At 72.4% G+C, this 41,965-nt stretch carries 24 protein-coding genes (1 of these 24 running past the window's edge); 16 read left to right on the top strand and 8 right to left on the bottom strand.

Annotated elements, in window-relative coordinates; all coding sequences use genetic code 11:
* Positions 1–259 precede the first annotated feature (259 nt).
* A complete protein-coding gene (locus ACWEFL_RS06140) occupies positions 260–1,642 on the bottom strand; it encodes an SGNH/GDSL hydrolase family protein (protein WP_451708085.1) in 1,383 nt (460 codons plus the stop codon).
* A gap of 381 nt (positions 1,643–2,023) precedes the next feature.
* On the opposite strand from ACWEFL_RS06140, the gene ACWEFL_RS06135 reads away from it, so the two are divergent.
* The 10 genes from ACWEFL_RS06135 (at position 2,024) to ACWEFL_RS06090 (ending at position 25,006) form a co-directional block, all read left to right on the top strand.
* On the top strand, positions 2,024–4,873 hold the full coding sequence (locus ACWEFL_RS06135) for a hypothetical protein (RefSeq protein WP_451708082.1): 2,850 nt from the start codon (positions 2,024–2,026) through the stop codon (positions 4,871–4,873).
* Positions 4,870–8,277, top strand: a complete 3,408-nt coding sequence (locus tag ACWEFL_RS06130; RefSeq protein ID WP_451708079.1) for a hypothetical protein — start codon at positions 4,870–4,872, stop codon at positions 8,275–8,277. Before ACWEFL_RS06135 ends, ACWEFL_RS06130 begins: the two co-directional genes overlap by 4 nt.
* A complete protein-coding gene (locus ACWEFL_RS06125) occupies positions 8,277–9,926 on the top strand; it encodes a hypothetical protein (RefSeq protein ID WP_451708076.1) in 1,650 nt (549 codons plus the stop codon). Before ACWEFL_RS06130 ends, ACWEFL_RS06125 begins: the two co-directional genes overlap by 1 nt.
* Positions 9,927–9,950: 24 nt before the next feature.
* Entirely contained in the window at positions 9,951–11,360 is a 1,410-nt protein-coding gene (locus tag ACWEFL_RS06120; RefSeq protein WP_451708073.1) for a hypothetical protein, read from the top strand.
* A gap of 348 nt (positions 11,361–11,708) precedes the next feature.
* Complete coding sequence (locus ACWEFL_RS06115) at positions 11,709–15,161, top strand: DUF6603 domain-containing protein (RefSeq protein WP_451708071.1); 3,453 nt, start codon at positions 11,709–11,711, stop codon at positions 15,159–15,161.
* A 20-nt stretch (positions 15,162–15,181) separates the two neighbouring features.
* Positions 15,182–17,368 (top strand): hypothetical protein, encoded by a 2,187-nt coding sequence (locus ACWEFL_RS06110; protein ID WP_451708068.1) that lies wholly within the window; start codon positions 15,182–15,184, stop codon positions 17,366–17,368.
* Between the two features lie 13 nt (positions 17,369–17,381).
* Complete coding sequence (locus ACWEFL_RS06105; protein WP_451708065.1) at positions 17,382–21,011, top strand: hypothetical protein; 3,630 nt, start codon at positions 17,382–17,384, stop codon at positions 21,009–21,011.
* Complete coding sequence (locus tag ACWEFL_RS06100) at positions 21,008–22,168, top strand: hypothetical protein (protein ID WP_451708063.1); 1,161 nt, start codon at positions 21,008–21,010, stop codon at positions 22,166–22,168. The genes ACWEFL_RS06105 and ACWEFL_RS06100 overlap by 4 nt, the downstream gene beginning before the upstream one ends.
* A gap of 39 nt (positions 22,169–22,207) precedes the next feature.
* Complete coding sequence (locus ACWEFL_RS06095; protein ID WP_451708061.1) at positions 22,208–23,758, top strand: cell surface protein; 1,551 nt, start codon at positions 22,208–22,210, stop codon at positions 23,756–23,758.
* 114 nt (positions 23,759–23,872) lie between these two features.
* The gene (locus ACWEFL_RS06090) at positions 23,873–25,006 is read left to right on the top strand and encodes a hypothetical protein (RefSeq protein WP_451708058.1); all 1,134 of its coding nucleotides are present in this window, start codon (positions 23,873–23,875) and stop codon (positions 25,004–25,006) included.
* Positions 25,007–25,087: 81 nt separating this feature from the next.
* On the opposite strand, the gene ACWEFL_RS06085 is transcribed toward ACWEFL_RS06090, so the two are convergent.
* Positions 25,088–27,301, bottom strand: a complete 2,214-nt coding sequence (locus ACWEFL_RS06085; protein ID WP_451708056.1) for a cytochrome P450/oxidoreductase — start codon at positions 27,299–27,301, stop codon at positions 25,088–25,090.
* 131 nt (positions 27,302–27,432) lie between these two features.
* Positions 27,433–28,515 carry an NAD(P)-dependent alcohol dehydrogenase gene (locus ACWEFL_RS06080; protein ID WP_451708053.1) on the bottom strand — a complete coding sequence of 361 codons (1,083 nt, stop codon included), beginning with the start codon at positions 28,513–28,515 and terminating at the stop codon, positions 27,433–27,435.
* 72 nt (positions 28,516–28,587) lie between these two features.
* On the opposite strand from ACWEFL_RS06080, the gene ACWEFL_RS06075 reads away from it, so the two are divergent.
* The 6 genes from ACWEFL_RS06075 (at position 28,588) to ACWEFL_RS06050 (ending at position 36,628) form a co-directional block, all read left to right on the top strand.
* Entirely contained in the window at positions 28,588–30,036 is a 1,449-nt protein-coding gene (locus ACWEFL_RS06075) for an aldehyde dehydrogenase family protein (RefSeq protein ID WP_451708050.1), read from the top strand.
* Between the two features lie 1,367 nt (positions 30,037–31,403).
* Positions 31,404–31,814 (top strand): hypothetical protein, encoded by a 411-nt coding sequence (locus ACWEFL_RS06070; RefSeq protein WP_451708049.1) that lies wholly within the window; start codon positions 31,404–31,406, stop codon positions 31,812–31,814.
* A gap of 53 nt (positions 31,815–31,867) precedes the next feature.
* Positions 31,868–32,956, top strand: a complete 1,089-nt coding sequence (locus ACWEFL_RS06065; protein ID WP_451708046.1) for a BMP family ABC transporter substrate-binding protein — start codon at positions 31,868–31,870, stop codon at positions 32,954–32,956.
* 29 nt (positions 32,957–32,985) lie between these two features.
* Positions 32,986–34,542 carry an ABC transporter ATP-binding protein gene (locus tag ACWEFL_RS06060; protein ID WP_451708044.1) on the top strand — a complete coding sequence of 519 codons (1,557 nt, stop codon included), beginning with the start codon at positions 32,986–32,988 and terminating at the stop codon, positions 34,540–34,542.
* Complete coding sequence (locus tag ACWEFL_RS06055) at positions 34,539–35,717, top strand: ABC transporter permease (RefSeq protein WP_451708043.1); 1,179 nt, start codon at positions 34,539–34,541, stop codon at positions 35,715–35,717. Before ACWEFL_RS06060 ends, ACWEFL_RS06055 begins: the two co-directional genes overlap by 4 nt.
* Positions 35,714–36,628, top strand: a complete 915-nt coding sequence (locus tag ACWEFL_RS06050; RefSeq protein ID WP_451708041.1) for an ABC transporter permease — start codon at positions 35,714–35,716, stop codon at positions 36,626–36,628. The genes ACWEFL_RS06055 and ACWEFL_RS06050 overlap by 4 nt, the downstream gene beginning before the upstream one ends.
* A gap of 277 nt (positions 36,629–36,905) precedes the next feature.
* Here the strand turns inward: ACWEFL_RS06050 and ACWEFL_RS06045 are convergent, their stop codons facing one another.
* The 5 genes from ACWEFL_RS06045 to ACWEFL_RS06025 all read right to left on the bottom strand — a co-directional run.
* Positions 36,906–37,340, bottom strand: a complete 435-nt coding sequence (locus tag ACWEFL_RS06045; protein WP_451708039.1) for a VOC family protein — start codon at positions 37,338–37,340, stop codon at positions 36,906–36,908.
* A 635-nt stretch (positions 37,341–37,975) separates the two neighbouring features.
* Positions 37,976–38,443, bottom strand: a complete 468-nt coding sequence (locus ACWEFL_RS06040; RefSeq protein ID WP_451708036.1) for a VOC family protein — start codon at positions 38,441–38,443, stop codon at positions 37,976–37,978.
* Positions 38,444–38,513: 70 nt separating this feature from the next.
* Positions 38,514–39,917 carry an amidohydrolase family protein gene (locus ACWEFL_RS06035; RefSeq protein WP_451708033.1) on the bottom strand — a complete coding sequence of 468 codons (1,404 nt, stop codon included), beginning with the start codon at positions 39,915–39,917 and terminating at the stop codon, positions 38,514–38,516.
* Positions 39,914–41,044, bottom strand: coding sequence for a class I SAM-dependent methyltransferase (locus tag ACWEFL_RS06030; protein WP_451708030.1), 1,131 nt, complete (start codon positions 41,042–41,044; stop codon positions 39,914–39,916). Before ACWEFL_RS06030 ends, ACWEFL_RS06035 begins: the two co-directional genes overlap by 4 nt.
* Positions 41,041–41,965 carry the 3' portion of a zinc-binding dehydrogenase gene (locus tag ACWEFL_RS06025; RefSeq protein WP_451708027.1) on the bottom strand. It continues 128 nt past the right edge of the window, so only the last 925 of its 1,053 coding nucleotides appear in the window; the start codon falls outside the window, past its right edge; it ends in the stop codon at positions 41,041–41,043. Before ACWEFL_RS06025 ends, ACWEFL_RS06030 begins: the two co-directional genes overlap by 4 nt.

The following is a 41,965-nucleotide window of genomic DNA, read 5'->3' as shown; positions in this document are numbered from 1 at the left end:
TCGCCCCGCAATTCCTCAACTTCCCCCAAGTCCACCGCACCACCATGCCCGAACCAACACCACACCACCAAATCGACCTAACGAAGTACTACTAGGGCCTTGACCGGTGAGTTGGGATCTGGCCGGCGAGCGGGCTCATGGTCCGTGCCGGGAGGGCACCGCAGCACCGCTGATCCAGCGTCGGCTTCGGTCCGGTGAACGCGCACGGGCCCGTGCCCCCGGCTCGGGAGGGAACGGGCCCGTCCGGGCGTCCGGGCGGTCAGGAACGGGCGTCGGTGACGGCGGCCTCCTTCACCACGGTGGCGAGGGCGTCCATCCCCGCGTCATTGGGGTGGATGCCGTCCCCGGAGTCGTACCCGGGCGCCAGTTCGTCGCCATGGCCGGGGCGCGGATCGGCGAGCGCCCGGTCCGTGTCGGCGACCGCGTCGAACTCCCCGCCCGTACGGATCCAGTGGTTCACCGCGTCCCGTACCGCCTCCTTCTCCGGTGAGTAGTAGGGCGCGTACCCCTTGAACGGGGTGAGCGTCGCCCCGACCACCGTGATCCCGCGTTGGTGCGCGGCCCGGATGAGCTGCCGGTACCCGTCGATCAGGCGATTTGCCTCCGCCCTGGGCGCGCTGCCGCAGCCCCAGTCGTCCGCTCCGCCGCCGCCGATGTCGTTGATCCCGATCAGGACGACGGCGGTACGGACGCCGGGCCGCTCCGTCACGTCGTGGCGGAACCGCGCGACCCCCTTCTCGCCGTAGCAGGCCGAGTCGGTGAGCAGCATGTTTCCGCTGACTCCCGCGTTGACCACGGGGTTGCGCCGACCATCGGCGAGCAGGCGGTCGGCGAGCCGGTCGGGATAGCGGCGGTCGGTGCCCGGTGTGGACCCCCAGCCGTCGGTGATGGAGTCGCCGAAGGCGGCCACCCCGCCCCCGTTCCGGATCCCGCGCACCTCGACGCCCGAGAGCAGGTAGCGCGACTCGCTCGTCTCTCCGTACGAGGCGCCCGACACCTCGCCCGCCGCGTCACCCGATGCCCGGTAGGCGGTGGTGAGCCCGTCCTCGTGCAGCGCCGCGGGGCCGGTGGCGGCCCGGAAGTGCAGGGTGACGGTGACCCGCTCCAGTGGGGAGACCGGAAGCCGTACGGGGTCCGAGTACCGTTCCCCGCCTCCAGGTATGGCGGTCTGTGCCCGGCCGTCGAACCGGACCTCCCGTACGGAACCGGGCGCCAGGGCCGGGCCCTCGCCCGCACGGGCGACCGTGGCGCGGGCGAGTTCCAGTGGCCGGGTGCCGTACCGGTTGGAGACCCGGATCCGCAGTTCGGCGCCGGCCGCGCCGACCCGCACCACCTGACGCAGGCTCTGGTCGGCGAATCCGTCCCAGGCCCAGTTCGGCCAGGACCACGGCAGCGGCGCCGTCGGGCGGACCAGCCCGGAGGCCCAGGCGGCGCTCCAGCGGTCCGGACCGCCGGTATGGGAATCGCCGGTACGGGAGGAGTCCGCCCCTGGATTCTGGGCCGCGGGGGCGGCGTTGGCCGGGGCGGCGGTGGCGGGGACCGCCGTCAGCAGGCTCGCCGCCGCTGCCGTGGCGGCCAGGGTGAGCCTTGAGGTGCGGGGGGTGTGGGGGGTGCGGGAGGTGCGCGGACGCGTCGCTCGCATCGATGCTCCTTCTGTGGGGGTAGCCGGAATCTACCCCGAGGGGGCGGAGGAGACGGCCCCCGCCCGGGGGCCGTGAGGGAACCCCGCCACGTCCAATCCCTGTGCGTACCAAGGGTGTTCACCTGAGCGAATATCCGATAAGCGGCGGCATAGCGCTCTTTCCCGTGCGATATTGGCCATGGGTGCGAACCGGGGGGTACGCGGGGCAGCACCCGGTCAACGGGGTTGTGGGGGAACGCGTCCGATACGCCGGCGCTCCCCTGACGTGCGCCCGCCGCACCCAGGGGCGGGCGCACACCGGCCGCCCGTGCCCGCCGCCGGGAGGCGCCGCGCCGTACGCCCTGCCCCCGGCCCGTCCCTCGCACCGGAATCGGAGCAGCGGTGTCCCAGACAGACGACGAGTCCCAGAGCAGCGACCACGCGTCCGGCACCGGACGCCCGGGAGGGAGCACGGACAAGGGGGAGGGAGTACGGCCAAGGGGGAGTGGCCCGGACGGCACCGGCCGCCGCGAACCCCACGACGCCCCCGTCGCCTTCGCCGAGGAGACCCTCGCCGTTCTCGCCCGCCAGACGGCCGACGAGGGCGACCAGGTCATCGGACGGCTCATCGAGCAGACCGTGCAGGAGGCGCACGACCTGCGCCAGGTGGCGTCCTCTCCCGTCACCATGGGCGTGGTGGGGGAGTTCAGCAACGGCAAGTCCCTGCTGATCGGCACCCTGCTCGGCAGGCCCGATGTGCTGCCCGTCGAAGTCCGCGCCTGCACCGGCAATGTGACGGCGCTCCACCTCTCGCAGGGCCCGCCGGGCGAACACACCAGACTCTCGCGGGACGCGGTCGTGGAGTTCCTGACCCGCGAGGGCGCCCGCGAATGCGCCGCCTTCATGCTCGGCGAACTGGCCCACAAGGTACGGCAGGACCTGCCCCACCTCGACCTGCGCGCCCTCGACGGCTACGACCCCTTCGAGGACGACTGGCGCGGCTTTGAGGAGTGGGCCCGCCGAACCCTGTGGACCCAGGAGGCAGACAACCCCCGGCACCGGCGGCTCGCCCATGAACTCCTGCTCTTCCGGGACGCCTGCCTCGGCGACGGAACCCTCTTCGGCGCCACCGTCCAGCCCAGCGCCGCCCTGCTGAACGAAGCCCTCGACCTCGGCGACATCACCGAACCCCCCAGGGAGTTCCCGGTCAGGCCCGGCATACGCCACTCCGTCCGCCGAGTCGCCGACTCCGCGACCGATCTGCGCGCCGCCTTCCCGCTGATCCGCCGCGTCACCTACCGGGTCTCCGTGGACCCCGGCGCCTGGAACCTCGGCCGGCTCGCGGGCGAACGGGACCTGGTCCTCCTGGACTTCCCCGGCCTCGGCAGCGAGAGCTCCGGCAGCCGCGACGCCTATCTCAGCCACAGCGAACTCGCCGACGTCTCCACCATCCTGATCGTGCTCGACGCCGACGAACCCAATGCCGGCACCCCCCTCGACTTCTACGGAATGCTCCAGCGGCACGGCCGCAGCCGCTCGGAGCTGGAGGACTCGGTCCTCGTGGCGGGCAACAAGTTCGACGCCGTCCCCGTACCGCCGCTGCCCGACGGACGCCTCTCCGCCGAGGACCTGCGCGCCGCCTCCCAGCACATCAAGGGCTTCGACGTCACCGGCCGGGAACTCGTCCAGGGCCGCCACGATCGCGTCCTGCCCGTCTCGGCGATCGCCGGGATCGCCGCCCACGGCTACACCTACAGCGAGGCGAGCGACCAGTCCCGGCACGAGGTCCGCCGACTGCTCTCCGCCCACCGAGCCGCCCGTAGCGCTCCCGCGCCGGACACCGGCGACCCCTTCGACTTCTCGGATCCCTTCAGCGATCCGGCCGGTCCCGCCGGTCCCGTCGACAACGCCGCCGGCCCGCCCGGCTGGACCGGCTGGACCGACCGGATCTCCGAGAACTTCCCCAACGACGCCTGGGCCCGCCGGCTCAGCGCCTACGAGACGGACGGCGGCATCACCGCCCTCCGCGCGCTCATCGAGGAGCATGTCGTACGCCACGGGGTACGGCTGAAGAACATGCGCGTCGGCAAACGCGTCCGCACCCTCACCGGTCTGCTGGAGAAACTCGCCGCCCTCACCGGCGGCCCCGGCGGCGAGGACGACGAGGCCCTGCGCCGGGCCGACAACCGGCTCCGCGAACTGCGCAGCACCCTCCAGCGCCTCGACCACGACCTCAACCAGCTCCGCGACCCCACCTCGCTCACCCACGGCTCCGGAGTCTCCCTGCTGGAACTGCTGCGCCGCCAGGCCGTCGTCGAGGTCTTCGCCTGGCCCGAGTGGCACAGCCTCGCCAACCGGATGCAGAACGGCACCATCACCGTCGGCGACGGTGCCGCCCGGACGCCCGGCGACACCTCCGACGACCCCTTCGGCGACGACCCCTTCGGCGGTGATTCCCCGGGAGGCGACCCCTTCGACAACGAACTCTCCGGCGCCGCCGACGCCGTCTACAACACCGCCGCCTTCCGCCGCGAGTTCGACGCCACCGTCAACCAGCTCGCCGAGGAGACCTTCGTCCACGTCCACCAGTGGGCCATCGACTTCGCCCGCACCTGGAACGAACGCCTCGACGACCTCAACACCTGGTGGGCCGACGACGAGACCGAGGCCCTGCTCGCCGTACCCCTCGCCGAACTCGACGGCCCCAACGACGTCCTCCGCAAACGCATGATCGGCAAGATGACCGACGTCTCCTGGATACCCGAGAAGGTCAAGGAGCGGGTTCTCAGGCCCGCCCACGACGCGGCCGACATCGGCGCCGAACCCCACCGCCGGTTCCCCCAGCGCGACGACCACGACCTGCCCTGGAACAGCTCCGTCGCCGCCCGCCTCAACACCGTCCAGGCACAGGTGGAACTCCACCAGATGCGGGCCTTCCGGATGCGCCGGGAAATGGCCGAGGCCGTCGCCGAAGCCTGTACCGGACTCCTGCTCGACCTCCTCGAAGAGGTGCGGGCCTACCTCTCCGACCAGTTCCGCAGGGCCCAGGCCCGCATCCCCGTCGGACGCCAGCTCCGCCAGCGCAGTGCCCAGCGCGCCCGGCACAGCCTCTTCCGGGACACCCCGGAACCCGCCGCAGGACCGGCCGAACCCTACGGCAAAAGCGACAACAGGGGCGACGGGGAAGACGGCCACGACGGCGGGATTCCCCCGCTCCTCGACCACCTGGCGAAGTGGGGACTCGACACATGACATCCCAGCGCGACCTGACGATGGAGTTCGACGCCGGCGGCCACAGCGGGGTGCACCGCCTCGGCCCGCGCGCCTTCCGGACCAGCCCCGACCCCGCGACCGGCCGGTACGAACTGCCCCGGCTCACCCTCGTCTCCGGCGACGGCGCGGCCTGGAACTCCATCCACGGACTGCGGATCATCGAAATCCGAGACGCCCCGCCCGAACTGACGCAGTGGCTCGAGAACGGCTGGACCTACCCCGGCGTCGAACGCGAACGCATCCTCGGCCGCCGGGTCCTGGACACCCCGCTCTCCGTACCCCCGGAGGTCCTGCCGCCCGCCCCCGGCACCCCCGTCTCCGGCGAGGAGATCCTCGCTTGCGAGATCGTCTGGAGCGTCTCCTACACCACGGGCGCCGCACCCCAGACCGAACCGGTCCGCGTCCCCCACACCATGACCCTGGAGTTCGTCGTCCCCCGGCCCGCCGCCGACGCCGGCCACGCCGGGCCCCCGGACGAGCTGTACTTCCTGCGCCGCCGGGTCATCGCGGACCGCAACCAGGTCTTCCCCGGCTTCGCCGCCATCGACTTCGGCACCACCGCCTCCGCCATCACCCTCTTCGACCCCCGCCAGGACGACCAGCTCCCCATCGACCCCGGCCAGGAACGCCGGCTCCGGGAACTCCTCGCCGACCTCCTCGACGGCCACCCCGAAGGCCCGCCGGCCGCGGCCGCCGACTCCTGGCGGGCCCATCTCGCCGAACTCACCGCCCTCCTCACCGACCGTGCGGTCGACGAACGGCTCACCACCCCGGCCGCCCTCGCCACCCGCCTCCGCGACGGCCGCCCCCTCCCCGCCGGCATGCTCGACCTGGTCTGCCTGGAACTCGACAAGGGCCTCTCCTCCGAGTCCGAGGCCCTCTCCCGCTGGCTCGCCCTGCGTCTCCACGACGTCTACGACGACGCGCTCAACGTGCCCTCGCTCGCCCGGCAGCGGCTCCGCCAGGTCGAGTTCGGCCAGAGCACCACCTTCATCGACAGCGGACTGAGGATGCGCCTCGACAACGACGGCACCCCCCGCTTCTCCCTCGGCGCCCGCGTCACCGAGGAGGCCGGGGTCTGCCCCGACCTCAAGCGCTTCCTCGGCCAGACCCGGCAGGTCGGCATCCCCGGTCTGCCCCCCGACCACTCGCTCACCACCGACTACCTCTACACCCATGTCTACGACGACCTGCTGAACCGGGCCGAGGGCTTCGCCGCCGCCGACCGCGACCGGGAGCCCCGCCCCCTCGCCCGTATCGTCGTCACCCACCCCACGACCACCGCGCCCAGCGCCCGGGAGGCGCTCCGCGCCCTGCTCGTCGACGCACTCGACGCCACCGACGTCTGCGTCGACTACGACGAAGGGGTCGCCGCCGGACTCTTCTTCCTCCTCCGCGACCTCGGAACCGACCTCGGCAACGGGGTCGAGGCCCTGCGCGCCCGCTCCCACCCCCTCGACGGCGGCCCCCGCCCCTCCTGGGGACAGAGCGGACTCGTCGTCGACATCGGCGGCGGCACCACCGACATCGCCCTCATCCGCCTCACCACCGAGGTACGCGACCCCGAACCAGGTGATGACGCCGTGCCGGCCGCCGCCCGGGGTATCCACTACAGCCTCGCCCCCGAGGTCATCGGCTCAACCGGCCACAGCCAGCTCGGCGGGGACTTCCTCACCCTTCTCGTCTACTACTGGATCAAGGCCCGGATCGTCGACGAACTCCTCACCGGCGGCGAGCACGCCGAGGAACGCGAGGCTCTCACCTCCGTCCTTCCCGACTCCCTGCGCGAACCCGGCGGCGCGCCGCTGCCCCTCACCGAGGCCGTACTCGGCTACGGGCTCCGCGACGACGTGGCCCCCGCGGACGTCCGCCAGGTCCTCGGTGACCTGCTGCCCTCCCAGTGGCCCGAGGGCGACCAGGACACCGGGCGCCGCAACCCGTTCGTCCACCTCTTCACCCTCGCCGAGAAGATCAAGACCACCCTCGGCGCCACCGGCGCCGACGCCACCCCGCCCGTCGTGCCGCAGCGGTTCCTCCACGAACTCCACGAGCACGTCTTCGAGAACCAGGGCCGCAAGGCCCCTTACGGCAAGGCGCTCTTCCCGGCCGAGGGGGTCCCCCTGGACCCGGCCCAGTTCCACCGGCTGATGCGCCCCGCGGTCCACCGGATCGCGGCCATCGCCGCCGACCTGGTACGCGACAACCTCGCCCGGCTCCCCGGAGGACGGCTCGACCGGGTGATGCTCTCCGGCCGGAGCACCATGATGCCGCTCGTGCAGGAGGGCATCGTCGAGTGGTTCACCGGCGCCGTCCACGACTCCGTACGCCTGCCCTGGAACGCCGCCGCCCTCTCCCGCGAGACCCGGTACGCCAAGGAGGCCGCCTCCATCGGCGCCGCCTGGGCCTACTCCCGTAAGACGATCAACTTCCGCGCGGTGGAGGAGTACGGCGACGGCGGTGGCACCGAGGCCATCAAGAGCGCCGCACAGCGCGGACTGACCGAGGCCACCGTCAGCACCGGCAACCTCTTCCTCGGCATGCCCTGCAACATGAACCTGATGAGCGCCAACGGCCAGGAACCCGTCTTCCGCACCGGCGAACCCTTCGAGGAACTCGACATCACCGGCCGCCTCGGCCGCCACAGCGCGCCCTTCCAGCCCAATGAGACGGTCTTCCTCCAGCGCGCCACCGACCGCTCCAACTCGGTCAACTGGGGCAACGTCGACCTCGTCGACCACGCCCGCCGCGAGAAGTTCACCCCCGGAGCCGCCATGTGGGACCGGATCAGGGCCCGGGTCGAGGTCGACCACCAGCTCAACCCGGTCCTCCTGGTCTTCCTGGGCCGCGAGCACCACCTCACCGAGGGGGAGTACTTCGACCTCGTCCCCCGGCTCGGCGAGGACCCCCGCGAGGAGTGGCCCGCCCGCAACCTGCCCTGGGCCGTGCACGCCGAGACCGCCGGGGGAGGAAGCACCGAGATCTTCCCCGCCGGACCGCTCGGCGGCGACGAACCGGCGCAGCTCCACGAGACCCCCGACCCGCACACCCCGCCCGTGGCCGGGGCGATGGCGCTGCTGCCGCCACCCCTGGACGAGGACCCCGACGGATACCGCTTCTTCCGCTTCCACGCGGTGGAACCGGACGGCACCCGCCATCTCCTCGGCGAGGCGAAGGCCCCCGGCGACCCCGGCCCCACCGCCGTCCACCGGGCCTCGCTGACCGCCACCGGCCGGCTCCGGGTGCACCGGGGCAGGGTGCCCTTCCTGCCCGCCAAGGACCTCCGGGACGTCCACGAGCGGCCCGGCGCCGTCCGCAGACTGCCGATGAACCGCAGCGAACCCTCCCTCAACGAGATGTGGAACCCCTACTCCGGAAGGCACTGATGTCCACCCCAGCGTCCCTGGAGACATTGCTCGACGAGGTCGTACGGGACCGGGAGTCGGCCGCCGCCGACCTCGCCCGCGCCGAACTGCGCCGCACCGCACGGGCGTTCTTCGGCATCGCCCTGGAGGCGGAGCACGGCGACCGGGCCGCCGTGCCCGTGCGCCTGCTCTCGCTCGCCCTCGCCGATCTGCTCCGGGGCGTCCCCGAGGAGCCGGCCCCGCGGGGAGAGCCCGCGTCCCCCTCTCCGGCCGCCGTGGGGGAAAACGCCCGACCGGCTGTGCCCGTCCGTCACCCGGCACCCGAGACGGCCGACGGATCCCGTTCCGGGGAACCCGGACCCGCGGCCCCCGGCGGGCCCGGCCGCGCCGCTCCCACGGGTGGGCGGGATCCGGGCGTCACGGATGCCACGGACACGGCGGACGTCCCGGACGCCCCCGGCGCGGCGGCCACCGCACCAGCCACCGCACCAGCCACCGCACCGGCGACTGGGGCGGCCACCGCAGCGGACATCGGAGCGGACACCGGCGAAGGCCCCGGCGGTCCCGTCGTATCCGAGCCCGGCGACCAGGCCGCCGGGCCCGTGCGCCGGACCCCCGCCCGGCCGGCCGTCACCCCCGACCCCGCGGCCGCGCTCCGCGACTCGCTGCTGAGGATCTGGGACGAGCACTTCACCCCGCTCGACCAGCTCCGCCGCGACCATCTCCTCGGCAACTGGATACGCCGCTGCCGCCCCGGCGCCGGCCCTCTCACCGCCGACCGGGCCGTGCCCGAGCTGTGGGACGCCCTCCACCTCGCCCTGCTCCGGCTGCCGGAGTCCCAGGCCCCGGGGGAACTGCGCGACCTGCTCGCCACCGCCGCCGAACTGCCCCCGGCCCGGCCGGCCGGCCATGGCATCCCGGCCCTCCCGGAGGGACTGCGGCCCCCGCCGGGCGACGGCCCCGGGCCCGCCCGGGGCACCGCCCTCACCCTCACCGACTACCGCTCCCACGCCGAGGGGACCGCGAGCGCCGGCGGCAAGGTGGCCCCGCCCTTCGATGGAGCCCCCAAACAGCTCGGCTCCCTCCTCACCTCGCTCCTCCGCGACCTGGAGCTGCTGCTGCCCCGTGACGCGAGCCTCCAGTACTGGTGGCCCAGTGTCACCAAACTCCAGGCGATGACCCTGACCGTGTTCCACCCGCAGGCGGGCCAGGGGGCCGACTTCCCCACCCCGGCCGCGGCCCCCGGAAACGATGTGAGCCGCTACCTCGAACAGCTCCGCCGGTCGGCTGGACGGATGAGGACCGCCCACCGGTGGCGTGTCACGGACAAGGAGGCGGCGGTGGAACTCGGCGAACTCGACGCCGGACTCGGCGGACCCGTCCATTCCGTGCCCGCCGACGACATGAGCTGGTGGGGCACCCGTCGCAGGGCACTGACCCGCCATACCCGTGCCCTGCTGCGGGAAGGCGGCTACGGCTGCGCCGCCCGTGACATCGGCATGTCGTCCGCCTCCCGGGCACGCGGCTCCGTCATCACCGCCGACGCCGGCACCGGGGAACCGGAGACCATCCTCTGGGTGCTCCGGCACGAACTGCTCCAGGGCGGCGGCACCGTGAAGGACGGCGTCGTGGTGGCGACCGGCGCCCGCGGCACCAAGACGTCCCACTGAACCGGGGCCGAGGAGGGAACACCCATGCCTGACGAGGACATCTACCGGCTCGCCCTTGCCGTACTCACCCTGCTGGCGCTGTTGCTGGCGGCCGGGCTCGCCGTCACGGCACGACGAGGACGACGCCTCGCCGCCGACCTCGAAGCCCTCCGCCGCTCCGCCGGGGAGCCCGCCCTGCAGGCCCGGGAACGGGCGGGGGCACTGGAGGCCGACTACCGCAGCCGGCTCGCCGCGGGCGAACAGGAACTGGCACGGCTGAGGGCGGCCGAGGCCCAGGCCCGCACCGAACTCGGGGTCGGCGCCCTGGAGACCGCGCGCCACCGGCAGGAGGCCGAGACCGCCCGGGCCGAGGCCGACGCCCACGGGCGGAACGCCGAGCGGTTCCGCGCCGACGCGGAGGCCGCCCGCGCCGGGGAGGAGACCGCCCGGACGGACGCGGAAACCGCCCGCGCCGAGGCCGAGGCACTCGCGGACGCCCTGGCGCGGCTGAGGGCCGAGAGCGAGGGCGACCGAGTCCGCCTGGTGCCGGAACTCCCCACGGCCGGGCCCGGCGCGGAGACCGACACCGGCTCCGGACAGGTGCCGGCGGACCTGGACCCCGTACCCGACACCGAGGCCGACGGCGGTGACCAGGGCGCCCTCCGGATCAGGGCCGCCTCCGTCCGAGGTCTCCGGCACCGCCGGGCGGCCGTCCCCCGCCGGGACGCCTTCGTGCTGCGCAGCTACGACGGGCGCTTCAACCGCCCGTTCACCCTCGCCGCGCTCGCCGCCGGGAACCCCGTCGGCAACTGGGCCCAGATCGCGGCACGCCGGACCTGCCTCAGCCTCGCCGATCAACTCGCCGGCCAGGCAGGCACCCTGGAACAGGTCCTCTCCGGCGGCGACCACGGAGTGCTTCGGGAACTGCTGCATTCCGTCGTCACCGGGACCGCGGACTCCCTGACCCGGCTCGCCCAGTCCCGGAACGCCGCCTCCACCGCCTCGGTCGCCACCGACTTCGTCGCCGTGCTCTCCCCGATGGGCGACACCGAGGAACGCGACCATCTGGTCTTCGGCGTCGGACCCTGCGGAGCGCTCCGGCTGCGCAACGGCCGCTGGGAGCGCCTCCCGCTGCCCGGCACCCACGCGAACCCGGCCCCCAGCCCCTTCGACCGGGGCGGGAGGACCCTCTGGTACGGAACGGCCAGTACCGTGCCCGATGACGTCCTGGTGCTCTGCAGCCCCGCCACCCTCGATCTCCTCCAGAACACCCACGTCCAGGACTTCCTCGGCGATCAGTGGTCCGCCGGCGCGCCCCATCTCCCCGAGTTCCTCTGGCAGTTCGGCGTCCGCACCCGTGGCGCCGCCGGGGACCGTACCGCGGTCTGTCTCTGGGACTCCGGCTCCGTCTCCCGGATCGGATCCGCCGCCCCGCCCGCCGCCGAGGAGGGCTGAGGCCGTCCGTACGACGAGCACCGGCGCGCCCCCGGCGGGCGCGCCGCGCGCGGGGACGCCCGAGGGGTGCCGTCAGGCACCGTAGCCGGAGGCCCACGTTCGGATGAATGACAAAGCGTCAAGCCGCCCATCGGGTAACCGCCTTGTCGATGCGTCCGTTCACCGAGGCGATCCCGGCCGCCGCCGCCGTCGTCGTGCGGTGCGGGGAGGCGACGCCGCACCCTGATCGCCGCGTGCCAGGGCAGGACCCGTGGGCGGACGGTATCCGCCCGCCACGGGGCGAGGTTTCGGAATCGATGTTCCCCGGCTGATGTCGGAAGGGCCCCGCGATTGGCCGGAAGGTTGTGTTTGGCGACTTACCGTCTGGTTTTCCGGCCGGAGGAGATCGCCGACCGTGCCATGCTTCCGCCCGGCCTCACCACCACCTCGACGCTCGGGGAGCTCATGGCCCTCTCACTCCAGGAATTGCTCGATCTCTTTCCCGGTTCCGGCGACGACTTCGGCATCCCCTTCGACCGGCTCAGAGAGCTGGGAGGGGTGCCCGAACTGCTCGCGACCTGGCTCCAGTCGTCGGATCTGACCGTCGGGGGGTCCATCCCCGACCGGGGGAACCTGACCGTCGAAGGGACGCTCTCCTTCACCCTCGTCGACGGGCCCTGCCCCGTGGTCGTGGCCTTCACCGTCGACGGCACGCAGACGGTCACCGGGGTCAGCCTCGACTTCACCCTCCCGTCATCGGACGACGACGAGGCCGTCCGTGCTCCCGGCGGTCCCGGTGACCCCGGCGGTCCCGGCGCTCAGAGCACGAAGAGCCTGGACCCGGTGCGCACAGAGGCCCAGGCCGACGAGGCGTACAAGGCGTACAAGGCATACAAGGAGAACGACGAGGAGGACGAGGAGGATCCGGGGTTCACCCCGCATCTCGTCCTCAGCGTCGGCGCCCAGCTCTCCGCCGCCCTGTCCCTGCCCTTCGCCGGCGGGGAGAAGGAGATGGTCTTCACCGCCACCTACGACGGCGGCACCGTCATCGGCGACTGGTCCTCCGACGAGGGCCTGTCCTGGGACGACATCGCCGACGCCCTCGGCACCGCCCCCGCCGAACTCCCGTCCGCGCTGGTGCCCTCCCTCCACCAGGTCGCCTTCGCCTACGAGAAGCGCAAGCGCGCCGTCGTCCTGAGCGCGCGCACCGAGTACGTCCAGCTGGCCTGGGCCTCCCTGCCCCAGAAGCGCTCCGCCATCGGCACCGGCCGCCGACTGCGGGTCGTTCTGCTCCAGGGCGTCTACGAGGCGGGTCTCGCCGACCTCCCCACCGTCGGCGAGCACATCCCCCTGGAGGACGACCTCGTCTTCGCCGGACTCCAGGCGTTCCATCTCTCCGCCCCGATGAAGACCCGCAAGGTGAAGGCCGTCAACGAGCTGCTGGGCAATGTGGGGGTCAACCTCGGACTGCCCTCCCGCGACCTGACCGCCGGAGCCTCCGTCGCCGTCACCGGCGGCATCGCCCTCACCGCCAAGAACTACGCCCTGGTCTATCCGCTGCGCCGCAGAAAACCCGGCACCGGCCCCGGCCCGGTCCCGCCGCCCTTCGCGCCCGTACCCGCCGCGCGGACCGCGCCCTCCGCGCCGCCGGGACTCCCGGCCGTCGCCGCGGACGAGGACACCCCCGAGCCCGCCAAAGCCTCCCTCCCCGTCGACGCCGTCTTCGGCCCGCTGCGGATCTCCGAGATCTCCCTCGGCTACGCCGACGGCACCGTCCGGATCACCGTCGACGCGACCCTCGACGCCGGGGGCATCGAACTCGGCGCCTCCGGGCTCGGCTTCACCGTCCGCATCGACCGGGGCGACGGCGACTGGGACTTCACCCCCGTCCTGAGCGGCCTGGGGCTCGCCTACGACCGGCCCCCCGTCCGGATCGCCGGAGCCTTCCTCGCCAAGCAGTCCGAGCCGCCCTACGAGCAGCTCTTCGCGGGCATGGCGGTGATCGAGGCCAAGGTCCTCAGCATCAAGGTCCTCGGCGCCTACGCCCGCGCCGAGGGCGGCTTCCCCTCCCTCTTCCTCTACGGCGTACTCGGCGGGCGCTCCGGCCTCGGGCCGCCCCCGTTCCAGGTGCGCGGCATCGCGGCCGGGTTCGGCTACAACAGCTCCGTACGGGTGCCCGCCCCCGCCGACACCCCGTACTTCCCGTTCGTCGCCGAACTCGCCCAGGGCGGCGAGGCCCGGCCCCCGCTGGAGGTCCTCGACTCCCTGCTCGACGGCACCGGCGGCCGGCCCCCGTGGATCACCCCCGAATCCGGGCGGATCTGGTTCGCCCTCGGCATCGACTTCACCGTCTTCCGGATGGTCGACGCCCAGGCCCTCGCCCTGGTGGAGTTCGGCGACGACTTCACCGTCGCCGTGCTCGGGCTCGCCACCGCCTCCTTTCCCCTCGGACGCGGCACCGGCCCCGTCTTCGCCCGGATCCAGCTCGCGCTCCAGGCCCTCTACACCTCGCGCGACGGCATGCTCGCGCTCGCCGCCGAACTCACCCCCGAGTCCTTCGTCCTCGACCCGGACTGCCGGCTCACCGGCGGGCTCGCCTACCGCACCTGGTTCTCCGGGCCGCACGCCGGGGACTTCGTCTTCAGCCTCGGCGGCTACCACCGCGACTTCGACCCGCCCGCGCACTACCCCGTCGTCCCCCGGCTCGGCTTCACCTGGGGCATCTCCGACGTCGTCACCGTCCGGGGCGAGGCGTACTGCGCCCTCACCCCCTCCGCGCTGATGGCGGGCGGACGGCTGGAGGTCGCCTTCCACTCGGGCATCGTGGACGCCTGGCTCACCGCCCGGCTGGACGCCCTGATCCAGTGGAAGCCGTTCTACTTCCGGCTCGGCATCGGCGTCCGCATCGGCTTCTCGGTGGACCTGTGGCTCTTCACCGTCCGAGGCGAGGTCGGCGTCGACCTCGATCTCTGGGGCCCGCGCGTCGGCGGCATCGCCACCGTCCACCTCTGGTGCATCGACTTCGACGTCTCCTTCGGCGCGAGCGCCCGGAAGTCCCCGCCCCCCGTCTCCTGGGACGAGTTCCGGGAACAACTGCCCGCCCGGGACCAGATGCTGCGCATCACCCCGCTCAGCGGCATCCTCCCCGAGGAGGAGTCCGTCCGCGCCCGCCGCCTGGCCGCCGGGGACGAGCGCTGGGTGGTCTCCGCCGACGGCTTCTCCTTCTCCACCACCACCGCCGTCCCCGCGTCGAAGGCCACCGCCGGGACGAAGACCGTCGACGGCAAACCCCTCGACATCCGGCCCATGGACGTCACCGGAATCGACTCCCTGCACACCCTGACCGTCACCCTGGACGACCGTCCCTTCGACCCACACGCCCGCGGCTGGATCATCACGGAGGACACCTCCGCCGTACCGAAGGCGCTGTGGGGCGCGGGTGAGCCCGACCCCCACGACTCCCTCGTCCCCGGGCAGCTCCTCGGGCTCACCGTCGTCGTGCCGCCGCCCCAGGACGGGCCCACCCCCGGCGAGATGACCGATGTCTCGCTCGGCCACGAGGACCTGGCGCCCAGCGACGCCCTGCCCGTCGCCCCCGCCGACCCGCCCACCGGCCCCGTGCCCGAACGCTGGCAGGACGGCACCCCCACCCCCATCGCGACCATCGCCGACACCGTCGCCACCACCACGGTCCCCGCCCGGAACGCCCTCCACACGGAGCTGACGGCCCTCGGGCTCGCCCCGCCCGGCCACCACGACTCCCTGGACGGCTTCGCCGCCCGTGCCGCGAGCACCTTCACCGCCGAACCGCTGACGATCTGAAGCGCGCCACGGGAGCCGCCATGACCGAGACCACCGCCGAACAGACCCCCAGGTTCACCGTCCACTTCCACGACGACCACATCGCCCCCGCCCCCGCCGGGCTCTACACCGCCGCCCTCCAACACACCGTCGAGGGCCCCGGAGTCGACGACGCCCTGCTCCCCGTCCAGAAGGACTTCGAGATCCGGGCCCCGCAGTTCACCCTGGACGACTCCTTCGTCCACGCCCTGCACCCCGCGCCCGGCGCATCCGGCGCCTTCGAGTACGTACTGCCGCACATCACCCTCAACCGGCTGATCCTGCCGTGGGAACGCAGCCCCGACCCGGACGACCTCACCCTGCCCTGGCTGGCGCTGCTGCTCTTCGCCGAGGAGGAACTGCCCGACGACCCCAAGGCCCAGGGCACCACCCGCATCCGGACCGTACGGGAGGTGACCCGGAACACCGACCCCACCGTCCTCACCCCCGAGATCAACCGGGTCCCCGAGGAACTGCTCGACAGCGAGTGCGCCACCGTCGACATCCCCGCCGACGTCTACGCCGCCCTCATCCCGCGCAAGCGGGAGCTGCGCCACCTCTGCCATCTGCGCAGAGTCCGCGACCGGCAGGCCGCCCGCGTCCTCGGACCCGCCGGGGAGATCCTGGAGACCGGTGACTACGGCGTCGTCGTCGCCAACCGCTTCCCCCGCACCGCCGGACGGTACGCCGCCCATCTCGTCGCCCTCGAAGGCTTCGCCGAACACCTCGACGGCGCGCGCCCCACCCAGGACACCGTCCGGATGGTGTCCCTCGTCGCCTGGTCCTTCGAAGCGGTCCCCGACGCGGGCGGCCACTTCGCCGCCCTCATCCGCGCACTCGCCGAGGACCCGGCGGGACTCGGACTCCGGCTGACCGGCCCACGGCCCGCGCAGGGCCCCGCCGCCGACCGGCTCGCACAGGGCTACGCCCCCGTCGGACACGTCCTGCCCTCCGGGGAGCGCACCTTCGCCTGGTACCGGGGACCGCTCACCCCCGTCGTCCCCCAGCAGCCGCCCGGCATCGGCGACACCCCGCTGCGCCACGCCGACGAAGCCCTGATCTACCTCACCGACACCGGAGTCCTCGACGTCGGCTACGCGTCCGCCTTCACCCTCGGCCGGGCCCTCGCCCTCTCCGACGACACCCTGGCGAGCGCGCTGGCCGCCTTCCGCTCCCGCTCCCGCCGGGTCGCGGCACGGGCCCTGGTGCACTCCCGTACCGCCGTCTCACTCGCGGCGGACAGCGCCCACCCGGCCCGCGACCGCTTCCACCGGCTGATCGAGGACGGACTCGGCGAACGGCTGCACCGGGCCGCCCGCACCACCGGGACCGCCACCGCGGGGAAGCCTCGCCGCCAAACCGGGGGAGTGCCCCGGCCCCCGTCCGTGGCCGCGCTGCGCGACGGAACGCTCCGCGCGGGACCCCTCCGCGACGGGCTGCTCCGCGCGCTCGACCAGCCCATCGCCGAGCTGCGCGACACCGTCGACCAGGTGACCCTGATCGCCCGGACACCCCTGCACCACCTGGTGCCCGACGCCCGGATGCTGCCCGCGGAGAGCCTGCGGTTCTTCCACGTCGACCCCTGGTGGTGCGCCGCGCTGCGGGACGGCGTCCTCAGCACCGGCATCGGCACCACCCTCGACGAGGTGGTCAACCGCATGGCGTACGACACCCTCGACGCCCCCCGCCCGCTCTCCGGTCTCCTCATGCGCTCCGCACTGGTCCGGGGCTGGCCCGAGGTCGTCGTCGAACCCCTGCGCACCGGGACCGGGCTGCTCGACATCGTCCACCGCAGGATCATCGGCCCCGATCTGCTCCTCTGCCTCATCGACGGGGTGCCCGACGAGGTCGTGTTCCGCGAGCCCCACGCCGGAATCCACTTCGGCGTCGACGAGGCAGACCGCATCGGACTGCGCCGGCTCACCCCACCGGTCGGGGACTCCCTCGGCGAGGAAGCCTCCTTCCCCGCCGACGGCGACATCACCCGCGTTCTGCGGACCTCCCACGGCGGAACCGTCCCCGAGATCCTGAGCGTCACCGTCGGCCCCGACCCGCTGGTCCCCGCACTGGCCGCAGCCCTGCGGGACCTCGGCGAACTCCCCGACGGCCAGGACCTGTCGCCCGGCGCGCTCGCCGTGGAACTCGTCAACGCCCCGCAGCGGATCACCTTCACCCCCGGCCGACGTTAGGAACCCGTACGAGATGGACGCCCCTACCTCCTCGAACTCCCTGATCGTCCCCGTGCAGGTGGACACCCTGCTGGTCAACAAGCGCGTACGCGCCAACGAGCCCTTCCGCCGCTGGTACCCCGACTTCGAACGGCTCGACCAGCGGGTACAGCCCGAACCCGACCCCTTCGGCAGCGCCTCGTCCGACAAACCCGACCACGGCGCCCATGTGCACTGGCAGCTCCCCGACGCACTCCGGCGCGGAGAACAGGACGGACCCGCCGGACGGGTCCGCTTCCGCCACGTCCCCAACCGCTGGCTGGTCGTCCGCTACAGCCGCCCCGCCAACGCCCCCGAACAGACCCCCACCGCCACCGGCTGGGTCGTCGACAGCGACTTCCTCGACGACGACGAGGGCACCTCCCCCTTCCTCGACCCCACCGCGCCCCGACTGGTGCCCGCCTGGATCGGCCGCGCCGTCTCCGTCACCACCGACCCCTTCGACGGACGTGAGTCCGACACGCCCTTCCTCACCGCCGTCGGCCCCGGACTGCCCACCTTCTCCGCCTTCCAGCCCTACAACGAGAACGTCTTCTCCCTGCACGACCCGCTCACCGGCCTCACCGAACCCACCCTCCTCGGCTACGCCGTCGTCGGCTGGTACTCCGACCCGCGGTGGGACATCCTCCACGCGCCCCCCGGCGGCGACGTCCGCGCCTGGCTGGAGACCCTGCGCTGGGACACGACCGACCCCGCCCTCACACCCACCCGCTCCTACTGCGCGGGCACCTCCCTCGGCCTTCGCTGGGACCTCGAAGGCGAACGGCCCACCCCCGACCGCAAACCGGACGACATCAACGCCATCGACGTCGCCGTCGGCCATGTCGCCCCCGACGCCGCCACCGCGCTCACCCCCGCCGCCCTGGACGACCCCGAAGCGGCCCTGCTCTGGGAGGCGTTCGGCTACGACCTCCTCGACGTGCTCGACGAGGACGGCGAGAGCGCCCTCGACCAGGCCCTGCGCCGCACCTGGTTCGGCGCCGAGGAAGGCGGCTACCGCTGGCGCGTCGTCGACCGCCCCCAACCCCCGGGCGAGCGGCGCCGGCAGCGCACCGACCGGGAGACCGCGGACGAGCGGGAGTGGCTTGACGGACTCAACCGGGCCCAGTCCGCCCATGACACCGCCCTGCGCGACCTCGCCCACATCCAGCGCCGCCTCTACGGGCTGTGGTGGCTGCGCGGACGCAGCAGCAGGCCCCAGGGCTGGGACAACCGCTGCGACGCCCAGCTCAAGCAGGACGACGAGACCTCCCTGGCGGGGAAGGTACGGACCGCCGTCGACGCGCTGTTCGGCGCGGACGGGCTGCGCTCGAAGATCCCCTGGGGCGACACCCCCGAGGAACTGGCCCGGAGGACCGCCGAGTTCGCCGAGGGGAACATCGCCCCCGACCGCGAACTCCAGCGCTGCCCCGAACCCCCCTTCCACAGCACCCCCGACCCCTCCGTCGTCGTCCGAGGCGCCCGGCTCGACCGCCAGCTCACCGACGAGAACGCCCTGCTCTGCCGTACCGCCGCCGAGACCGTCACCGGCGTGGTCATCGGCGGCACCATGACCCCGGCACCGGCCGCGCCGCCCGCGCCCCAACTCGGCGGACTCCCCGGACAGGACGTGATCGCCGCCCTGCTGAAGGAGTTCTTCCTCCTCGACCGGGCCGCCCTCAGCGGCGACGACCTGGAACAGGCCATCGCCGACGACACCCGTGTCCAGGGCACCCTCGCCCGCTGGACCCGCCCCTGGGAACAACCCTGGTCCCCGCTCCACATCATCTGGAAGACGGACTGCCACCCCACCCCGTACCACAGCGAAGGCGCGGACCACTGGAGCTTCGACGGCACCCGCTACACCTGGGAAGGCACCGGCGCCGTGGACCCCAGCACCCTCACCGGACGGGCCCTCCTCAATCCGCTGCTCCCCTTCAACACCCGCTCCCGGCTCGCCCAGCACATCCGCACCCACCCCCGTGGGCCCGTGGCCGAACTGGCGGCCCTGAAGGAGAAGACCGCCGAGGACGACGATCTGTCCCAGCGCATCGACGGAGTGAACCTCTGGCTCGCCCAGCACTCGCCCGCCTTCAACCTCCGCACCGAACTCGTCGACACCAGCAGCTCCCGCGTCCCGCTGAGCGAGGTGCCTGACCCCGGCCCGGTGAGCGAGCCGCCGAGGGATTTCCGCCCCGTCCGCGCCGGACAGCTCGCCTTCGAACAGCTCCACGTCATCGACCGCTTCGGCCGCTCCCTCGCCGTCATCAGCCCCGACAACATGCTCCAGTACGAGGTGAAGCGCGCCGACAGCGTCGTCCCGGACATCCCCGTCAACGAGGAGAACGAATACCGCTACATCCAGCTGCCGCCCCGGCTGCTCCAGCCCGCCCGGCTCCGCTTCGACCACGTCTCCGCCCTCGACGACCACCGGCGGATCGACGCCGAGGACGGACCCGCCGCGGCGTACGGCGACACCCCCGTCTGCGGCTGGCTGATCGCCAACCGGCTCTCGGACTCCCTGCTGGTGCACGCCCCCGACGGCACCGCGCTCGGCGAGATCAGGGCGGTCCTCGACACCGGCCACCGGCGGACCACCGACTGGGACCCGCTGCCCGGATCCCCGTACCCGGAGGTCGACGACGGCACCCCCGCCGGGCGGGAGTTCCAGCAGGATCTGCCCCACCTCCACGGCTTCGTCACCGGACTCCTCGACGGCGGCCCCGACGCCTTCGACGCCCTGCTCGCCACCGTCGACAGCGCCCTGTCCGCGACCGCCCCCCAGGGCGAGGACACCAGCCTCGCCGCCCTCGTGGGACGCCCCATGGCGCTGCTGCGCAGCCGGGTACGGCTGGAACTCGACGGGCCCGCGATGACCGCGTCCTCCTGGGAGGAAGTCCTCTCCCCCTCCGAGCCCGAGTTCACCGAGTACCGGTGGAACGTCCGGCTGGGCGCCGGGGACATCATCAGCGACGGACTGGCCGGATTCTTCACCGGCACCGACTACACCACGCTCCACACCGTCGCCGAACGCCCCAGCGCCCTCCCCGTCGACGAACCGGACCCCGACCGCGTCGGTGCCGAACCCGGCGCTCCGGGCTACACCGTCCCCATCGACGGACACGAGATCGCCCTGCGGGCGCGCCCCGCGACCGGCGACCATCCCCCCGAGGACACCCGTGCGGACGAGGACACCGACACCGCCTGGCTGACCCTGCTCGCCGACCCCTGGGCCGCCGTCCACGCGGTCAGCGACATTCTGCCGGTGGCCCGGCTGGAGCTGCCGGAGACCTGGGTGCGCACCCCTCTGGGCCGGGTCCGGCTCGCTTTCCGGATGGGCCCGCTGCTCGCGGGCACCCGGACGATCCCCGGCGCGGAAGGCACCGAACCCACCGAACACCTCGTCATGCCCGGTCCCTCCGGCCGGCGCGGCTCCTGGTCCTGGGCCGAGCCGGCGTCCGGCAGCGGCGGGACGGGGGAGTGGACCACCCGCCCCCTCGCCCAGCCCGACGCCCCCCTCGCCCTCAGCGACACCACTCCCGCGGCCCGCTTCGGCTTCCTCCAGCTCAGCGGGGCGCTCGACGAGTCCGGCCCCGGCGAACAGCCCCAAGGGAGCAGCGCATGACCACCGTGCTCGGCTATCGCGTCCACACCAGCCCCTCCCCGCTGCGGATCAGCACCGCCGCACAGGTCAGCCGTGCCACCGTCGACGTCGTCGTCACCAACGACGGCCCGGAGCCGGCCGTCTGCGAGGCCGTCACCGTCACCCTCCCCTCCGGCACCGGGCCCGGCAGCCTCACCGCGCTGCCCCAGACCGTCAGCGCCACGGTCGACGACCCCGCGTGGGCGGCGGAGCACCGGGGCGGCGGAGTCTTCGCGCTCCGCCCGGCCGCCCCCGGCACCCCGCTGCCGCCCGGCGGACGGATCACCCTCACCCTCGCCGGGATCGTCGTGGACAGCGTGCCCGGCACCGTCACCCTCGACATCGCCGAGACCCTTCCGGCCGACGGACCGGCACGGAGCGCCGACGGACCGGTACGGAGCGCCGACGGACCGGTACGGGGCACCGACGGACCGGTACGGAGCACGGCGGTCACCGGAGCCCGGCTGGCCAAGGCCGCCCCGGACGCCCTCCTGGAGGACTTCCGGCCCGACAAGGCGGGCGTGTCCAACGGCGAGACGGTGACCCTGACCTGGAAGTGCCAGGAGGGCCCCGACTTCGACCTCTTCTTCGACGACCAGCGCATCTCCGTCAACGGCTTCATCAGCGACGGCAACGGAAGCTGGACCTCGCACCCCCTGACCCGGGCGACCGCCTTCATGCTGCTGGCCTCCACCACAGAGGACGGGCGTCCCGTCACCTACGGGCTGACCACCGCCGTGACGGTGGACGTCCCCGACCTGGAGGTCGGGGACCTCGACGCCAACGGCACGGTCCGGCTCTTCGGGCAGGCCCAGGAGATCCCGGTCACCACCCAGAGCGACGCCATGACCTACTTCGCCGACACCGACGGCGTCCTGACCGGCTACGTCAAGACCACCCGGACCGACGTCATGGCCGAACTCTCCGTCCTCGTCACCCCGCCGGGGCTGCGACGGCAGAAGTTCGCCACCCAGTCCTGGGACGTGCGCGGCGGCAGCGACAACCAGGAGGCGAGCCTCTTCGTCCCCGTACCGAAGGACGCGACGATCCGGGTCGTCTCCAAGGGGGAGGACTTCACCGCCTCCCTGACCTGGTTCCCCCTCGGCACCGGCCCGCTGCGCGAGTACACCCCGGCCTGACCACCGCCGACCGACCACGCCCCTCCAGGAGGTACCGCCATGACCCCGTCCTCCCTCGTACCCTCCGGTATCGACGCCGCGTTCGGCGTCCCCGGCACCGCCGGCCCGCTGATCTACTTCGTCCGGGGCGGCTGGGCCGTGGAGCACGACGCGGGGGCGGTCGCCCCGCCGCTGCGCGGCGCCGCCGTCGCCGATCTGTGGCCGAAGCTGCCCGCCGCCTACCGGGGCGGGTTCGACGGCGCCTGCGCCACCGACGGCCCGGAGGTCCACTTCTTCCAGGGCGCCACCACCGTCCGCTACGACGTGGTGAAGAACGAACCGGTCGGCGGGACATCCCCGGTCCCGATCGGCAGCCGCTTCCCCGGACTGAACAAGGACGCTCCCGACTTCACCCAGGGCATCGACGCCGGGGTCCCGAACCCCGACGGCACGCTCTACCTCTTCCGGGGTGAGAGGTGTGTCGTCTACGACCCCGAGACCGACGAAGTCCTCGACCACGGCACCATCGCGGAGATCTGGCGCACCCCCGAATTCCCGGACGCGGAGGTCTACCAGGGGGTCGTCGCGGCCTTCAGCCACCCCGCCACCAGCAACGGCTATCTGGTCACCCGTGACGGCGTCCGGGCCGCGCAGTGCAACACGGACCGGAGCAAGATCACCTCCGCGCCGGGTCTGCTGCGGGAGCGCTGGCCCTACCGCACCTTCCTGAGCGTGACGGACAACACCGAGGAACTGCTGCGGGTGTACGACGCGGCGAGCGGGCAGCAGATCCTCCAGACCACGATCGGCCGCTCGGGCCAGGTCACCTTCTCCGTGGACGGCTTCCTCGGCTTCGCCCCCGTCTACCGGGACCGCAGCCTGGTCGTCTGCGATCTCACCGCGGGCACCGTGGACACCGTCGACCTCGGCGGCAGCCCCTACGGGGTCACCGCGCTGCCCGACGGGTCGGCGGTCTACGTCGGTGATCTCGACGGCCCCCAGATCCGCTCCGTCGACCTCGCGACCGGAGCCGTCACCTCCATCCAGGCCGGGGGCACGCCGTCGGCGCTCGTGGCCGCTCCCGACAGCCGCTCCGTCTATGTGAGCTGCCGGGGCTCGGGAGACGTCGCGGTGGTGGACACCGCGAGCGGGACCGTGGTCCGCAGGCTGGGCGATTTGACGACGCCGACGGACGTGGTGGTCACCCCCGACGGCCGCAACCTCGCCGTCCTGGACCCGACCTCCGGCAGCAGCTTCGTCGCCCTGCTGACCACCTCCGGCACCGGAACGGCCCGGCTCGTGCCGACCGGGCGGGACCTCATGGGCATCGCCGCCTTCCCGGACTCCCGGACGGTCTACGCGGCCGACCTCGGCCCGGAGGTCCGGGTGATCGACGTCCCGAGCGCGAGCCAGAAGGGCACCGTCACCACGACGGGACGGGCCTCGTCGGTCGCCGTCACTCCGGAGGGCGACCGGCTCTTCGTCGTCGCGTACACGGCCGACGTGGTCCAGATCTTCGACCCGGTGAGCGGTGAGCGGGACGGGGAGATCCCGCTGGGCTCCGCCCTGACCGACTACGGCTATCTCTCCACCGGCCTCGCCTGGGGCTGAGCGGGACCGGTCAAGCTGAGCGGCACCGGTCGAAGATACGGAGACCAGGACCGGTTGAAGAGACGGAGACCAGGACCGGTCGAAGAGAAGGCACGGAGACAAGGAGCCGAAGCCATGGTCCATCGTGACTCGGAGGAGAGCCCCCTCGCCGTCACCTACGAGGTGGCCACCCGGCCCTCGCCCCTTCAGGTGTCCCAGGGCTCCACTCCGGCCCTGGCGTCCGTGGACGTGATCCTCACCAACCACCGGGACGAGACCGTAAGCCCCGAGAGGGTCGTCTTCTCCTTCCCGGTGGGGGACGGCCCGGGGGACCTCACGGCCAACCCCGGCGGTATCGAGCCCCGCCTCGACGACTCCCGGCGCTGGCGGCTGGATCCCGACCCCGACCGCCCCGGCACGTTTCTGCTCGAGCCCAAACGCGGCGGAAAGCTGGAGCCGGGGGAGGAACTGGAGGTGACCTTCGCCCATATCCAGATCAACTCGGCGGTCGGCACCAGCCGGCTCACGGTCACCGAGACCGTCGAGGGCGGAAGCGGGCCCAAGAGCGAGGAACACCCCCTGGCCAAGGTCCCCGCCGGGTTCACCGTCGGGGACTTCCGCCCCGAGTACATCCTCGTCGACAGCGGTGAGAGCGCTGTCCTCACCTGGCGCGGGGAGAACAGGCCCGGAGCCGCCTACACCATGCTCCACGCCGGTGAGCCCGTCGACGTCACACAGGTCAAGCGCTGGGAGTCGCCGCCGCTGCACCAGGACACCGCGTTCACCCTGGTGGTCGAGGTGACGGTCGACGGCAGCACCGCCGAGTACGCGCTGAACACCCTGGTCACCGTCGCCCGGCCCGATCTGATGATCCGTCATCTCGCTGTGGGGGGCCAGGTCGTCCTGACCCCGGTCCCCGTGGAGTTCGCGCTCGACGACGATGTCTTCGTACGCGAGTGCACGGCGGAGACCGACGGTTTCCTGATCGGGCACGTCCTCGCCGACGAGGACATCACCGACCCCGCCGCACCGGCGCCGACCCTCGCGGTCACGGTCACCGCGCAGGGAACCGCGCGCCGCAGCAGCGTCCAGTCCCGGACCGTCGCCCGCTCACCCGAGGACCCGGGCAGCGGGCTGACGGCCCTGGTGCCGCGGGGCGCGGCCGTCCGGATCACCCGTGACGACCGCACCGCGTACACCCACCGGCTCGCCTGGATCCCGTTCGGCACCGGCGAACTCCGGACCGGGACGGGACAGGAGGGGGACTGAGTCGGGATCGGGGAAGGAGCCCGCGTCGGCCGACGGGCGAGGTCGGCCGGTCGCCGGGCTCGGAGGTCCGGCCTGCTCGGCTCAGAGGTCCAGGACGAGTCGGTCGCTCTTGCAGCGTCCGACGCAGATCATCATCGTGCGCCCGGCAAGACGTTCCTCGTCGCTGAGCACGGAATCCCGGTGCTCCGGTGTCCCGGCGAGGACTCGGGTCTCGCAGGCGCCGCAGTATCCCTTCTCGCAGTCGTAGGACAGGCCGCTCACGGCATCGCGCAGAACCTCGATGAGGCGGCGGTCGGGCGGCACGGTGAGCGTGCCCCCGCTGCGCGCGAGCTGGACCTCGAAGGCCCGGTTCTCCGCCGCGTCGAACGCCGTTTCGAGGTCGTCGCCTGCGGCGAAGCGCTCCAGGTGCAGCCGGTCGGTGATCTCCAGGCGGGCGCACTCGCGCTCGACGGCCGCCAGCATCGGGCCCGGCCCGCACGCGTACACAGCTGCGTCCGCGTCCAGCCCGCCCAGCAGCCTGGGGAGGTCCGGCAGCCCGGCCTCGTCCTGCGGGAGCAGGGTGAGCGCGTCCCCGGCGACGGCGGCCAGTTCGTCGGCGAACGCCATCGTCGAGCGGGTGCGTCCGCCGTATACGACGGTGAAGGGCGTACCACGTCCGGCGGCCTCGCGGACCATGGCGAGGATCGGTGTGACACCGATGCCGCCCGCGAGGAAGAGGTAGGACTCCGCCGGCACGAGCGGGAAGTGGTTGCGTGGTCCGCGTACCGCGAACGTGACTCCGGAGCGGGCCAGGTCGTGGAGTTCGACCGACCCTCCCCGGCCGTCGGGCTCACGCAGGACCCCGATGCGCCATGTCGTGGCGTCGGCTGGGTCACCGCACAGCGAGTACTGACGCAGCCGGCCCGAGGGCAGACGCAGCTCGACGTGCGCGCCGGGCCGCCATGGGGGGAGTGCGCCCGCGTCCGGCATGCCGAGTTCGACGGCGAGCACGTCCCGCGCCGCCTCGCGCACCGCCGTCACCCGCAGCGGTGTGGGCGTGCTGAGCGTACGGACCGTGCCTGCCCCCGCGGTCGCCCGGGGGCCGGGTGTGAAGACCGCCGGGACCGCGTCCCAGCCGGACTGGTTGCCGCGCGTCGGGTAGGGAACGAGCCCCTCCTCGATCACCCGGTAGTCGGGCAGCCGGGTCAGGACCTGCGTCATCATCGCGCGGAACATGGCTCGGGCGAGGTGGGCGCCGGCGCACCGGTGCGATCCGATCCCGAAGCTGAGGTGCCGACTGGCGTCGCGGTCGAGCCGTACCTGCTCGGGCTCGGGGAACACGGCGGGGTCATGGTTCGCGGCGACCCAGGGGATCAGCACCCGGTCGCCCGCGCGCATCGGGCAGCCACCGATCTCCACGTCCCCGGTGACCGTGCGCGCCATCGACTGCGACGGCGCGAACGCGCGGAGGAACTCATCGGTCGCGCTGTCCAGCAGATCGGGGGAGTCCACCAGCCGCCGGCGCTGCTCGGGGTGGCGAGCGAGGTGGACGAGCGTCGATCCGGTCAGGGAGGTGGTGGTGTCGACGCCGCCCGCGATGAGCAGACCGATCACCGACACCAGCTCGTCCTCGTCGAACTCGCTTCCGTCGGCACGACGGCCGGCCACCAGGGTGCTGACCGCGTCGGCCCGTGGTGCCACGCGGCGATCGGCGATCAACTCGCGGATGCGCTGGTCCATATAGGCCAGACCGGCGGCCCCGCGCACGGCGCGCTCACTGTCGGCCGGTGCGGCGAAGATGTCGTGGATCGGCCCGGCCAGCTTCGCCCAGTCCTCCTCGGGGAAACCCAGCCAGTCCAGGGTGACCGCGGCCGGCAGCGGGTTGGTGAGGTCGCGGACGATGTCGCAGGAGCCGAGCTCGATGAATTCGTCCACGACACGGGCGGCGTGGCGCTCGATCATGGGCACCAGTTGCTCGACCGCCTCCGGGGTCAGCAGCGGGTTGATCAGTTTCCGGTACTCGGTCGAACGCGGCGGGTCGAGCTCGATCGGATACTGTTCGAGCCCCGGTCCCTTGGGGATGACGATGCCGACCCCCTGCCCGCCGTGGTCGCTGCGGGAAGAGGAGAACGTCTCGTCGTCGCGGGCGATGCGGGCCACGTCGGCGTACCGCGTCGTGTAGTGGAAGCCGCCGTGGGCGGCCGAGCGGCCTACCGGGCAGCGCTTACGGAAGCCCGCGTAGTAGGCGACCGGATCGGCGTTGGCCTCGTCGGAGTGGTGGTCGAAGTCGGTGTCAGTGGCGAAGTCGGCGGACATGTGGGCACGCTCCACGTGCTCGGAACTGTGCGCGGTGTTGTCCGGCCGCGCCACCGGATGTCGGCTGCCTCATCGGCGTCGGGTCACCCTAAGCTGCGCCCCTGAGCTTGACAACGTCCAGCGGACGGCGCTCAGAAGGTCAGCACGGCTTTGCCGACCGAGCCGGACCGGACCGCCGCGACGGCCTCGTTGATCTGCTCGAACGGGAAGTAGGTGATCATCTTCTCGACCGGGAACCGGCCTTCGGCGTTGAGTTCGAGCAGTCGCGGCAGGAACAGTTGCGGCACGCCGGCCCCGGCGACGATGCCGGTGACCGAGCGGCCGTTGAGGATGCTGCGCCAGTCGAAGCTCATCGACTCGCTCGGGCCGACGCCGATGACGCCCGCGCGGCCGAGCGGCCCGAGAGCCTCCACCGCGGTGCGCAGGACGTCCTCGCGCCCGGTCGTGTCGATCACGAAGTCGAACCCCTCGGGGACCAGGGCGGCCAGATGCTCGGCGGTCCCGCCGGCCGAGGAGTCGACGGAGTGCGTGGCTCCGTAGCCGCGGGCGGCCTCGGCCTTGGCCGGGTTCACGTCGACGGCCGTGACGACCTTGCAGCCGCTCAGCGAGGCGGCGATGACGGCGGCCACGCCGACGGCACCTGCCCCGAAGACCGCGATCGACGAGCCGGGGCGCGGCTGCAGCACGTTGAGCACGCCGCCGGCTCCCGTCTGGAAGCCGCAGCCGAAGGGGCCGGCCCGCAGCAGGTCCCACGCGGGGTCGATTTTGACGACCGCCCGCTCCGGTGCGACGACGTGACTGGCGAACGACGACTGGCCGAGGAAGTGGGCGTTGACCTCCCGCCCCTCGTGGGTCACCGCGGTGGAGCCGTCGGGCCGGCGGCCGGAGAAGTTCACCGCGTCGAAGCCGCGGCAGTAGGAGGGCGAGCCCGTACGGCACAGGGAGCATGTGCCGCAGGACGTGAAGGACATGGCGACGTGGTCGCCCGGACGTACGGAGGTGACGTGCGCGCCGACCTTCTCGACGACGCCCGATCCCTCGTGGCCGAGCAGCGCGGGCGTGGGGAAGAAGCCGGCGAACTCCAGATCGGTACCGCAGACGCCGACGGCGGCGACGCGGACGAGCACCTCGTCCGGACGGGGATCGTCCAGGTCCACTTCGGTCAGGACGAACGGCTGTCCGGACTGCTCCAGCAGAGCGGCGGTGGCGCGCACAGGGCCTCCTCAGTGCCTCACAAAGCGAGACTGCATATTGACATGCGTGACAGGGTCGGTCAATGTTCCCCCATGGCGGCTGTTGACTTCCCTTCTTCCCAACACTTCATCGACGGCGAGTGGGTTGCGGCCCGCGACGGCGGCACGCTGGACGTCCTCGATCCGGCCACCCAGCAGGTGATCACCACGGTGGCCCGGGCGGGCGGCGCCGACGTCGACGACGCGGTCGCCGCGGCGCGCCGCGCCTTCCCTGCCTGGGCGACGACCAACCCGAGCGAGCGCGGGGCGCTGATCCGGCGCTGGGCCGACCTGATCATCGCCGAGGTCGAGGCGCTCGCGGCCGTCGAGGCACAGGACGTGGGCAAGCCGCTGTCCGGGGGCCGGACGAACATCTACATCGCCCACGGCATCATCGACTACTTCGCCGGCGCGGCCGACAAACTCACCGGAGTCACGCTGCCGACCCGCAGCCCCGACTACCTGGGCTACACGGTTCCCGAGCCGTACGGCGTGTGCGCGGTCGTCCTTCCGTGGAACGTACCCGCCGTGCTCACCGCCGCGAACGTCGCGCCGGCGCTCGCCGCGGGCAACACGGTCGTCCTCAAGCCGTCCGAGATCGCGCCGCTGGCCCCGTTCGCACTCGCCGAACTCGCCCGCCGCGCCGGCTTCCCGCCGGGTGTGATCAACGTGGTGGCGGGCCTCGGCCCCGAGGCGGGCGTCGCGCTCACCTCGCACCCGGACGTCGGCCACATCAGCTTCGTCGGCTCCACCGCCACCGGGCGGGCGATCATGGCGGCCGCGGCACAGAACCTCGTCCCGGTGAAGCTGGAACTCGGCGGCAAGTCGCCGAACGTGGTCTTCGCCGACGCCGACCTCGACACGGCGATCCCCCAGATCGTCGCCTCCATCACCGAGAACGCGGGGCAGAACTGCTACGCCGGTTCCCGGCTGCTCGTGGAGTCCTCGGTGCACGACGAGGTCGTGGAGCGGGTCGCCGCCGCCATGGCCGCGATCAAGACCGGGCCCTGGGAAGCGGACCTCGACATGGGGCCGCTGGTCAGCGCCGCGCAGTTCGACCGCGTCGGCGGCTTCCTCCGGGAGGCGCCTCGCGAGGGGGCGCGGCTGGTCACCGGTGGCGCGCCCGCCGACAACGGGTGGTTCGTCCGGCCGACCGTGTTCGACCGTGTGGAAGCGGACATGCGCATCGCCCGCGAGGAGGTCTTCGGCCCGGTGCTCGGCGTGCAGTCGTTCCGTGACACCGCCGAGGCGACCGAGCTGATGAACGCGACCGACTTCGGCCTGTTGGCCTGTATCTGGACCGACGACGTCTCCCGGGCGCTGCGGCTGGCCAAGGACGTCCGCTCCGGGCAGGTGGCGGTCAACCAGTTCCACGATGCGGGGGTGATCGGCTTTCCGTTCAACATGCAGAAGGACAGCGGCTTCAGCCGGGGCGGTGGGTACGCGGCACTGCGCGAGTACACGCAGGAGAAGGGCGTGGCCATCCGGCTGCTGGCCCGTTGAGACGCCGACTTGTCAGTCCCGCGTGATCCGTGCGCGGGTGCCGGCCGGTGGGACGGTGAGTCCCTCGGTGTGCGCGTCGGCCGCGAGTGCTGTGGCCGGAGAGGTCTGCCGTGGGCGCGCGGCGTCCGGTGCGGTGCGGCGCAAGGGCCACTTGATACGCGTGGCGGAGGTCCCCAGCTCGTACTCGCCGTACTCGCGCGGTCCGACAACGCGGCATGGGGGTACCACCCGTGCCCGCAGGGCACAGGGGGAGAAGTGCGGTGCGGGGCGTCGCGGGCCGGTGAACGTTTCCGGTCGCGGCGCTAGGCCGCTTCTGATGGATCTTGCTGGGCTCGCGTGCCCTGGCACCGCGCCTCGCCGCGTTGTCGTCGGTCGCCGATGCTCCGCATGGACTCCCTCCTCCGCCTTGCGATCCACGGCACCAGACCCCGCTCCCTGATCCAGCCTGATCCATCAGAAACGACCTAGACCGGAGTTCGGCCCGCGACCGGGACCGGGGATCGACCCGCGGTGACCGTCGGCCGGTGCCGTACCGCACTGACAGCGGTCCCGCCCGCGCTCCCGGTGCACGGCCATCGCCTGGCCGAAGCACCCTGTGGAGCAGGAGGGGGCCGCGGCGTGGACGGTGGCACCGGGCGACGTCGAGCGCGCCCGCCTGCGGAAGCGAGGCGAAGGGCCGCTCGGCCCGGCCGGGGTCAAGCGCCTTCCGCCGCTCGCCATCGGCTGCGGGTCGTCCAAGGGGCGGTTCCGCCTCTCCCGCGCGCGGCTTGAGGCGTACGCCGAAGCGCGCCGCGCGCCGATCCGCAGGCGTCCGGAACCGATGCCGACTCCGCGTGCCCGGCCCGGCCGGGAGGGGCAGTCGGCAGAGCCCCTTGGGACAACTCCGTCCGCACCGCGACCCGGTGGGCTACCGGGTGCGCCAGCTCGAGAACCTTCTCGGCACGGCCCCCGCTTCCCGCCTCCTCGGCACAACCGCGCCCGGCGCTCACGGCACCGGACCCCCGCTCGCCGCCGCCGACGGGCCACCGCGCGGCGATGACGAGCCGGGCCGGCCGAGCGCTGAACCGGCATGTCCTCTTCGCCTGTCGGCCGAGTGCTCGACCGGCATGCGCTCTTCGCCTGCCGACCGGACGCGTAACCGGCATTTCGTTCGTCGCCGAGCCGCCGCGCGGTCCCTCGACGCCTGCCCGTGCACCGGCCTCCAACTGCCGCCACCTGGGCTGTCGGTCTTGCGATCAGGCGAAACGCCGACGAATCGAAGATGTGGCGCAGGAGCGTTGACAGCACTGGGCGGCGGAGGTCAGAGTACCTCGCAATACGTTCCACCGACTCGCAATGCGAGACGGCAAGGGTGAGGAGGCCGTGCGGTGCGAGCCATGGTGCAGACCGATCCCGGCGGGCCCGAGGCCGTGTTCCCGCAGGATGTCCCGGAACCGACGTGCGGACCGCGCGTCGTCGTCGACGACGCGTACCGCGAGCTGATCTGCCTGGACCTGCCGCGGATCGAGGGGCCGGGCCCGACCCCCGGCTCCCGCCGTCCGCACCTGCCGGGCACGGACTTCGCCGGAACGGCGGTGGCGACCCGGTCCGCGGTCGGCCCGGTCGTCCCCGGCGACCGGGGCATCGCCGGTCCCAACCGGTCCCTGCGGCCGGGCGGACGGGATTCCGGTGGTGCGACGCCGTTCCCGTGGCGCGACGCCGCGAGCGGTGAGCCGCTCTTCCACCGACGGCGTGTCTCCCACGCCGAGCTCGACCGAAGCTTCGAACCCGCCAACTGACCACCGCCCGCGCCTCCACGGGGCGGTGCCACCCAGCGAATGGAACCACGCACATGACTACACACAGCATGCTCTGGCGCCGTGGGGCCGCGGTCGGCCTCGCCCTCGCGGGAGCCATCGCGCTGTCCGGCTGCGCCGACAACGCGGCGACCGCGCCCAAGACGACCCCCGCCGCGAGCGCCGGCGGCGACTCCGGCCTCAAGCAGCCCGACGTCAACGGCGACGGCAAAGTCGTCATCGGCGTCCTCAGCCCCGGCGACATCAACGACCGCGGCTACTACCAGAGCTTCGTCGACTCGGCCGACGCCTTCGCCAAGGAGAAGGGCTGGACGGTCATCAAGCGCGGCAACGTGCCCCCGAGCGACGCGCTCACCGCGGCACGCGCGCTCTGCCAACAGAACGTCGACCTGGTCGCGCTCGGCGCCACTGAACTCAAGGCCGCCATCCCCGCCTCGGAGGAGCCGGTCTGCGGCAAGTCCGCCTGGTACGTGCCGGTACAGGCGAACGTCGACCAGACCCCGAAGATCATGCTGTCCACCGACGATCCCAAACAGTCCATGCTCGCCGCCGGCTACGCCGCGGGTCTGAGGATGAAGGCCGCCGGCCACACCAAGGCAGGGTTCATCACCGGCGTCAAGGCCGACTACAGCGTCGCCGCCTCCACGGCCTTCCTCGCCGGGATCCGGCAGGTGGTGCCGAAGGCCACCCTGACGACCACCTACACCGGCGACTTCAACGACTCGGCCAAGGCCAAGGAGGCCACCCAGGCGCAGATCAGCCAGGGCGTCAAGGTCATCTACCCCTACCTCGGAGGCGCGACCGACGCCGCCGCGCAGCTGGCGAACGCCAACGGCGCGCTGACCCTCACCCCGGGCACCGACCGGTGCGCCTCGACCAGCCCGAAGTTCGACATCTCGGCGCTGTTCAGCCCGGGCGACTACTTCCGTGCCGCACTGGAGGAGTTCGCCAAGGACAACCTGAAGATGGGCACGACGCGCGTGTGGCAGATGGGCGTCGACCCCTTCCCGACCATCAAGATCTGCGACGCCCAGGGAGACGAGCAGCAGCAGTTGGCGGAGTTCATCAAGAAGATCGGCAGCAAGGAGATCGACGCGGCGGCCGAGGTCAAGCGACTCGGCTGACGCGCCGACACCCACGAGGAAGATCAGCAATGGAACGAACGACCTCAGCGGTTCCGCTCCTCGAGCTGCGCGGCATCACGAAGTCCTACGGATCCGTCACGGCCTGCGACGCCGTGGACCTCAGGGTCGACGCCGGAGAGATCCACGGACTCCTGGGTGAGAACGGAGCGGGCAAGTCGAGCCTCATGAAGGTCCTGCTCGGACTGGTCCGGCGCGACGCCGGCACCGTCCTGGTACGCGGCGAGGAACTCGCGCTGGACAGCCCGCAGGAAGCGGCCGAACTCGGCATCGGCATGGTGCACCAGCACTTCAGCCTCATCAACGCGCTCACCGTGTGGGAGAACGTGGCGCTCGGCGACACCGGCAAGGTGAACAAACAGGCCGTCTGCGCCGACATCGCCGAGGTCTCCGCCCGGTACGGACTGCGGATCGACCCCGAGGCGCGCGTCGAGGCGCTCTCGGCCGGCGAGCGGCAGCGGGTCGAGGTGGTCAAGTGCCTGCGGCGCAACCCTCGGATCCTGATCCTGGACGAGCCCACCTCGGTGCTGACCCAGGCCGAGTCGCAGGAACTGTTCGCCGTGCTCGGCCGCGTGGTGCAGGAGGAGGGGCGCGCTGTCATCCTCATCAGCCACAAGCTCGCCGAGATCACCCAGGCGACGGACCGGGTGACGGTCCTGCGCAAGGGCCGTGTCGCCTTCCAGACGGTCACCGCCGAGACCACCCCCCAACTGCTCGCCCGGCAGATGGTGGGCCGCGAGGTGTCGCTGGGCGAGGAAGGCGCGGCCCTCGGCCTGCTGCCGGTGCAGACGGCGAGCACCGGCGGGGCCGGGGCGCAGGACCGGCAGCAGCCCGTCCTGCGCCTCGCCGGACTCACCGTCGAGCAGGGCGGGATCAAGGTTCTCGACCAGATCGATCTGACCGTGGGCGCGGGCGAGATCGTCGCCCTCTACGGCGTCGAAGGCAACGGCCAGACGACGCTCGGCGATGTCCTCGCCGGGCTGGTCGCGCCGACCGACGGCACCATCGAGGTCGCCGGGAGCCGGGTCGACACGACCCGGCCCGGTGCGCTGCCGAAGGCCGGTCTCGGCATCGTGCCGGAGGACCGGCACCGCAGCGGCGTCGTCCTCGACATGAGCGTCGCCGAGAACCTGACGATGAAGTCGCTGAACGAGGTCAGCGGCCGGTTCCTGCTGCGGCGGCGCGCGATGCTCGACCAGGCGCGTCGCCTCGCGGAGGAGTTCAACATCGTCACACCGTCGCTGGACGCGCCGGTGCGCAGCCTCTCCGGCGGCAACCAGCAGCGGGTCGTACTCGCCCGGGAGCTGACGGGCCACACCCGCGTCCTGGTGGCCGCGCAGCCCACCCACGGGCTCGACGTCGGCGCCATCGAGGACATGTACTCCCGACTGCGCGGGGCGGCCGCCGAGGGCGTAGGGGTGCTGCTCGTCTCCACCGAACTCGAGGAAGTCATGGCACTTGCAACCTGGATCGCAGTGATCTCCTCGGGGCGGATCACCGGAGCACTGCCCGTCTCCGAGGCGACCCCCGAGCGGCTCGGCATGCTGGTGGGCGGTGAGGCCGCGTGAGTGCCGCCTCGCAGACGGGTCCGGACGACTTCGGCCGGCGCCTCCTCGCCCGGCTCCGGCCGGGGCGCGACGGCCGGCTGACGGCGGGTGTCACCGTCGTGCTCGTCACCGTCGCCCTGGGCGTGTCCGCCCTGCTGCTCACGCTGACCGGAGCCTCGCCGAGTGCTTCGCTCTCCGCCATCTGGAACGGGAGTCTGGCCAGCACCACCGGATGGACGACGACGCTGCTCCACGCCGCGCCTCTGCTGCTCGTGGCGGTCGGTGCGTGCATCTGCGCGTCCGCCGGCATGTTCAACATCGGCCAGGAGGGGCAGGTGCTCATCGGCGGCCTGTTCGGAGCCTGGGTCGGGCTGAGGCTGGCCCTCCCCGGTCCGATGCTGGTCGTCGTGGTGATGGCGGCCGCGGCGGTCGGCGGTGGCGTCTGGGCCGGGCTCAGCGCGCTGATGTCCCGCTTCCGCGGCGTCAACGTCGTGGTGAGCACCCTGCTGATGACGTTCCTCGCCATCCAGCTCGTCACCTTCGCGGTCAGCACCCCGTGGCTGCAGGAGAGCGCGCAGGGCTCGTCGGGCATCGCCGACGCGCAGTCCAACCCCCTGCCGGCGAACGCCCTGCTCGGCGACTTCGGGCAGTACCCGTCGCTGCAACTGAGCGCGGGACTGTTCATCGCGCTCGTCGCCGCGGTCGGCGCCGCGCTCCTCCTGAGCCGTAGTCGGTGGGGCTTCAGGGTCCGCATGGTCGGACTGAATCCGCTGACGGCCAAGCACACCGGTGTCCGGGTGGCCGCGCTCGGCGGCTTCACCCTGGCGCTGTCGGGCGCCTTCGCGGGGCTGGCGGGAGGGCTGCTGCTGGCCAGCCCGGTCAGCCCCAACCGGCTGCAGGCCGGGCTCTCGGACAACGTCGGCTGGGACGGTCTGCTCGTCGCGCTCGTCGCGCGCAACCGGCCTCTGATCGCGATCCCGGTGGCGTTCGGGTTCGCCGTGCTGCGTGCGGGCGGCGATTTCCTCACCGCCACCGGCGTGCCGTACTTCCTCATCGACATCGTCAAGGCGCTGCTCGTCCTCGCGTTCGTCGCGCCGCCCATCCTCGTCGACCTCTTCCGCGGGCGTCGCGGCGCCAAGCCGTCGACGCCGCCCGCCCTGTCCGTTGTCCCGACCGAGACGAAGGCGGCCGCGTGAGCGTTCTGGATAGCACCACGACCATTCTGGCGAGCGGCGTCCGGCTGACCGTGCCGCTGGCGTTCGCCGCCTGTGGCGAGTACCTGGCCCAGCGCGCCGGAGCGATGAACATCTCCGTCGAGGCGATGATGCTCGGCGCCGCCTTCACCTCGGTCGCCACCGCGAGCGCGACCGGCAGTGCCACCGCCGGCCTCGCGGTCGGCGTCCTGACCGGCCTCGTCCTCGGCTTCGTGCACGGCAACCTCTCCCACCGCGCGCAGATCAACACCTTCGTCGTCGGCCTGGTGCTGAACGCGCTGGTGCTCGGGCTGACGAGCTACCTGATCACGACGAACCAGTTCGCCTCGCACCAGGTGGGGATGCTGTCGATCCCGCTGCTGCGGGACATCCCGCTCATCGGCGAGCCGCTGTTCTCCGGACGCTGGCCCGCCTACCTTCTGATCCTGCTGGTGCCGCTCACCTGGTGGCTGGTGCAGCGCAGCCGCTGGGGCCTGGAACTGCGGGCGGTGGGGGAGAACCCGCAGGCCGCCGACGTCGCGGGCATCAAGGTCAACGCGCGGCGCCGCCAGGCCCTGTTGTGGTGCGGCGCACTGGCCGGTCTCGGAGGCGCGTACCTCGCGGTCGGCGAGGTCGGATCGTTCAACCAGAACATGACCGCCGGACGTGGGTACATCGTCATCGCCGCGGTGATCTTCGGTGCGTGGCGGCTCGGCCGTACCCTGCTCGGCTGCCTGGTGTTCGGCCTCTCCGACGCGATGCGCCTGGCGCTCCCCGCGCTCGGTGTCACCCTCAACCCCCAACTGCTCGTCGCGGCCCCGTATCTGCTCGCGCTCCTCGCCATGCTGCTGTTCACCACCCAGCACCGAGAACCCGCGGCGCTCGGCCGGCCCTTCCTGCGCGGGTCGACCTGACGCCACGGAACGGTACGGCTCCGGTGAGAACGGACGCCGGCTCCGCGAACCGCGCGGAGCCGGCGTCCTCGTGCGATACCGGCGTCAGCGGCGGCGCGGCCGAGGCGTACCCCGCAGCGCGGCCGAGGCGTACCCGGCGGCGCTGAAGCCCACGACGCCGGCGCTGTGGCGGTAGGCGCGGCCGAGTCCGCGCGGCCGAGGGCTTCGTCGACGACCACACGTCATCGATGGGGCACATTCACGGGGGCCGTCGCGGCGGTGCGACATTCGCGGCCACTCAGTCGAGACAGAACTCGTTGCCCTCGATGTCCTGCATCACGAGGCACGACTCGTTGTAGTCATCGGCGGTCAGCAGTCGCACGCGTACCGCGCCGATCGCGACCAGTCGTGCGCATTCGGCCTCAAGTGCGGCCAGTCGCTCCTCACCCACGAGCCCGGTGCCGACCCGCACATCGAGATGCAGCCGATTCTTGACGACCTTGCCTTCGGGAACGCGCTGGAAGAACAGCCGCGGACCCACACCCGAGGGATCGACGCATGCGAACGCCGCACCCTGACGCTCAGACGGCAGCGTGCGGTCGAAATCGTCCCAGGTGGCAGACCCCTTCGGTGGCGGCGGCACGACGTACCCCAACACCTCGCACCAGAAACGAGCGACACGCTCGGGTTCCGCGCAGTCGAAGGTGACTTGGACCTGCTTGATCGATGCCATGGGGCCATCGTAGAGACGGGATGTCTCGCCGTCTCCACGGGACCGCCCCCGGCCAGGCTGTGGCGCGTGCGGCAGACCGTGGCACGTGCGGCCGACTCTCGGTGATGAGTGGGACCTTGAGCGGTGGGATGGCGATCCCGACAGTGGCCCCAGGGGGGAGGTCCTGAACTCTCTGTTTCAGTCGGTGCTGTTGGGCGGCTGAGTGGGGTTGTTCGAGGCTGTGTCGGTGGGTGGGCAGGAGGAGGGCCCGACGCGGAGTCGGGTTCTCCAAGGTCATTGAGTCGAGGGTGGGCAAAAACCGCGGGTCAGTCGGCGCAGCGGGCGAGAGGCCGGGTCGTCCGTTGCGCGGGTACCAGTCGGCGAAATCCTCGTCGTGCCATAGCCCGTCCAGCCGGTCTCGCACCCACACCGCCGTCGTGCCGTCAGGATTGCTCGCCCGCGCGATCAGGCGGTCGGACCCGGCCGTGCGCGGGCCGCGTCGCCGCAGGCTCCCGACCGACCCGATCGCCAGCACGATCAGGCCGCCGCCGCGGCGATTCCGCCTTCGGCGACGACCTGTCGGCTCGCGTCCATGGTCACGGCGTCACCGCCGGTGATCGGCGGGTCGGCCGTGGAGCGTGCGGTCGGCTCTCTGTTCAGCCCCAGAGCTCCTGGATGGTCGAGAACACCTTCTGGTTGTGCGAGAACTCGATCGTGTTGCCGTCGGGGTCGTTCACGGCGCAGATGTACCCGATGTGGGCGGCCATCTCCATCGGCTCCCACCGCAGGTTGCCCGTCTCGCGCGCCTTGGCCGCGACCGCGTCGACGTCCTCGCGGTTGGGCAGCTCGATGCCGATGTGCGCGAACGGCGCCAGCGTCGTCACCTGCTTGCCCGGCTCGATGCCGAAGCGCGCCCCGACCTCGGGGATGAACTCGGCCAGGACGAGGACGAGCGGCGAGTCGACCTGACCCTTGTTGGACAGCCAGGCGCCGCGCCCGTTGCTGTCCGTGTTCTTGGTGACCAGCACCAGCGGGGTGATGCGCTCGTAGAACTCGATCGATCGATCCAGATCGCTGACCGGGATGGCGACGTGGGTCCAGCGGGGTTCGGTCAGTTCTGCCATGGTTCGGCTCTCCTCAGTCGTTCGCTCTTCATTCGTACGTTCAGCGCGGCCGCGACATGCGGCCGTACGGTCAGACGGTGGGCCACTTGGCCCGGTTGGGCAGGCCCGAGCGGGCCACGATGCCCTCGCCGGCGGTCTGGGCGCGGCGCAGCAGGTCGTCCTCGTCGATCGTCGTGCAGCGGTAGTCGTCGACGACGCGCCGCCCGTCGACGAACACGGTGTGCACACCCCGCCCGTCGGCCGACCACACGAGCTGGTTGGCGACGTTGTGCAGCGGCCGCCACTCCGGCCGGTTCGTGTCGTGCAGGACCAGGTCGGCCTTCTTGCCCGTCTCGATCGAGCCGATCTCGTGCTCGGCCTGCAGCGCGCGGGCGCCGTTGCGGGTGGCCATCGCGAACGCGTCCTCGGCCGGGAAGATCGTGGCGTCGCGCCGGGCGTCCTTGAACAGTCCGGCCACCAGGTAGGTCGCACGCATCAGGTCGTGGTAGTTCGAGGCGTTGTTGCCGTCGGTGCCGATCGCCACGTTCACGCCGGCGGCCACCATCTCGGGGAACTTGCCGATCTGGGTCACGCCGTACGACACCTTGAGCGCCGTGGTCGGGCAGTGCGACACGCTCGTACCGGTCCTGGCGAGCAGTGCCACCTCGTCGTCGTCGACGTGGACGGCGTGGGTGAGGGTCACGTTCTCGCCGAGCACGCCGAGCTTGTCGAGGTGCACCATCGGCCGTTGCCCGTACGCCGCGAGGAACCCCTCGGGATCCATCGCCGCCGGCGACATGTGGGCGCTGAAACCGGTGCCGCACTCGACCGACAGCCCCTTCGCGGCCCGCCACAGCTCGTCGCTGCAGCAGGTGTGGCCGATGAGGATCGGCCATGCCTGGATGCGGCCGTCGGCCACCGAGGCGTATCTGTCCATCGTGTCGTTGAGGCGTGCGATCGCCTGCGCGGTCGTCATGCGCAGCACCTCCGGCTCGGGCACGAGATCCCACGCCCACGGTCCGACGCGGGCGCGGATGCCGATCTCGCCGAGGGCCTCGACGACCGGGTCGATGAACCGGATCGTGCCGGCCTCCAGGAACGAGGTGGTTCCGCTCTTGAGCATCTCCAGCGCCGCGACCTGGGCCGAGATGTGCTCGTCCTCCTCGGTGTAGTGCGTGTGGATCGGCGTGAGCCACTCGAAGACGTTCTCCAGGAACGGGGTGTCGTCCGGGACGAAGCCGCGCGTGAGCGGTTCGCCGGTGATGTGCACATGCGTGTTGATCAGTCCGGGGGTGACGACGAACCGCTCGCCCGCGATGACGGTGTCGCTGTGCCACTGGGAGGTCACGTCGGCGGTCTTGCCGACGGCCACGATCCGGTCGTCCCGGATGGCGACCGCCCCGTCGCTGATCACGCGGCGGGAGTCGTCCATCGTCACGACGAGGGTGTTGACGATCAGGGTGTCGGCGGGTGCCGTGGTGTTCGGGGCGTTCACGAGATGGCCTCCGGGGTGCGGGAACGGATGAGGCGGACGTGCTGGCGCGGCACCGGCTCGAACGAGCCGGTCAACTCGGCTCCGGCCGCTTCGGCCCACGCGCGCAGGTCCGCGACCGTGACACCGAGCCCCGCTGTCGAGGCCAGCATCGTCAGTGACAGCAGCAGTTCGTGGCGCGCGGCGACACAGGCGGCGCCGCGGTCCTCGCCGTCGCTGTCGTCGTAGCCGTCGTTGGCGTCGTTGTCGTCGTTGGCGTCGTGTGGGGCGCGGGCCGGGTCGGGTCGCGGGTAGTCGACGACCACGACGACCCCGTCCGCCCCGGCCAGCTCGACCGCGCGGGCGAGCAGTCGCCGGGCCCGCTCGGCCGGCTCGGCCCGCAGCACGTGCGCCAGAACGACGACGTCCGCCGTGGCGACGGGGAGCGCGGCTTCGAGGTAGTCGCCGGCGACGGCGATCACCTGTTCACGCAGGCCGGCTTCCGTGGCCGCCTGCTCGGCCATCGGCAGCACGTGGGGCAGGTCGACCGCGATCGCCGTGCCCTTCGGCCGGGTGCGCAGCAGCGCGGTCAGCCACGCCCCCGAGCCGCAGCCGAAGTCGACGATCGTCGGCTGCTCCGGCCATAGCCCGCGGCGCTCCAGCTCGGCGGCGACGGCCGTCGCCACGCCGGCCTGCGTCGGGCCGGTCGCGCGTACGAGCGCCGGGTACAGCTCGGTCAGCTCGGCCGTCACTGCCGGGGCGGGTGCGCCGGTACGGACGGTGTCGGCCAGGCCCGGCCAGGCCCCCCGAGGCCCGGGCGAGTACCGCACGAGAGCGGTCATCGAGGCCGGCGCCGTCGACACCAGGTAGCGCTCGGCCTCCGGCGTGAGCCGGAAGCGATCCTCGACGGCGTCCAGCAGACCGAGCGAGACGAGCGTCTCGGCCAGCACGGTCACCGGGCCCGGCCCGGCCGCACCGATCGCTGCCGCCAGCTGCGAAGCGTCCAGTCCGGGCCCGGAATCCGCGTCCTTGGCCAGAGCGTCGAACAGGCCGAGGTCGAGCGCGGCCGAGAGCGCCCAATAGGACGTGAAGCCGTTGATCACCTCCCACACCGGCGCGGGGCTGACCGGGGTGGAGGCCGCCCCGCTCATGGGCGCAGCACGATCTTGCCGGTGGCGCGCCGCGACTCCATCCGCTCCTGTGCCGCCGCGGCTTCGCTCAGCTTGAACTCGCTGTCGATCGGCGTACGGAAGGGCGAGGCCCAGTAGGCGTCGAGCATCGCGGCGAACTCGCGGCGGTCGTACGGGTCGGAGCCGAGCAGTTGCAGGCCGAAGTGGTAGGCGTACACCAGGTCGAAATCGGCCCGGTTGCCCGTCGTGTTGCCGAAGAACACCAGTCGCCCGCGAGGCGCGAGGCTGTAGATGCCGGTGTTCCATGTGGCGGGGCCGACGTGATCGAGTACGAGGTCGGCGCCCCGCCCGCCGGTGAACTCGCGCACGGCGCCCACGACGTCGCCGGTCGTCGAGTTGACCACGAGGTCGGCGCCGAGGCCGCGTGCGTACTCGGCCTTCTCGTCCGAGCCGACCGTGGTGACCACGCGGGCGCCGCCGGCCTTGGCCAGCTGGATCAACGCGGTGCTGACGCCGCTGCCGGCCGCGTGGATCAGCACCGTCTCGCCGAGGCGGACCTTGCCGATCTCGATGAGCGCGTGCCAGGCCGTCATCCAGATCGTCGGCACGACGGCCGCGTCGACCAGATCGACGTCGTCCGGCACGGGGTGCACATTGGCCGCCGGGACGATGACGTACTCGGCGTAGCCGCCGGCCAGGGTGGCGCCGATGACGCCCGCGCTCGGGCACCCGCCGTCGGCCCCGGCGGCGCAGCTCTCGCAGCGATCGCACGGCACGGCCGGATTCACGACGACGCGCGCGCCCTCGGCGAGCGCGGTCGTGTTGCCCGCCGGCCCGTTGCCTGTCGGGCCCACTGCCGCTACGGTGCCCGCGACATCCATGCCGGCCACGTGCGGTAGGTTGAATCCCGGTATCAGCCCAGGTCCGCGCCGCTGTAGGACG

This window comes from Streptomyces sp. NPDC004838 (assembly GCF_053600955.1).
This window is presented reverse-complemented; position numbering and strand designations above follow the sequence as displayed.

Bases quoted from the DNA above. Each gene is read 5' to 3' on its own strand.
- ACWEFL_RS06140 (WP_451708085.1), bottom strand. From the start codon at position 1,642: ATGCGAGCGACGCGTCCGCGCACCTCCCGCACCCCCCACACCCCCCGC.
- ACWEFL_RS06130 (WP_451708079.1), top strand. From the start codon at position 4,870: ATGACATCCCAGCGCGACCTGACGATGGAGTTCGACGCCGGCGGCCAC.
- ACWEFL_RS06125 (WP_451708076.1), top strand. From the start codon at position 8,277: ATGTCCACCCCAGCGTCCCTGGAGACATTGCTCGACGAGGTCGTACGG.
- ACWEFL_RS06120 (WP_451708073.1), top strand. From the start codon at position 9,951: ATGCCTGACGAGGACATCTACCGGCTCGCCCTTGCCGTACTCACCCTG.
- ACWEFL_RS06110 (WP_451708068.1), top strand. From the start codon at position 15,182: ATGACCGAGACCACCGCCGAACAGACCCCCAGGTTCACCGTCCACTTC.
- ACWEFL_RS06105 (WP_451708065.1), top strand. From the start codon at position 17,382: ATGGACGCCCCTACCTCCTCGAACTCCCTGATCGTCCCCGTGCAGGTG.
- ACWEFL_RS06100 (WP_451708063.1), top strand. From the start codon at position 21,008: ATGACCACCGTGCTCGGCTATCGCGTCCACACCAGCCCCTCCCCGCTG.
- ACWEFL_RS06095 (WP_451708061.1), top strand. From the start codon at position 22,208: ATGACCCCGTCCTCCCTCGTACCCTCCGGTATCGACGCCGCGTTCGGC.
- ACWEFL_RS06090 (WP_451708058.1), top strand. From the start codon at position 23,873: ATGGTCCATCGTGACTCGGAGGAGAGCCCCCTCGCCGTCACCTACGAG.
- ACWEFL_RS06085 (WP_451708056.1), bottom strand. From the start codon at position 27,301: ATGTCCGCCGACTTCGCCACTGACACCGACTTCGACCACCACTCCGAC.
- ACWEFL_RS06075 (WP_451708050.1), top strand. From the start codon at position 28,588: ATGGCGGCTGTTGACTTCCCTTCTTCCCAACACTTCATCGACGGCGAG.
- ACWEFL_RS06065 (WP_451708046.1), top strand. From the start codon at position 31,868: ATGACTACACACAGCATGCTCTGGCGCCGTGGGGCCGCGGTCGGCCTC.
- ACWEFL_RS06060 (WP_451708044.1), top strand. From the start codon at position 32,986: ATGGAACGAACGACCTCAGCGGTTCCGCTCCTCGAGCTGCGCGGCATC.
- ACWEFL_RS06045 (WP_451708039.1), bottom strand. From the start codon at position 37,340: ATGGCATCGATCAAGCAGGTCCAAGTCACCTTCGACTGCGCGGAACCC.
- ACWEFL_RS06040 (WP_451708036.1), bottom strand. From the start codon at position 38,443: ATGGCAGAACTGACCGAACCCCGCTGGACCCACGTCGCCATCCCGGTC.
- ACWEFL_RS06030 (WP_451708030.1), bottom strand. From the start codon at position 41,044: ATGAGCGGGGCGGCCTCCACCCCGGTCAGCCCCGCGCCGGTGTGGGAG.